This window comes from Dactylosporangium maewongense (genome assembly GCF_039531485.1).
GTDB classification, from domain to species: Bacteria; Actinomycetota; Actinomycetes; order Mycobacteriales; family Micromonosporaceae; genus Dactylosporangium; species Dactylosporangium maewongense.
The window spans coordinates 228,979-286,649 of sequence record NZ_BAAAQD010000008.1 but is presented as its reverse complement, the minus strand read 5'-3'; the positions used below and the strand labels follow the sequence as shown (position 1 = coordinate 286,649).

Below are 57,671 nucleotides of genomic sequence, written 5' to 3'. Positions count from 1 at the left end.
GCCAGGCGACGCGCTCGTCGAGCAGCGCGCCGAACGTCGGCTCGCCGGCGACCACCAGCGCACCCCGGGCGCCCCCGGTGTCCGGATAGTCGACGTCGATGGCGCCGTACCGCCGCGGGTTCACACCGGCAAGTGAACCAGCTCTGCGCCGCGGGTCAGCGCAGGGCCTCGTCCAGGCGGATCGCGGCGTTGATGAGGCCGAGGTGGGAGAACGCCTGCGGGAAGTTGCCGAGCTGCTCGCCGGTCGTAGCGCTGGGTGAACGTCGCACAGCCAGTCGACGGTCTCCGCCAGCCCCTTCCAGCCGTCGTACGTGGGGCGCCCCACCCAGGTCCGCCAGAAGTCCCGGGTCTCGTCGTACAGGCGCCAGATCTCGTCGAGGGAGGCCGTGGCCTTCGACAGGTGGGAATTCCATGCCTCGACGGTCGCCCGGGCCGGGTGACCCGCCAGCACCCGCGAAGGGTGACCGGCGGGTGTCAGGGGCGGGTGGCGGCGCGCTCCAGCAGGGAGACGAGGCCGGCGCGGGTCGCCACGACGATCATCGTGTGGCTGCGGTCGAGGGTCCGGCCGCGGTTGCGTTCGGGCCACCAGAAGGTCTGGACGCCCTGGCCGAGGCCGGGGCGGCCGGTCTGGACGGCGACGAGACGGAGCTCGTCGGCGACGCCGACCTCGTGGAACGGGCGGCCCTCCAGCAGGGAGCGGGCGCCGACGCGGACCTCCGCGACGAGCAGGACGCGGCGACCGACGGGGATCGTGTCGACGACCTCGCTGCCGACCATCGACGCGGCGAAGGCGGGGGCGGCCAGGTAGGAGACGCTGCGGGAGTGGTTGATGCCGAAGGCGACCTTGATCCGCCGGGCGAAGTCCTCCTCGAACAGCCGCAGCACGACCCGCAGGTCGGCGCGCAGCGAACGGGCGAGCAGGGCCGCCTCCAGGTTGGTGACGTCGTCGGTGGTGACCATGACGAGGCAGCGGGCCGTGGCCACCGACGCGGCCTCGAGGGTCTCGGTGTCCTTGGCGTCGCCGAGGATCACCGGGATGCCGAGCGCCCGGGCGACCGCCACGCCGCGGGCAGTCGGGGCGCGGTCCACGGCCACCACGTCGATGCCCTGGTCGTGCAGGCCCTGCACGACGCGCGCGCCGACGTTGCCGAGGCCGACGACGATCACGTGGTTGCCGACGGGCACGGCCAGGCCGCCGGCGGCGATCTTCAGGCGGGCCTTGACGAGGGTGTTGACGACGGCGGCGGTGACCGCCGGGATGACCGAGACGCCCGCGAAGACCAGCGCGAGGTCGACGGCCTGGCTGATCCGGCCGGCCTCCAGGTCGGCGTTGGCGCCACCGAGGGTCGTGAGCACGGTGACGTACAGCGCCCGCCACGGGCTCAGGTCCCGGACGGTGGCGACCACGACGCTGCCGGTCGCGATCAGGGCGAACACGCCGACGAGGACCCGCCGCAGGCCGCCCTTGAGCACGAGCCGGGTCATCCGCAGCGGGTGCCGGCCGTCGCGCCGCGGCGCCGGCTGGACCTGGCCGTAGACGCTGACGAGGACCAGGTCGGCGGCGTCGTCCGGGGGCAGGGTGGTGCCGCCGGCGGTGTCCGCCAGGCCGCACCGGATGTCGGCCGGGTTCGCGAGCGCACGGTCGACGGCGGCGAGCCGCTGGCCGTCGGTGAGCTGGATCGACGTCGGGGTGTTGTCGCCGAGCGCCGCCGCGACGAACGCCGGCGCGGCGATCTCCGACGCGGACAGGACCGCGCAGTTGCGCACCCGCGACGCCACGCCGGCGCCGAGGACGGTGTTGAACATCCGCAGCACGACCCGGACGTCGGGCAGCACCTCCCGGGCGATCAGCGCCGCGTCGACGTTGGCGACGTCGTTGGCGTCGACGAACGCGATCGCCTCGGCGTCGGCGAGCTCGGGCCGCAGGAACGTGGCCGCGGTCAGGCGCCGCTCCTGCACCACCATCGACCACGGGTCGGGCGCGCACAGCTCGGCGATCTCGGGCGCCAGGTTCTGCGTGAGCGACGGGACCACGGCCGTCACCTGAGCGCCGTAGCTGTTGATCAGCTCGCCGACCAGCCGCCGTGCGAGAGCGTTGTCACCCCAGACGACGAACCGGCGCACATCGACGATTGTATAAACGTCCGGTGAGCCTGAGGCGTCAGCAGGGTGGCGGGAACCCTGCCAGGAGATTGACGTCGTACACCAGCACCGCGTAGCGGCCGCTGTCGAAGCGCTGCTTCGGCGACCCCCACATGCGCATCGCCTGCGCCGGCGTGCCGTAGAACGGGCGGTCCTTCTCGAAGACGATGAACCTGGCGTCGTGCGCCGCGTCGTACATGTCGGTCTTCGACTGCCAGCACATCGGGATCACCCGGTCGTGGTCGCCGATCACCGGCGCGACGGTCACCTTCCGGTGCGTGGTGACGGTGATGTTGTTGGACACCCAGTAGGCGCCGAGGCCGTAGGTGAGCCCGCGGGCCTGCAGCCAGTCGGCGACCTCCTGTCCCTCGGACGCCTGGGCGCGCGGCGGCGAGTACGCCACCAGGTTCAGCGTGAGCAGCGCCAGCACGCCGGCCAGCACGCCCTGCCGCCAGCGGGCCGTGAACCGCCGGCCGGTGGGCCCGTCGGCGGCCATGAGCCGCGGCCCGACGACGCGACCGGCGATGACCGCGGCCATCGGCAGCACGGGCGAGATCTCCCGCGCCGCCATCAGGTCGACCGGCAGCGTCGACACGATCTCCGCGCCGATGTCGCAGCAGATCGCGATCGCCATGATGGACTCGACCCGGTCGGCGGTGCCGCGCAGCGTCCGCAGCAGCACGATCGCGACGGCGACCAGCGCGACGACGAACCCGATCAGGTGCAGGTACGAGACGCCCTGCTGGACCCACTTGCCCTGCCAGCCGGGCCGGTGGGTGCCGAACAGCACGCCCAGCATCCGCGCCGTCATGTGCGCCCGGCCGAACCACTCGTCCCACGGCGACAGCTCGATCGGCGGCTTCGGCGTGTGGTAGCCGCCGATCGCGTGCAGCGCCCAGGTCGCCAGGTGCGACAGGGCCACCGACATGCCGCCGGCGACCGCCAGCTGGAAGTCCATGCTCGTCAGGCGGCTCCGGAGCGACCCCGGCAGCCGCAGCGCACGGACCAGGCACACCAGGGCGAGCGGGACGGCGCCGACGAACGTGACGAGGGGGTCCCCCCACGCGCCCCAGCCCAGCAGCAGCGCCACGACGACCGGCTTCGCCTTCGTGTCGCGCATCCGGTCGATCGCCCCCCACGCCAGCAGCAGCGGCACGGCGGAGCCGGTGTGGTTGGGCGAGGACAGCAGCGTCTGGTAGCCGGTGCCGGGCACCGGGCACAGCAGGATCGCGACGGTCACCCCGACCCGCAGCCACGCCTGGAGCCCGGTCGCGCGGCCCTTCGCGAGGGCGGCGGCGAGCAGCACGATCATCGTGTACGTGATGGCGGCCGCGATGTGGATCTGGTCGACGGTCGGCCCCGTGAAGACCTGGACGATCGCGTACTGGATCAGCTCCGTCGGGTAGAACGCGACGTCGGACAGTGTCCATCCCGACAGCAGCGGGTTGCCGTGGAACATGTCCCAGGCCTGCAGCGCGTTGCTCGCGCCGTCGCTGTTGATCGGGAACGCGTACGCCATCCGCAGGTATGCGAAGAACAGCCCCACGGCTGCGACGGCGATCCCCGAACCAATCAACAGCCTGGTTTTCAACACCACGGCAGGGTAGCTACTCGAATTCGTCGGCCAGTTCGCGGTATGCGGCTAGTACCGTTTCGGTCCGTTCTGTCAGTGTTTCCGCGGGCTCCGCGTCGCGGGGCGGCCGGCCGCTGATCGCGCCGAGCAGCGCGTCGGCGGCGTCGATCCGCACGCGGGCCCGCGTCTGCGCCGCCCGCTGGTCCAGGAACCCCTGGCACAGCGCGGCGAGGTGCCGCAGCTGCCCGACCCGCCGGCTCACCTCGGCGTCGACCTCGGTCAGCCGCTGCGTGAGCTCCGCCTGCCTGTCGGTGACGGCCGCGAACAGCAGCCCCGCGCCGATCGGCTCGCCCACCGACGCGCGCAGCGCCCGGGCGGCGGTCCGCAGCTCGCCGCGCTCGGCGAGGGCGTGCGCGAGGTCCCACAGCGTGCGTTCCAGGGTGTCGTGGGGATCGGTCGGGTCGCCGAGCCGCTCCAGCGCGGGCCAGGTCAGCACGATCCGGTCGGCGTACGCGGCGGCCTCCTCGAACATGGACCGGTCGCGGGGGTCGGTGAGGTACTGCCGCAGCGACCGCTCCCGGCTCGCCGGCGTCCTCACCAGGTGCAGCCCGGCGAGCAGGAACCCCGTGGCGGCGACCGCGGCCAGGACCGCGCGGCCCAGCGGCGGCGCGCCGAGCCAGTGGATGCCCAGCGCGGCGATCGCGGCGCAGGCGAGGGCCGCCGCGTACGCGACGAACACCCAGTTGTCGGCCGGCCAGAACGGGCCGACGCGCGGCTGCCCGGACGCGCCGGCGAGGGCCCGTTGCGCCGCGCCCGCCTGCTGGCGCACGATCGCGGTACGCCGCCCGCGGAGGTACTCAAGCACGCCGGATCAGCGCCGAGGTGGCGCTCGCCAGCAGCAGTCCGGCAAGGACCCCGGGCAGTCCGGCGACGAGCCCGGCGAAGAGGGCCGTCGCCCCGAGCGTCGGCAGCGACAGCGGCCCCATCCAGCCCGGCAGGTGCTGCGCCGGCACGCCCACCAGCGCGATCAGCGACGCGGCGGCCAGGGCGAACAGCGGTGCGAATGGCTGGCCGGTCATCAGGACCAGCCCAGCGGCGAACGCGATGCCCAGCGCCGGCCCCGGCAGCGGCAGCACCGTGAGCAGGCCGACCCCGACGGCGGCGGCCTGCGGGTGGGTGACGCCGCCGACGTTGAGCGCCGGCCAGGCGACGGTGGCCGCGAGCGCCGCCCAGACACAGCGGTGCGTTGCGGCCGTCGCCGGTCCGGTTCCCTCGTCGACGGCCCGGACGAGCATCACAGCAGCCGCAGTTCCCGCGCCCGCTCGACGGCCTCGCGCCGACGGCCGGCGTGCAGCTTGCGGTAGATGTTCTTGACGTGCGTCTTGACGGTGTTGACCGACACGTACAGCGTCGAGGCGATCTCCAGGTTGGACATCGTGCCCTGCAGGTACCGCAGCACCGTCAGCTCCCGCTCGGTGAGCGGCTCGACGAGGCTGCCGTCGGCGCCCCGCCCGCCGCCCGCCAGCGGCGACGATCCGGCGGCCAGCTCGGCCGCGAGGGGGTGGTACACGGGCAGCAGCGGCGCGAAGTTGGCCAGAAGGTCCCGGACGGGGTGCCCGCCGACGAGGAACGGCCGGCGGAAGCTCTCCTCCTCCGCGATGTCCAGGGCGACCTCCAGGCCGCGCAGCACCCGGTTGCGGTCGCCGAGCGCCCGGCCGGCGAGGGACGTCAGGATCGCGGCGTGCACGGTCCAGGTCAGCGCCGTGTCCACCGACGGGGTCGCGTACTGCTGGGCGGTCGACGCGGCGGCGGCAGCCTTGCCCTCGACCAGCGCCGCCGACGCGTCGACACAGGCGGCCCATCCCGGGTACACGTCCGGGTCGCCGCCGGTCGCGACGAGTCGCCGGGCCGCGCCCAGGTCCCCGCCGCTGATTCGCAGCTCCGCCTCCGTCAGGGCCAGGGCCCGCTCCACGCTGGGCGTGAGCGGCGCGCCACCGAGCTCGCGGCGGGCGGTGTGCAGCACCTCCAGGGCGGCGGCGAGCCGGCCCGAGCCGTGGCGGAGCTTCGCCCGCACCGTCGCGATCGCGACGAGCAGGTCGGGGTCGCCGGCGGCCAGGTCGAGGCCCTCGTCGAGGAGCCGGTCGGCCTCCGCGATGCGGTCCCATTCGCCGTACACGCTGGCCAGGGCCATCCGGACCCAGCCGAGGTCGGTCGCGTCGGTGATGCCGAAGCGGTCCGCGGTCACCAGCGCCTGCCGGCCGAGCCGAGCCGCCGCCCGCAGCCTGCCGCGGGCCGCCTCCAGCACCGACAGCTGCGCCGCGGCGCACACCTGCGTCTGCGCCATGCCTGTGCGCTGGGCGAGCACCAGAGCCCCGTGCAGGGGAGACCCGGCGGCGGCGAGCTCACCCAGCCGTAGCCGGGCCGCGCCTTCGTCCAACATGGACAGTGCCCGGACCTCGTCGGTCTGGTCCTCGGGCCGGTTGAGCTCCCCGAGGGCGGCGAGCGTCCTGCGCGGGTCGCCGGACAGCCACGCCTCGGCGGCCATGAACCCGGCCATCATCCGCGCGCTGACCCGGGCCGGCGCCTTGGCCGCGGCGGGCTCCTTCGATGTGCCGCCGGCTGCCGCGACCGGTCCAGCGGCGGGTGTACCGGCGGACGTCCCGCTCGGCGCGGGCGCGGTCATCACGGCCGTCGCACCGCCACCGTTCGCGGCCGGGACGTGCAGCGCGGCCGGCACACCAGACCCGGCCGGCCCGGAGCGCCCGACGGTCGCGCCGACGTTGCCGGTCGGTCCGTTCGCGCCCATCCCGTACGCCGCGCGGTTCATGCCGGCCGGACCGCTCGCGGAGGTCCCTCCCGCGGAGCCGCCGGTGGCGGCCACGTTCGCGGGCCCGGTGCCGGTGCTCTTGCCGCCGTCTCCGCCGGACGCGTTCGTGACGATCCCGTTCGTGCCGTTCGTGTTCGTGACGAACGCGGTGCCGGTGTTCGTGGTGGTCGCGCTCGCCGGCGCGGTCTCGCCGTTGCCGTTGCCGCCGTTCGTACCGTTGGTGCTGGTGGCTCCGGCGCCGCCGGCGGGGCTGTTGCCGCCGTCTCTGCCGGGCGCGTCCGTGGTTCCGGCGCCCCCACCGCTGGTGGCGGTGGCGGCCGGCCCGGTCGAGGTCGTGCCGGTGGTGCTGGCGGGCGTGGAGGTCGTGGGGCCGTTCGTGCCGGTCGCGGGCGTCCCTGTTGCGGACGTCCCGGTCGCGGTCGGGCCGGTCGGGTTCGTAGCCGTCGTGGTCGTCCCGTTCGCAGCCGGACCGGTGGTGGTTGGGCTGCTCGCGGTCGGGCCGGTCGCGGTCGGGCCGGTCGCGGTCGGGGCGGTCGGGTTCGTGGGGCCGGTGCTGGAGGTGGGCGGGGTGTCGGCGGCGCGGTTGCTGCGGCGCAGGTAGTCGCGGGTGCCCTCCAGGTCGCCGACCCGCAGGCGCTCCGCGGCGAAGGCCAGCGCCAGCCGCGGGTCCGCGTGCTCGTCGCCGGCCGGCGGGTGCGGCGCGGCCTCGTGGGGGCGGTCGTAGCGGACCCCGCCGACGATGTCCGGCCAGTGCCGGTCCAGCGTCTCGACGGCGCCGGTCCAGTCCTCGGCGAGCAGCGCGTGCCGCATCGCCTCGGCCGGGATCCCGTAGGTCGAGTGCCACGCGGCCGCCCGGCGGTGCAGCTCGGCGACGCGTTCGGGGTTGCGGCGCTGCAGCTCGGAGTGCAGGGTGCGGGCGAAGAGCGGGTGGAAGCGGTACCAGCCGCCGGGGCCGGCGTTGCGGGTCAGGAAGGCGTTGGAGCCCTTGAGCTCCGCGAGGACCCGCGCGCCGTCGTCGCGGCCGGTGATCGCCTCGACCAGGCCGGCGTTGAGGCGCGTTGCGACCGCCGTGTCGAGCAGCAGCCGGCGGGTGTCGGCGGGCAGCGTCTCGATGACCTCGCCGGTGAGGAAGTCGCCGACGGCGGTGCTGTAGGCGCCGCCGTCGTCGAGGACCCGCTCCGGCTCCGGGTGCCCGCGCATCGCCATCGCGGCGAGCCGCACCCCGGCCGGCCAGCCCTCGGTCATCGAGTGCAGCGCGTACAGGGTGCTGCCCGGCAGCACGACGTCGTGCGCGGCCAGCAGCTGCGCGGTCTCGGCGATGGTGAGCGACAGGTCGGTCGTGCGCACCTCCGTCAGCGAGCCGTTGACCCGCCAGCGGTACAACGGCAACGCCGGATCCCGCCGGCAGGACAGCACCAGGTGCAGGCGGCCCATGCCGTGCCGCACCAGCGACTCCAGCTCAGCGAGCGCGGCCTGGTCGCTGATCTCGCGCACGTCGTCGACGACCACGACGTGGGGGCGGTCGAGCGCGTCGACGGCGCGCGGCAGGTCTTCGGCGTAGAGGTCGGGCTTCAGGTCCCCGGCGGGCGCCGCGTGATCCCCCGCGGAGAGGGCGCCGCGGAGCCGGCCGGGCACGTCGGCGCCGTCCGGCGAGTGCGCGGTCACCCAGCTCACGACGGGCACCTCGTCACCGATCCGCACGGTGCGGGCCCACGCGACCAGGGCGGCGGTCTTGCCCCATCCGGCGGGCGCGGTCACCAGCGTCAGCGGCGCGCGCACAGCTGCGTCAAGCTGCGCGACGACCCGGTCGCGCAGTACGTATCCGGGTGGGAGGTCCGGCACCGCCAACGTCGACGGGGCCGTTCCACGGCGATCCTGCTGTACCAACGCTTGCGACACTCGGTGCCCCCCGATTTCATACCTCGCCAAACGTGACGAGCAAAGCACCGCTCCAAGCTGCGGGGCCTCACCCTGCCTGGGTGGTCTTCCCTCGGCCGATGTGGCTGTTTGCCTTGCGTAGCAACGGTTCCATCGACATCGCTGCACCGGCGCGCCGCGTGCAGGAGGCTCACCCGGATCGGATGACGCGCGGTCACCACACTGGTCGGCAGCGTTCCCGCTATCGCCCGTCGCGTCGACGGGCGGGGAGGGATGAGCCCAGGATGAGCGCGCTTGTCGGTGAGATCGAGCTCCGCGGCGAGAACGGGTTCGAGCTTGCCCTGAGGGGTTACCACCGCGGCCAGGTGGATCGCTACATCGCCACCCTGCAGATGCGGCTGACCACCGTGGAGACGGAGCTTGCCTCGGCGCGCTACCGGGAGCAGCAGCTCGCGGGCAAGGTCGAACGGCTCAACACGCAGGTCCGCCAGTGCACGTGCGGCGACGAGACCTCGAAGGCCGTCGGCGGCCGGATCCAGCAGATGATCGAGCTGGCCGAGCAGGAGGCCGACGACCTGCGCAAGCGGGCCGCCGAGGAGCTCGACGGCGCCCGGACCGCGGGGGAGGCGCTGCTCGCCGACGCCCGCAAGCACGCCGAGGACGCGATCCGCGACTTCCAGACCGCGCTCGCGCAACGTCGCTCGGAGGAGGCACGCGCCGAGCAGGCCCGCCGCGTGCAGTGGGACACCCGCCGCCAGCGGCAACGCGAGGCGGCCGAGAACCTCCTGGCGTCGACCCGATCCATCGGTGCCGAGAGCCTGCAGACCACCAAGAAGTTGCTCGACGCCCTGTCCGAGCAGCACGCCAAGTTGACCGCGGAGGTCGAGTCCGCGGAGAAGGAGATGGCCGACCTGCCGAATGCCTGAAGACGTTCTGCCCCGAGACGCCCGGTGGTCCACAGTGGACCACCGGGCGTCACCGTCTCCGGGGAGAGGGGAAAAGGGGGTTCAGACGAAGACCTCGTGCAGGTGGTCTTCCTGCTCCTTGGACAGGTTGGTGTGCAGGAGCTTCGGCCGGTCGCCGGCGAACGCGTCGCGGACCTTGTCGACCACGACGTCGGTGGTCAGCACGAACAGCGCGGACGTGCCCGGCTGGATCTCGTCGCGGGTGCGCTTGATGAAGTCGTCGTCGATGCCGACGTCCCTCAGTGAGCCCGCGATGGCGCCGGCCGCCGCGCCGACGGCCATGCCGAACAGTGGGATGAGGAAGATCAGGCCGAAGAGCATGCCCCAGAACATGCCGCCGAGCGCGCCCCGGCCGGTCAGGTTGTGCATCTGCCGGGTCTTGGGCTTGCTGGCGCCCTCCTCCCAGGAGACGGTCGCGGCGTCCTCGATGTTCACCAGGCCCTGCTTCGCGAGGCCCTGGAGCTTCTCGGCGGCGCGGGACGCCCCCTCGGGGGTGTCGAACTTCCAGACGGTCAACGTGGCCATGGTCGTGCTCCGTTCCGTGAGTCGGGCATTCCTTGACGAGCGTCGCTGCGCTGGACGTGCCCGGCCCCACCTGTGCGGAGTGACGATGTGCCCGCTGGCCGATCACCCCACCGGGGTGAGGACGCATCACTCTGACAGCCAGCAGGATTCCTGCCATGAACGAACTGCGGGCGGCCCTGATGGTGACTGCTGCACCGTCGATGACGGTCCGCCCGTTCCCGCCAGCCGCGGGCGTCACGTCGTCGGTGGTCCCCGGCGTGACGACCCAGCTGGGGCGTCAGGTGAACACCGTTGAGCAGGGGGTACTCAACGGGGCAGGACGAGCGGTGAACACGGCCCGCATCCTGCGCACTGGGCGCTCTTCAGCGAGGGCGGCGGGAGCCGATGGGTGGGCGGCTGATCCGGAGGAGGCCGCCCACCCATCGCAAGTCACACAGCAGGCCCGATAAGACGTCTGAACACTGAAGGACGGCGCGAGAGGCGCCGACGCGCTCCCAGGCCCGCGTCGGCGCCTCAAGCGTTTCCAGACACAGAACTGGGTGGCTGCCACGGGGGCAGCCACCCAGTTCTTTTCTGTGTGCCGCGCGGTCCCTCAGATCACGCCGTGGTCCGAGGTCGGTGCGGCGTGCCGGGGCGGGTCGGACGACCACCGGGCCGTCTCGTCGTGCCGGGAGTGCGCGCCCGGCCCGCCGACGTCGCCGTACCGCGGCGGCTGCGGTGCCTCACCGGTCGCGGGCATGTCGCCGTGCCGGCCCGGCTGGCTCGGCTGGCTCGCCTCCGCCGCGCTGTGCGCGCCCTCGTTCGGCCGCGCCGCGGGGCCCGGCCGCCCCGCCTGATACGGCCCGCTCGGTGGGTAGGGCCCCACATTCGGCCCGTACGCCGCCGACCCCGACGTCTGCGCGGCGGGGTGGTGCGGTGAGGTCGGCGCGTTCATCGGGATGCCGCTGCCGTGCCCCTGGTAGTCCACCGCCTGGTAGTCCCGGTCGGCCGCCCGGTGGCTCGCCGGGGCCGGCGTGACGGCGGGAGGCATGGACTCCGACCAGTGGACGGTGAGCGCGAAGAGGACCACCACGCTGAGTGTGATCATCAACAGCGACCACACCGGGTATGCGCCGAGCCAGCCGACCTGGATCACCATGTGCACCGCCACGATGGCGATCGCCGCCACCCGGGCGACGCTGTTGCGGGACAGCAGCCCGATCCCGGCGGCCAGCATCAGCCCGCCGAAGACCAGCATGAGGATGCCCCAGCCGGTCAGGTTCACCACGACGAGACTGTTGTTGTCGATGAACGCCACCTGGTTCTGCAGCAGCGTGACGAGTCCTTCGAGCACGTTGAGGAGCCCGATCACGACGAGCATGACGGCCGCGAAGGTGACCCAGCCGAACCACACGGCTCTGCTCTTGGTCATGGCCACTGTGTTCCTTCCTCTGCACGAGCGGGGCACCGGCAGGAGGCAGGGTCTGGCAGGTCTGACCAATGAGAGCAGGTTCGTCGTCCGGCCGCGGCGGACAAGAGAGGAGGCGCCGCGGCCGGATCCGGCGAAGCTCGTGTGGCGACCTCCCTCCCTTGCGGAAATTGCGAACCGGTGCTTTTGAGCCGATCGTTCGGGGCGACCGGATGACCGGACATCACCCGGCCCGTGTGAGTTGGATCGCCCGTCCATCGATGGACCGCCCGTCACCCGCACCGGGTGAGGACTTCTCACCCGGCGGCGCAAGCACAATGCGGTCGTGGAGATGGCCTGGATACCTGGTGGCGCGTTCGCCATGGGTGCGGACGGCTTTTATCCGGAAGAGGCGCCGGTGCGCAAGGTCACCGTCGACGGCTTCTGGATCGACTCGCATCCCGTGACGAACGCCGAGTTTGCCCTGTTCACGACGGAGACCGGCTACGAGACGGTGGCGGAGCGGCAGCCGGAGGACGAAGGTCAGCCCGGCTCGATGGTGTTCGTACAGCCGCCCGGACCTGTGCCGCTCCGCGACTGGCGGGTGTGGTGGGAGTTCCGCCCCGGCGCGTCCTGGCGACATCCGTGGGGGCCGGACTCCGACATCCGGGGCCAGTCGGCGCACCCGGTGGTCCACGTCGCCTACGAGGACGCCGCGGCGTACGCCAGGTGGGCCGGCAAGGACCTGCCGACCGAGGCGGAGTGGGAGTTCGCCGCCCGCGGCGGGCTCGACCAGGCGATCTACCCGTGGGGTGACGATCCCGAGCCGGGCCGGGCCAACATCTGGCACGGCATCTTCCCGTGGCTGGACCGCAGCGACGGCGGCCACGGCACCAGCCCCGTCGGGGCGTTCGCCGCCAACGCATACGGCCTCTTCGACGTGGTCGGTAACGTGTGGGAGTGGACGTCGGACTACTACCGGTCCGGAAATGCCAGATTCGACGTGGGTGACGATCCTCTCCAGCCCCAGGGTGAGATCGCCGACAACCCGCGGGTGGACACCCCCGCAGGGGCGGCCGTCTATGCGAGCCGGGTCGTCAAAGGCGGCTCCTACCTGTGCTCCACCGGCTATGACCACCGGTTCCGCCCCGCGGCGCGACAGCCGGAGGCGGTCGACAACGGCAGCTGTCACGTCGGTTTCCGTTGCGTTCGCCGACTCGGGTGAACACGCACTGTTATTTGTTCACCCCCTACGGGTGAGGCGACCTCACCTTTAATCGCCTCACAATCCCGTGGTCATCCGCCGTGCTGCGGTGGGTGGGAGGGGGCGAAAAACGTTGGGGCAGAAAACGCTCGTTGACACCATCACCCGTCCCGCACTGCACTTCGCAGTGCCTGAGCCGCCCCGCTATCACGTGCCACGACCGCGTCTTCTGGACGCATTGGATCGTGCGGTGGCGGGGCATTTGACATTGATCTCTGCTCCGGCGGGGTGGGGCAAGACCACCCTGTTGGCAGAATGGGTGGCGGCAGGGCGATCTCCCTGGCCGCTGGCGTGGTTGACCGTCGAGGCGCACCACGGTCCACGCTTTTGGGAACACGTGCTGGGTGCGGTCGCGGCGGCCACCGCGGAGCACCAGGTCACCGCGGCGGCGACCGACGGTGGCGAGGCACTCGACGAGCTGGTCGTGCTGCTGCGGCGGCCCGGCCCGCCGGTCGTCGTCATCCTCGACGACCTGCAGGAGCTGTCCGTCCCGCGGGTGTGGGGGGAGCTGGAGACGCTGCTTTCCCAGGCGGGAGACCGCCTGCGTCTCGTCATCGCCTGCCGGACCGACCCGGCGCTCACCCTGTACCGCTTCCGCATCCGCGGCGCGCTCGCCGAGCTGCGGAACGGGACGCTCGGCTTCACCCTCGACGAGACCGCGCAGATGCTCAACGCGCACGGCGTCCGGCTCGCCGAGTCGGCCCTCGTGGAGCTGCACGCGGTGATGCGAGGTTGGGCGGCGGGGCTGCGACTCGCCGCGCTCGCCGTGCAGGGGCACCCGGAGCCTGACAGCCTGGTGCCCCGTTTCGCGCTGCAGGACCGGGCGCTCGGCGAGTACCTCGTCGGCGAGGTCTTCGACACCCTGCCGGAGGACATCCGCGAGGTGGTCCTCTGCACCTCGGTGCTCGACCAGGTCAGCGCCGAGCTCGTGGAGGCGCTGACGGGCCGCGTCGACGGCGCCCGCATCCTGGCACAGCTCGAACACTCCAACCTGTTCGTCGTGCAGGGCAGCGGCAACGCCGGCATGTACCGGTGCCACCCGCTCTTCGGTCTCATGTTGTACGACGAGCTGCGGCACCGCCGGCCCGAGCAGGTCCGGCAGCTGCACCGCCGCGCCGCGGACTGGTTCGCCGCGCACGACTCGCCGGCCGACGCGCTGCGGCACGCGCTCGCGGCCCGCAACTGGGGCCAGGCCTCCGACCTGCTCGCCGCGAGCTGGCAGGAGCTGGTGCCGGGGGCGCGGCTGCGGACCATCAAGGAGCTGGTCCCGCCGCCGCCGCAGGAGGTCCGCAACGACCCGCGGCTGGCCCTGGCCTTCGCCGCGGAGCGCCTGGACGCCAGCGACCCGCAGGGCACGGAGACGTTCCTGCACCTGGTCGACCGCTCGCAGCACACGCTGGTCGAGTCGGCCCGCACGGCGTTGCAGCCCATCGTCGACAGCTTCCGGATGGCCGAGGCGCACCAGTCGGGCAAGCCCGAGCTGATCCTCGCCACGGCGCCGCAGCTGCTGCGCGACGACATGGGCCTCGACGACCAGGACACCGCGCGGATGCGGGCGCTCGCGCTCGTCGCCGTCGGCGGCGCGCGCCTGCTGCAGGGCGACCTGGGGGCGGCGGAGCTGGCGCTCACCGAGGCGCTCAACCTGGCCCGCCGCTGCGGCGGGATCCAGTCGCAGCTGGCCGCGCTGCGGCAGCTCGCGCAGCTCAACGCGACCCGCGGGCGGCTGACGGCGGCGATGCGCTACGGCAAGGAGGCCCTGGCCCTCGCCGACCGCGAGGGGCAGACGCAGGGCAGCGACGTGGTCTGGGCGCAGCTCACCGTCGCCGAGGTCTGCTACCTGCAGGCCAGGGTGCGGGCGGCCGAGCACTACCTGGACCGGGCACTGGACGGCGGTGGTCTGGCCGACCCGGGCCTGGTCGCGGTCGCCACGATGTCCCGGGCACACATCCGGGCCGCCGCCGGCGACGCCAGGGCCGCCTGCACCGAGCTGGCCGCGATCCGGCGGCAGCTCGCGGACTGGCGGTACACGCCCCGGCTCCAGCACTGCGTCACGCTCGCCGAGGCGGAGCTGCGGCTCGCCGCCGGCGACGTGGAGGCGGCGAAGCGGCTGCTCAACCTGGAGCCGGTGGATCTGCTGCAGCCGTGGCTGGGTGTCGTCCGAGCGAAGGCCGCCCTCGCCGAGCGCCGCCCCGCGGCGGCCCTCGGTGCGGTGCAGCCGTTCCTGGAGTACACCACCGGCTCGCTGGTGTGGACGGTCGACGCCAACCTCACCTGCGCCCGCGCGCTCCGCGCGCTCGGCGACCGGAGCAAGGCCGGCCGGGCCCTCGAGCAGGCGCTGCGCTGCGCCGAGGACGAGGGCATCCGCTGGCCGTTCGTGGCCGGCGGCCAGCCGGTCCGGGAGCTGCTGGTGACCTACCTGCCGGCGGGCAGCGGTTACCGCGGCGTCGCCGAGGACATCGCCACCGAGCTCAACGGCTTCGGCCGCCCGGCCGCCGCGGCGGGCGAGCTGGCGGAGCCCCTCACCGAACGCGAACTGGCCGTCCTGCGCTACCTGCAGGGCACCCTGTCCGCGGGCGAGATCGCCTCGATGCTCTACGTGTCCGTCAACACGGTGAAGACGCACATGAAGAACATCTACCGCAAGCTGGGGGTCGGCAGGCGGCGAGAGGTGATCGAACGGGCCCGCGAGCTGAACCTGCTCTGACAGGACAGCTCGCCGGCCACGGCAAGCGGCCCCCGGGGAATCCCCCGGGGGCCGCTGCTTTGCGCGTCCAGTTCCCGGGACGGCCCGCCCCTGTGGCGCCGTCCGGCCTCCGGTGCGGCCGCCGCTGTGCGCCGTCCGGTTCTCGGAGGGCCGTCGCTTCGCGTCGCGTCGTCCCGGCCTCCCCCGAACGGCGCTGCTCCGCGCCGTTCGGTCTGCGGGGCGGGACCACCGGCGGACACCGTACGGGGACACCCGAACGGACACAAAACAGCGGCGGCGCCCACTCCATTGGGGGCGCCGCCGCCGTCGGCGGTGGGGTGTTCGAGTTACTGGGTGACGTAAGGGCGGGCGCCGATGGCGGCCAGCTCCTCCGAGATCTCCTCGTCGTCCTCGACCATCACACCCTCGATGATCGCCGTGTCCGCCTGCGCGGCCATGAGCACCGGCAGCGGGTCCATGAGCGGGTCGAGGGAGGCGCACTGCACGGCGATGAACGAGTCGTCCATCTCGTGCACCGGCTCGGCGACGATCATCGGGACGGTGGCGTGCCCGACCGCCCGTACCCACACCTGCGGCGAGTCGAGGTCGATGACGTCGACGTCGGTGCCCACCGGAACCCTGCCGACCGCGGGCTCGAGCTCCTCGACGATGTCCACCAGGATCACGTCCTCGTGGCGCACGATCGGCCGGCCGGCCTTGTGGCGGCCCCGGTACCGGTCGTTGCGGCTGTTGCGCCGCAGCGCCAGCTTCGTGACCGACGCGATCGGCGCCTCCTCCGGCTCAACGCCGGCGGCGGCCGCCCTGCCCTTCGGCACGGTCAGGACGAACAGGATGATCACGTCGAGCGTGATCATCAGCAGCGACCATGCCGGGTACGCCCGGAGCATGGCCAGCTGCGAGATCGCGTGCAGCGCCACGATGCTGACCGCGACGGCCCGGGCGCTGGTCTTGCGGGCGCGCAGCGCGAACCCGGTGACGCCGAGGAGCACGCCGAGGGTCACCGTCGCGGTGGCCCATGTGGTGGCGCTGGTGAACGCCACGTCATTCCTGTTGAACCCGATACCACCGCTGGCGAACCCCACCAGCAGCCCTTGCGAGACGTTCAACGTGCCGACGAGCGCGAGCATCGTCGTGCCGAACGTGGTCCATTCCTTCACCACACCGCCGCCGCTGTCCATCCGCCGTACTCTCCCTACTGCCTCTGCCGTGTGCAGGATCGGTTTCAAGTGGGAAACAGTCCGGGAATACGTGTGGGCCGTGCCGGCCCCGGTCGAAACCAGGACCGGCACGGCCTATCTCCCCCGTTGTTTCTCTGTTCCCCCCGGAACAGGCCCGGATGGTCGTTCCGGACGCGCCGCCCGCGCGCCCGGAACGTCCACGTCGTGCCTGGGGAAGATGATTCGAGGGAGGCGGGTGATCAGGGATCACCCTCGATGGGTGAGGCGCCGGAGGAACCGGGGAACAGCTCCGGGTGGGGGCGCCGCGGATGGGGGAGCCGCCGCGGGTGGGGCTACCAGGCCACGGGCTCGGCGGCCAGCAGGCAGGCGTCGTCGTCGAGGTTGCCGCGCCAGGCCATGTCCAGCACCCCGTCCAGCGCGCGGTCCAGGTGCTCGGCGGGCGCGGCCGCGCGCATCGCGGCCCGGACGTCGTCGGCGAGGCCCTGGACACCCTGGTCGATGGCCTGGTCGCGGCGCTCGACGACGCCGTCGGTGTACATGAAGAGCAGCTCGCCGGGCTCGATCCGCACGGCCGCCTGCGGGTACACGGCGCAGGGCTCGACGCCGAGCGCCATCCCGGGCGGCTGGCGCAGCGGCCCGACGCCGTCCGTGTTGGCCCGCAGGATCGGCAGGTGGCCCGCGCGGGCCCAGACGAGCATCCGGTCGGCGGGGCGGAAGCGGCCGCAGACCGCGGTGGCGAGGACCGTCGCGCGGCGCCGGCACAGCATCCGGTTGAGCGCGGCGAGGATCACGCCGGGCTCGTCGCCGGCCAGGGCCAGCGCCGTCATCGACGCCCGCAGCTGCCGCATGGTGCCGGCCGCGTCCGGGCCGTGGCCCATCACGTCGCCGACGGCCAGCAGCACGTCGCCGCCCGGCAGGGCGGTGCCGAGGAACCAGTCACCGCCGACCCCGGCGATCCTGTCCGCCACTGCGTACCGCACGCCGACCCGCACGCCGTTGACCGCAACATCCGTCGTCACCACGTCACACCCCTGAGGCCTACGTCGGTCGGCGGCGGGAACACCGGCGACCGCCCATATCGTGGCCCTCACGGCCGGGTGGGTGGCTCGCCCGCAGAGGGTGGTTGGCGGAGGTGCCGGTCCCACACTGGCGGGTGAGGCGTCAGATCAGGCTGAGCTCCCGTGCCCGGCGCACCGCGTCGCGCCGCCGGCTGACGCCGAGCTTCCTGTACACGTGCCGCACGTGCGTCTTGACGGTGTTGGTCGACACGCTGAGCACCGCGGCGATCTCCGCGACCGACAGCATGCTGCGCAGGTAGAGCAGGACCTGCGCCTCCTTCTCGGTGAGCGGGTCGGGCATCGGCTCCCCCGCGGGCGCGGACCAGGCCGCGAGGCCGTCCTGCGCGGCTGAGGACGCAGCAGGGGACGCGACTGGGGACGCGACTGGGGACGCGACTGGGGACGCGGCAGGGGACACGGGGGCCGCCGCGAGAGGCTCGGGGTCGGCGGGCTCTGGGTCGCGCTGCCGGGGTGGGGTGAGCACCGGCGGCGACGCGAGGACCTCCGCGATCCAGCCGGCGTGCCCGTCGAACGGCCGGCGGATCCCCTCCGGGCCGGCCATCCGCAGCGCCTGGTCGATCTGCTCCGACGCGCCGGCCAGGTCGCCGAGCTGCCGCAGCGCCTGGGCCAGTTGCACCGTCGCGGAGACGGCGGTGACCAGCGACCCGGGCCCTTCGTCGAGGATCCGCTCGGCCACCTGCGCGGTGGCCGCCGGCCGCCCCTCGGCCAGGTGCAGGCGGCCGAGCGCCAGCAGCGGCTCGTCGGAGCCGGGCCAGTGCCGCAGCGCCTCGGCGATGACCGTGTGCGCCTGGTCCATCCGGCCGTCGAGCAGGCACAGGTCCGCGTGCAGCGCCCGCACCGTCACGTCGGCGTAGCGCGGCATCACGCCCGCACCGGTGTCCATCAGCGGCTCGAGCGCCTCCAGCACGCCGGCGTGGTCGCCGCGGTCGAAGAGCAGCAGCGCCAGGGCGATCGACCCGCTGACCCAGCCGTTGGGGTCGGGGACCGCGTTGGCGTTGACGCTCTCCTCGATGTGGAAGCGGGCCTCGTCGAGCTGGCCGCGTTCCCGGCACACGGTGGCGAGCACCAGCCGGGCGTAGCTGATGTTGCGCGACTCGGCGATCCCCGCGTCGCGGCAGCCGTCGAGGACCCGCCGCGCGCAGGCCGCCGCCGCCGACAGCCGGCCGCGGCTGAGGTGCGCGACCGCCCGCAGGCGGTTCGCCTGCACGGTGAGCAGGTTGAAGCCGGACTTGCGGGCCAGGTCGGCGCCGCGCTCCAGCTCGGCGTCGGCCTCGTCGAGCCGGCCGCCCGCCACGGCCGCGCCGGCGAAGGTCAGGTGTGCCACGGCCCGCGCCGCGTCCGCGGAGTCCGCGAAGACGTGCTCGCCCGCGGCGTCCTCGGTGCGCTCCAGCAGGCGCACCGCGGTCTCGTGGGCACGGTCGGGGTCCTCGGTGGCGGCGGCCTCCGCGAGCCGCATCGCCGCGAGGAGCTCGGCCTGCAGCGTCCCTGGCGCCTCGCCGAGGCCGCGCTCGCCGAGCCGGATGAACGCCGACATGCCGACCATGTCGCCGGTGTCGCGGCACGACAGGGCGAGCGCGAAGGCGAGCATCGGCCGCTCGGCGATGTCGTGCGGCGGCTGGGGCCCGTCCCGGGTGGTCAGCGCCCGCGGCCCCGAGCCGGCCAGCTCCGGCCAGTACTGGAGGAACAACCGCTCGGTCGAGACCCAGTCGCCGCCCGCGATGGCGTGCGTCAGGGCGTCGCTGGGCAGCCCGTTCGCCGCGTACCAGCCGGCCGCCGCCCGGTGCAGGGCCCGCTCCTCGGCGAAGGACAGGGTGGTGCGCAGCTCGGCGCGCAGCATCGCCCGCAGCAGCCTGCGGTAGCGGTACCAGGAGTGCGAGCCGCCGTAGAAGCTGGCGAGCGAGTTCGCGCGGCTCATCTGGGCGAGCAGCCGGGCGCCGCCGCGGCCGCCCGTGAGCGCCTCGACCAGGCCGGGGCAGACCGTCTCCAGGATCGAGGTCCGCAGCATGACCTCGCGGATCTCCGGGTCGAGGTGCTGCAGGATCTCCCGCCGGACGTACTCGCTGAGCCCGACCTCCTCGTTGAGCCCGGCCTCACCCAGGATGATGTCGGTGACCAGCCGCTCCGGCTCGTGCCGGCCGACCATCGCCGACAGGATCACCGCGACCGCCGCCGGCCAGCCCTCGGTCACGTGCCAGAGCGCGTAGCGGAAGTGCTGGGCGAGGCGCACCCCGTAGCCGTCGGCGAGGCCGGTGACCTCGTCCTGGGTGAGGGCGAGGTGATCGGTGCGCAGCTCGTTGAGCTGGCCGCGGACCCGCCACCGGTAGAGCGACAGGGGCGGCTCGGTCCTGGCGAGGATGAGGAAGCTGATCCGGTCGCCGAGGCGGGTGATGAGCCGCTCGAGCCGCCGCAGCACGGTGTGGTTGGCGACGTGGTGCAGGTCGTCGAGGACGACGACGGCGCGCTCGTAGTGGTGGGCGTTGCTCCACGCGTAGGTGGCCGGGTCGACGGCGATGCCGGCGGCGGTGAGCGCGTTCGTCAGCTGCCGCCATGCCCCGGCCCCGCAGTTGGCCTCGAACCGCACGTACGCGGCGCGCCCGGGTGCCCGGCCGGCGGCGATCCACGACGCCACCAGGACGGTCTTGCCCCAGCCGGTCGGTGCGCACAGCAATGTCACGGGGTGTGACACCGCGGCGTCGAGCTGCTCCATGAGCCGGTCTCGCGCGAGGTGTACCGCCGGCAGCTCGGGCGCGTCGCCGCGCCGCTCGGTGGCGGGTGCCTCGGTCGGCCGGATCGGCCCTGTCCAGCTGCGGAACCGCTCGGCGGCGTCGTTGTGCGCCAACTTGTCAAGAGTGCTCTCGCGTGGACCGCCGTGCTGGCTGCTCTGCACCGTCACTCCCGTGGACGCGTTTGAGACGTGCTGGGCGACCCTTCACCGAGGGATGGAATTCGTCGGAGAACCGACGCCGACCACCATAGATCTCCACGCGTCCGGAGGGGAGACCCCATATTTGGCTGCTTCGATTGTAGGAGTACAAACATTGACGAACATCTCATGATTGAGCGTTCTATTCATAGATACCCCCCAATTAATAGCGGCACCTTGTCGTACAGCGGGTGTGCGAGCGCTGGGGTGATGCATGGCATTTGTCCAGTTTTGCTGTCCGTGTCAGTTCTAACGGACAGTCTTCGGGGCTACACAGCGTGAGCCCTGGTTTGGAGGAGTCGCGCGGCGCTGTGCGGGGGTGTGGGGAATGGTCCGGTTCGACCGGAACCGGACCCTTCACGCGTGCCTTCTTCGATCGTCCCTGGTGCCGCGGCGGCATGTCGACACGCTTTTTACTCATGTGGGTGTCTGTAGCTACTCATAGAGACGTATGACATCGATGTTTTTTACGGAGAATTACAACGATGTCATCAACGACACTCCTCATCGCGATCGGGCTTTTCGCTCAAACCCGTGCCATTCTGCAAGTTGCACATCGCAGGAACCGGCATTGGGGGCAAACCGGGCGCGCTGCGTGACCGATCCGCGGTTGGGACCATTGCGCCCGGGGCAGGTTGTTGGTTTGGATGGTTCGTCCGTGAATGTGCCAAGACCGGAGGCCCGGTGTACGACCTCAACAGCCTCTCCCTGAGCGAGATCGTGCGCTGCGGGACCGAGGTGCGTGCGGTCGCGGCGAAGGGCGACGACCTTTCCGGTGCCCTGTATGACGTCGCGGAGCTGCTTCACGAACGCATTCGGGACGGTGCCGCCGGCCCGTCCGCCTTCTCCTGGCTCCGCCTGGCCGCGGGGGAGACGATCGTCACGACCGCGCCCGCCGGCGTCCTTCCGGCCGGAGGGTGGGGTGCGACGGGCGACTGGCGGGCGCCCGGTGCGATGCCCGCGGGGGTGCAGCTGCGCGAGGTCGACGACGATCCGGTGCGGACCGTGCTGGCCGTCGGCTGCGCCGGCCACCACCTGCTCGCCGGCGTCACCGTCCGGCTCGACCAGCAGACCGCCGACCTGTTCGAGCTGATCGTCCTCAACCTCCGGATCGGCCTGCACCGCCACGCCGACCCGGGGGACGCCGCCGCCCGCGAGGAGGCGTACGGCGACCTGCTCGGCGCCGTGGAGCGGGCCGCCGAGCGGCAGGCGGCCCGGCTGGAGCGGACCGTCGCCGAGCTCGCCGACGCCGCCGCGCGGCTGCGCCGCAGCCAGCAGGAGCTGCGCGAGCGGGAAGGCCGGCTGCGGGAGGAGACGAGCCTCGTCGAGGCGCTGCACTCCGTCGGCACCGAGCTGTCGTCGGAGCTCGACGTCGACCGGGTCGTGCAGCGCGCCACCGACGTCGCGACCGGCCTCACCGGCGCGGCCTTCGGCTCGTTCTTCTACAACGTCACCGACGAGCTCGGCGAGTCGCACCAGCTGTACTCGCTGTCCGGGGTGTCCAAGGAAGCGTTCGCGAAGTTCCCGCTGCCGCGCAACACCAGCGTGTTCGACCCGACGTTCCGGGGCGTCGGGTACCTGCGCAGCGACGACATCAGGAAGGACCCGCGCTACGGGCACAACCCGCCGTACACCGGCATCCCGTCGGGGCACCTGCAGGTCGTGAGCTACCTGGCCGTGCCCGTCGTCTCCTCCACCGGCGAGGTCCTCGGCGGCTTCTTCTTCGGCCACCCGCAGGTCGCCCGGTTCACCGAGCGGCACGAGCGCCTCGCCGTCGGCATCGCCGCGCACGCCGCGGTCGCGCTCGACAACGCCCGCATGTACCTGCGCCAGCGCGACGCCGCCGTCGAGCTGCAGCGCAGCCTCCTGCCCAGGATCCCGCGGGTGGACGGGATGGAGGTCGTGTCGCGGTACCTGCCGGCGGCGAAGGGCGTCGAGGTCGGCGGCGACTGGGTCGACCTGGTGCCGCTGTCCGCCGGCCGGGTCGCCCTCGTCGTCGGCGACGTGATGGGCAAGGGCATCCGCGCCGCGGCGGTGATGGGGCAGCTGCGCACGGCGATCCGCTCCTACGCGTCGCTGGACCTCGCCCCCGGCCAGCTCATGCGCCAGCTCAACACGCTGCTCGCGGCCGACGACGACACGCAGATGGCGTCGTGCGTCTACGCGGTCTACGACCTGGTGCACGGCACGCTCAGCTACGCCAACGCCGGCCACCCGCCCGCCGTCGGCGTCCTGGCCGGCCAGCCGACCCGGCTGCTGACCGGGCCCGTCGGGCCGCCGCTCGGGACGGCCGACTTCCCGTACACCGAACAGGTCGTCGCGGTCCCCCCGGGAGAGGCGCTCCTGCTGTACACCGACGGCCTCATCGAACGGCGCGACCGCAACATCGAGGACCGGCTCGCCGACCTCCAGGCACGGATCGCCCTGCACCCGCGACCGACCCTGGCCGCGATCGACGACCTCGTCGCCGGGATGGTCGACCCGGCCCATCACGAGGACGACATCGCGGTCCTCTATGTCCGGCAGCCGCCGACCGAGGTGCCGCTGACCGCGGTCGCGGCCTACCCGGCGGTGGCGTCCGAGAGTCGCGCGGCCCGCCGCTTCGTCCAGGAGACCCTGCGCGGGTGGGACGTGCCCGGCGAGCGCACCGACACCGCCGTCGCGGTCGTCGCGGAGCTCTTCGCCAACGCGGCGACCCACGCCCGCACCCGCCACGTCGAGCTGCGCCTGCACCTGCTGCCGGCCCACGTCGCGATCGAGGTGTTCGACCAGGACAACCGGCTGCCGTTCCTGATCGAGCCGACCTTCGACGACGAGCACCACCGCGGCCTGCAGATCGTCCGCGCCAGCTCCGACCGCTGGGGGACCCGCGCCGTCGCCGACGGCAAGATCGTCTGGGCGGAGATCCCCTAGCGCGGTCAGCTCTGCAGCCGGGCCAGCTCCTCCTCGACGATCGACTCGTCCAGCTTCTTGAACACCGGCGTCGGCGCCGACAGCGGCGTGCCCGCGACGATCGCCTCCGGCACCCACGTCGCGCCGTCCGTGTAGTCGCCCGTGAGGATGGGGTACGTGAGGCCGTTGTCCAGGTCCTCCACGTCGACGATCCGCGGCATGGGCGCGTGCACGCCGGTGCCGCCGAGCAGCTCGTGGATCTGCTGGGCGGCGTGCGGCAGGAACGGCGTGAGCAGCGTGTTGCAGTCGCGCACCGCCTGCAGGGCGACGTGCAGGACGGTGCCCATCCGGGCCTTGTCCTCCTTGAGCTTCCACGGCGACTGGTCGGAGAAGTACTTGTTGACCTCGCCGACGATCCGCATCGCCTCGGTGATCCCGGCCTTCTGCCGGTGCTTGGCCAGCAGGTCGCCGACGCTGCCGAACCCGGCGCGGACCGCCTCCAGCAGCGCGGTGTCCTCGGCCGTCAGCTCACCGGCGGCCGGGATCTCCCCGAAGTTCTTCGCGGCCATCGAGATCGAGCGGTTGACCAGGTTGCCCCAGCCGGCGACCAGCTCGTCGTTGTTGCGCCGGCGGAACTCCGACCAGGTGAAGTCCGTGTCCGTCGCCTCCGGGCCGGCGACCGCGATGAAGTAGCGCAGGGCGTCGGCGTCGTACCGCTGCAGGAAGTCGCGGACGTAGATGACGACCCGGCGGGAGGAGGAGAACTTCTTGCCCTCCATCGTCAGGTACTCCGACGACACGACCTCGGTCGGCAGGTTGAGCGCGCCGAGCGAGCCCGGCTTCGGCGCCGAGTAGCCCAGCAGGATCGACGGCCAGATCACCGAGTGGAAGACGATGTTGTCCTTGCCCATGAAGTAGAACGCCTCGGCGTTCGGGTCCTGCCACCACTTCCGCCACGCCTCGGGGTCGCCGCTGCGGCGGGCCCACTCGACCGAGGCCGACAGGTAGCCGATGACCGCGTCGAACCAGACGTAGATGCGCTTGTCGTCGCGGTCGCGCCAGCCGTCGAGCGGGATCGGCACGCCCCACTCCAGGTCCCGGGTGATCGCGCGCGGCTGCAGGTCGGCGATGAGGTTGCGGGAGAACTTCAGCACGTTGGGCCGCCAGCCTTCGCGCGTGTCGAGCCAGGCGTTGAGCTGGTCCGCGAACGCGGGCAGGTCCAGGAAGAAGTGCTCGGTCTCCACGAACTCCGGCGTCTCGCCGTTGATCTTCGACCGCGGGTTGATCAGCTGGTCGGGGTCGAGCTGGTTGCCGCAGTTGTCGCACTGGTCACCGCGGGCGCTGTCGTAGCCGCAGATCGGGCACGTGCCCTCGATGTAGCGGTCGGGCAGCGTCCGGCCCGTCGACGGCGACCGCGCGCCGAGCGTCGTCTTGGCGATGATGTACCCGTTGTCGTGCAGGCCCTGGAAGAGCTCCTGCACCACCTGGTAGTGGTTGCCGGTCGTGGTGCGGGTGAACAGGTCGTAGGTCAGGCCGAGCCCGTGCAGGTCCTCGACGATCACGCGGTTGTACCGGTCGACGAGCTCGCGCGGGGTCACCCCCTCCGCGTCGGCCTGGACCTGGATCGGGGTGCCGTGCTCGTCGGTGCCGGAGACCATCAGCACGTCGTGGCCGGCCATCCGCATGTAGCGGCTGAACACGTCGGAGGGCACTCCGAAGCCGGACACGTGACCGATGTGGCGCGGCCCGTTGGCATAAGGCCAGGCGACCGCGGCGAGAACACGACTCATGACCTGAAAGCGTAGTGACCCGTCCTGACCTTCGGCGAACGGATAGTTTCTCCCGACACGCTAGGGGACGTCCGAAATCTCCGGTATGACCCGTTGTCCAATGAAAACGTGAGCGAAGAAGCGTGGTGGCAGGGCCAGGCCGCCGGAATCCCACCGAAACCAGCCGACGGCTTCCCGCTGTGGCCGACCACGTCGACCACCACGGTGCGGGCGCCGGTCCACGACGAGCCGGGCACGGACCTGGTGCCGGCGGCCGCGGGCCTCGCTCCCGATCTCGTCGACCCCGCGGCGCACGACGCGGGGGCGACCGCCGTCATCGAGCACCTCCAGCAGGCCACCGCCCAGCTGGAGGAGACGGCGACGCAGCTGTCCTCACTGTCCGGCGGCGAGCAGCCGTCCGGCGGGCAGCTGTCCGGCACGGGCGAGGCGTGGCCGCCGCCCGCGATGCGGGTCATGCGCCGGCCACGCGACGCCGCCCGCACCTCCCCGCCGCCGGTCCGCCTGCCGCGCAAGCCCAAGCGCCTGCGCAGCCCCGCGGCCGGCCTGCTTGCAATGCTGCTGATCGCGCTGCTGGCCGGCTTCTTCGCCTGGACCAGCGCCGAGCCGTTCTTCCTCGACATGGGCCAGGGCGAGGCCGGCCACGCCCAGGTCACCCGCTGCCGTGGTGACGGCGTCCTGCGCCGGTGCTACGTGACGTTCCAGCCCGACAAGGGTCCCGCGGTCGCCGGTGTACCCCTGGTCGGCGCCGACGAGGATCCCGGCGCGGTCCTCGACGCCCGGATGCGCGAGGGCGGGCGGATCGCGTACGCCGGCAACCCCACGGGGCTGCGCGTCCGCTGGACCGTCGGCCTGGCGCTGATCCTGCTGTGCGGCGCCGCCCTGTGCTGGGCCACCGGCGCCGGCCGCCTGGGCCGCCTCCGCACCCGCCTCGCCGCCTACGCCCTCACCGCCGCCGCCCCGCTGGTCCTGGCCCTCGGCGTCCTCGTGAGCTCCTACTGACCCCGCCGCTGCCGCCTCGTGATCCGGAAGACTTCGTGTCGCTCTGGCAGCACGAACTCTTCCGGATCACGGCGGCGGGCGCACTCGTACACGGGCGTCGCATGATCCGGAAGACCTTGTGCGGTCGTGGCTCCGGATCGCGGCGGAAGTTTCACGCGTGAGCGGCGGCGTAGACCTCGCGGCGGGGGAGGCCGAAGCGGGTCGCCACCTCGGTGATCGCGTCCTTCTTGGACGTGCCGGCGGCGACCAGCGCGGCGACCGAGGCGGACAGCGCGGCGTCGGAGGGGCGTTCCTGCGGCACCGCCGGCGCCCCGCCGACCACCAGGGTGATCTCGCCGCGCGCCGATTCCGCGTCCTCGGCCAGCTCGCCGAGGGTGCCGCGGCGGATCTCCTCGTACGTCTTGGTGAGCTCGCGGCACAGCGCCGCCGGGCGGTCGGCGCCGAAGGCCGCGGCCAGGTCGCGCACGGTGTCGCCGACGCGGTGCGGGGACTCGAAGAAGACCAGGGTGCGCGGCTCGGCGGCCAGGGACGCGAAGTACGTGCGCCGCTCGCCCTGCTTGCGCGGCGGGAACCCCTCGAAGCAGAACCTGTCGCAGGGCAGCCCCGACACCGCCAGGGCCGTCGTGACGGCGCTCGGGCCCGGGGCGGCGCTCACCGGTACACCCAACGCCACCGCGGCCCGGACGAGCCTGAACCCGGGGTCGGAGACGCTGGGCATGCCGCCGTCGGTCACCACGGCGACGGTCGCCCCGGTGGCGAGCAGGTCCGCGAGCTCGGGCGTGCGGCGCTCCTCGTTGCCCTCGAAGTAGGAGACGAGCCGGCCGCCGATCGTCACGCCGAGGTGCTGGGCGAGGCGGCCCAGCCTGCGGGTGTCCTCGGCGGCGACGACGTCGGCGGAGGCCAGGACCGAGCGCAGCCGGGGCGAGGCGTCCTCGGGATTACCCAAAGGAGCTCCGAGCAGAATCAATGGCACATGTGCGATGGTGGCATCCCACCGCCTACGATCGCGCAATGACCTCGGTGCTGACCGACGCAAGCGAGACGCCGCCGCCGGCGGCGGAGCCGTCCTGGGATGGAACCGCCCACCCGGTCGCCGACGCGGTGCGTCGCCGGCTCGCCCGTCCCGGACCCGCCACCCCGGCCTTCTGGCTGGCGGCGATCCTGGTCACCGCGATCGGGCTGCTCCTCCGGATGGTGAACCTCGCACATCCAAAGGAGACGATCTTCGACGAGGTCTACTACGCCAACGAGGCGTGGGACCTGCTCCAGCACGGCGTCGAGTGGAACCCCGAGGACAACACCCCGCAGTATGTGGTCCATCCGCCGCTCGGCAAGTGGATGATCGGGCTCGGCGAGCAGATCTTCGGGTACAACTCCTTCGGCTGGCGCATCGCCGCCGTCACGGTCGGCGTCGTGTCGATCCTGCTGATCGTCCTCGCCGCCCGGAAGCTCTTCCGCTCCACGATCCTCGCCGCCACCGCCGGCCTGCTGATGTCCCTGGACGGCATGCACTTCGTCCTCTCGCGGGCCGCGCTGCTGGACATCTTCCTCATGTTCTGGATCGTGGTCGCCTTCTACTTCCTGGTCCTGGACCGCGAGCAGCGGCGCGCCAAGTGGCTGGCGGCGCTGGAGCGCGGCGTCGACCCGAGCCGCCCCGGCCCGGCCAACCGGCCCCGCCTCGGCGTCCCCTGGTACCGGCTGGCCAGCGCCGTCTCGCTGGGCCTCGCGTGCGGCGTCAAGTGGAGCGCGCTGTGGTACGTGCTGCTCTTCGTCGCGCTGACCCTGATCTTCGACATCAGCGCCCGCCGCGCGGCCGGGTCGCGGCACAGCGTCCGGGACGGCATCCTCGACGACGGCCGCTGGATGGTCGTCATGGTGGGTCTCGCGCTGGTGACGTACCTCGCGACCTGGACCGGCTGGTTCCTGTCCGACGACGGCTACTTCCGGCACTGGTACGCGCAGGCGAACGGCCGTCCGAGCGACCGGCCGATCATCGACCCGCTGCTCAACCTGTGGCACTACCACCACGAGGCGTACAAGTTCCACACCGGGCTGAGCTCGAAGCACCAGTACCAGTCGTGGCCGTGGATGTGGCTGCTGCTCGGCCGCCCCGTGGCGTTCTACTGGAACACCGACGGCCCGTGCGACGCGAGCAGCTGCGCGTCGGAGATCCTGCTGCTCGGCACGCCCGTGCTGTGGTGGTCGTTCCTGCCGGCGCTGCTGGCGCTCGGCTGGCTGGCGATCGCCCGCCGCGACGGCCGGGCCTGGCTGATCATGGTCTGCGCCCTGGCCGGCATCGTGCCGTGGTTCCAGTCGATGCCCGAGCACCGCACGATGTTCTACTTCTACGCGCTGCCCGCCGAGCCCTTCCTGGTCCTCGCCGTGGTGTACGTCCTGGGCGCCATCATCGGACCCCCGCGGCACGTCAAGCCCGCCAGCGACCACCGGCTGATCGGTTCGATCGTCGTAGGTGCATATGTTTTGCTCGTAGCGGCATGTTTCGCCTATTTCTACCCGATCTATAGTGGAATGGACATTACGTACACCGAATGGTTCTCTCGGATGTGGCTCGGCTCTCGCTGGGTGTAACTCCGACGGGAGCCTGGGTATCACCTGACTCGACAGACTGCCTTATATTATTTGCCGCACGGCAAGCAAAGGCTTCGGTCGCGGATGGTGAAGGGTCACATGTCCGGCGTTGGCTCCATCGAGAAGGCTTTGCGCACCGCCCCACCGGATCGGTTGGTGGAGGTGCTCGACGCCCACCTGAGCGCGTCACACGGGACGAAGAGCAGCACCGTGTGGCTCGCCGACTACCGCTCGACCTCGCTGTCCCCCAGCGGCGTCGAGCCTGACGGCACGGACGACCTGCTGACGTCGGCCACCAGGGCGTTCGCCAGCCAGACGGTCGTCGTGGACGCCCGCGAGGGGCAGTCGCTGGCCCGGCTGCACCTGCCGATCACGGCGTGGGGCGAGCGCGTCGGCGTGCTCAGCGTGGTGCTGGACGCCGACCGGGCGCAGCAGGCGCGGGAGGGGCTGCGCGAGCTGGCCGGCACCTTCGCCGTGGCGTTGCAGGCGGTGTACCGGCGGACCGACCGCTACCACATGGACCGCCGCCGCAACGGCAGGCTGACGATGGCCGCCGAGATGCAGTGGGACCTCCTGCCCGCCCGGGGCTACGACCAGCCCGGCGTGAAGCTCGCCGGGCAGCTGGAGCCCGCGTACGCCGTCGGCGGCGACCACTTCGACTGGTCCATCAACGGCGACTGGCTCACCGTCACCGCCCTCAACGGGATGGGCACCGGCCTGGATGCCGCGCTGCTCACCACCCTCGCCGTCAACGCGATGCGCAACGCCCGGCGGTCCATCCCCACCGGCCTCAGCGCCCCCGGCGACCTCGCCGACCAGGCCGTCCTCGCCGCCGACGCGATCTATTCGCAGTACGGCGGCACCCGCCACGTGGCGACCCTCCTGCTGTCGCTCAACCTCGCCACCGGCGACCTGCGCATCATCGACGCCGGCTCGCCCCGCATGCTCCTGGTCCGCGGCGGCCAGGTCCGCGACATGGTCCTCGACCCGCAGCTGCCGCTCGGCATGTTCGGCGACACCAGATACGTCGAGGAGCAGGAGCGTCTCCAGCCCGGTGACCGCGTCTTCATCGTGAGTGACGGTGTGCACTCGGCTACCCGGCCGAACGAGGCCGCGTACGGTGAGCGGGAGTTGAGCCGTGCCATACGATCGACCCGGTTGCAACCACCGGCCGAGGCGATCAGCAGCGTCATGCGGAGCCTGCGCGACTATCATGCAGGCGCCGAGCTCGCCGACGACGCGCTGATCGTCTGCCTCGACTGGTCGCCCAGAGCCGACCCGTGATCCCCGCGAACCCCGGAGGACGACGTGCGGACCCGACCCTCACCGCACCCGGCTGGCAGTGACGACGCGGCCTCGATGGCCGCTGCCCTGGTCGACGCCGCGGGCCAGGCACTGGTGCTCGCCACCAGCGCCGCCAACGACAACTCCGGCGTGTCCGCCGCCCAGCTCCGCGTCCTGGGCGTCGTCGACCAGGCCGGCTCGATCAACCTGACCCAGCTGGCGATCGCGCTGCACACCGCCCCGTCGTCCGCCAGCCGCCTCTGCGACCGCCTCGAGGCCGCCGATCTGCTGCGCCGCACCAACGACGACCGCGACCGGCGCGAGGTCTGGCTGGTGCTCACCCCCACCGCCCGCCGCCTGCTCGACGGCCTGGGCCGCCAGCGCCAGGAGACGATCGCCGCCGTCCTGCGCCGCATGTCCCCGGACGACCGGGCCGCCCTGGTCCAGGGCCTCCAGTCCTTCTCCCACGCCGCCGGCACCCCCGTCGCCGACTCCTCCAAGGCCCAGGCCAGCTAGCGCTGCAATTCCCCCACCGCTGCCGCGCCGGGCCCCGTCGGGGATGCTGTACTTCCGCCCCACCGCTGCCGCGGCGGGTCCCGGCGGGGATGCTCACCCGCGGCCCCAATGCGCCGCTCCGCGACGCACTGCCCGCGCCGAGACGCGATGCAGGCCAAGCGGCGCATGCGCGCCGCATCCGGTGGGGACCGGCCGTCGCGAGTGCCCCGGCTTGATCCAAGGACAGATCTGGCCGCCCGCACAGCCACGATTGTCCTTGGATCACGTGGTCAAGCCCCGCGACGGCACTGCCGCCTGGTCCGGGCGCCGGTGCTGCGTCCGCCGCCATGATCCATGGACGGATCCGGCTATGCCCGCGGCCAGGGTTGTCCTTGGATCACATGGTCAAGGTCAGCGTCGGTGCGGGCAGGCGTCGAGGTGGCCTCTGTGCGTGCGGAGTCGGGGGCTGGTTGTGGGTGCCCGGCTTGATCCAAGGACGGACCTGGCCGCCCGCACGGCCACGGTTGTCCTTGGATCATGTGGTTGAGCCTCGTGGCGGTGCTGTCGCCTGGTCCGGGTGCTGGTGTTGCGTCCGCCGCTGTGATCCATGGACGGATCTGGCTGTGTCCGCGGCCCGGGTTGTCCTTGCCGCTTGGTCTGCCTCGCGTCATAGCCCGGGCAGTGCGTCGCGGGGCGGCGCATTGGGGCCGCGGGTGGGAATTCCCGCCGGGGCCCGCCGCGGTAGCGGTGGGGGAATTACAGCGTCACAGGTCGAACCAGTGGTCTTCCTCGCGGGCGTCGGTGACCTCGGCGCCGGGGGCCCAGGCCTCGTAGAGGCCGCGCTCCACGCAGTGGGCGCCCAGGCGGGCCACCGCGTCGCCGTCGGGGCGGCTCAGGCGCAGGCGCAGCCAGTCGCCCTCCTCGCGGATGACGGTGCAGGGTGCGTCGCGCCAGGTGGCGGAGGGGACGCGGCGGGCCAGGGCGTCCAGCGGGTAGCGGGCGGCGCGGGTCTTCGCCGCGACCCGGAACTCGCCCGGCGGGTCGACGATCGCCTCGTAGACGTTGTCGCGGTAGCGGCCGACGTACCGGCTCAGGGGAGTGGTGGTCGGGAAGTACTCCTGGTCGGCGGCGATCGTGTCGGGCAGGAGGTGGCGCCACTGCGGGCCGTGCATGCGGCTCCACGCGCGCTGCTCCGGTAAGTACGTGTAGAGCGTCACCTCGGTGCCGTCGCTGGTGTAGGCGACCAGGGACGTGTTCGCCGGGACGGGGAGCTCGGCCAGGTCGCGGGTCACGAACTCGGGCACGATGTGCCGGCCGCTCGGGCTGAAGCCGGTGCCGATGACGGGGGAGCCGAGGCGGTCGTGCGGGGGCATCGAGACCAGGCCGCCGTACGAGTCGGCGAAGGGCACGTCGTAGTCCCACGGGTCCACGGCCCGCCAGCGGATCGCGAAGACGACGTCTTCGGGGGATGAGGACGAGCTGAGGATCGCCAGGTCCTGCGGGGTGCGCAGGTGGGCGACGTCGAAGGCGCGGTAACAGAAGCCGCTGATCGGCCAGCCGCGCAGGTGGCCGCCGAGCTGCCGGCCCGTCAGGAACTTGATCATGCGGGTGCCGCGGCGGACCGCGGCCGTGCGGCGGATCGGGGCGATCCACTCGGCGGCGGACGGGGTCTGCGTGAGCTTGTGCAGGCCGGTCCAGTCCAGCGTGCGGGTGACGGGCATCAGCAGCGGCTCGTCCTCGTACACGGACAGGCCGCCGGCGACGACCTCCGTGACGTGCACGAAGCGGCGGAACGGCCAGCGGGCGCCCGGCCGCGGGTTGGGCAGGAAGCCGGGAGCGGGCTGCGTCGCGTACACCTCGAACGCCGCGCCCTGCGCGATCTCCTCGGCGGGGTAGGTGGTCCCGTCGAGCGTCACGCTGTGGGTCGCGGACCCTGCCGTATGCCCGATGACTGTCACCTTCGCGACGCTAAGACCGCCTGGTGAACGAATCGTGAACGCGGAACCGGAGGTGGCATGCTTATGGCCGATGAGTGCGAGAAAACACAGCCGGCAGGGGGAGTTTCCCCCTGCGCCGGAAGCATTGCCGGTCGCGGTGCTGGACAGCCACACCCATATCGACATCACCCTGGAGGGTGACGGACAAAACGGGCCGTCGACGGTCGCGGAGGCGCTGGACCGGGCGAAAGCCGCCGGGGTCGACCGCCTCGTGCAGGTCGGCGTCGACGTGGAGTCGTCGCGGTGGGGTGTACAGGTGGCCGAGGAGCACCCGGACGTGGTGGCGACCGTCGCGCTGCACCCGAACGACGCGCCGCGGCAGGCCGACCTGGACGGCGCGCTGCGGGAGATCGAGCGGCTCGCCGCCCACCCGCGGGTCCGTGGGATCGGCGAGACCGGGCTGGACTACTTCCGCACCGGCGACGACGGCCGCAAGGCCCAGCACGAGAGCTTCCGGGCGCACATCAGCATCGCCAAGCGATACGGCAAGACCCTCGTCATCCACGACCGCGACGCGCACGACGACATCCTGCGGGTCCTCGACGAGGAGGGCTCGCCCGACCAGGTCGTCCTGCACTGCTACTCCGGCGACGAGGCGTTCGCGCGGGAGTGCCTCGACCGGGGATACCTGCTGAGCTTCGCCGGCACGCTCACCTTCGGCAACGCGAAGGACCTGCGCGCCGCGGCCGCGATCACGCCGCTGGACGGGCTGCTGGTGGAGACCGACGCGCCGTTCCTGACCCCGGTGCCGTTCCGCGGCCGGCCCAACGCCAGCTACCTGATCCCGCTGACCGTCCGGGCCCTGGCCGAGGTGGCCGGGCACGACCTGGACACGCTGTGCGCCGCGATCTCGGCAAACGGCACCCGAGCGTTCGGCGAATGGCGATGACGCTGCTCGGCCCGGCGGAGATCCGGGAGCTGGCCGCGGAGCTGGGCGTGCGGCCCACCAAGCAGCTCGGGCAGAACTTCGTCCACGACCCCAACACCGTCCGGCGGATCGTCCGCGCCGCCGAGCTGAGCGCCGACGACGTCGCGCTGGAGGTCGGTCCGGGCCTGGGCTCGCTGACCCTGGGGCTGCTGGAGGTGGCGGACAAGGTCTGCGCGGTGGAGATCGACCCGGTGCTCGCGAAGGCGCTTCCGGCCACCGTACAGCGGTTCGCTCCCGAGCAGGCCGGGCGGCTGCACGTGATCGAGGGCGACGCGCTGCGGGTCGACGTCGACCAGAAGCCGACCGCGCTGGTGGCGAACCTGCCGTACAACGTCGCCGTGCCCGTCGTGCTGCACCTGCTGGCCACGCTGCCGTCGCTGCGCAAGGGCCTGGTCATGGTGCAGAAGGAGGTCGCCGACCGGCTCGTCGCGGGTCCGGGCAGCCGCGTCTACGGCGTCCCGAGCGTGAAGCTCGCCTGGTACGCGACGGCGAAGCAGGCCGGCAAGGTGCCGCCGAGCGTCTTCTGGCCGGTGCCCAACGTCGACTCGGGTCTCGTCGCGTTCACCCGGCGGGAAACACCGCTCGAGGAAACCGGCGACGCGGAGGCCGGCAGGAAGGCGACCTTCGCGGTCGTGGACGCGGCCTTCGCGCAGCGCCGCAAGACGCTGCGGGCCGCCCTGGCGGGCTGGGCCGGCGGGCCGGACGCCGCCGAGCGGATCCTGCGGGCCGCCGGCGTCGACCCCGGCGCGCGGGGAGAGCAGCTCACGGTGCATGACTTCACCCGTATCGCGAGCCAGCGGCAGGCGCAGCCGTCGCACGGGTAGGGTGCACCACGTGACCGAGCCGCTCTTCTCCGAAGACGACGACGAGGAGTTCGACCGGCCGCGCCTGGCCGCGCACGGACCGGTCCGGGTCCGCGTGCCCGCGAAGATCAACCTCCACCTGCACGTCGGTGCCGCGCGTCCGGACGGGTTCCACGAGCTGACCACCGTCTATCACGCGATCGGGCTGTACGACGAGATCACCGCCCGCCGCGGCGACACGCTGACGCTCACCATGGAGGGCGAGGGCACCGGGCAGCTGTCGCTCGGCGAGGACAACCTCGTCATCCGGGCGGCGCGGGCCCTGGCCGCCGAGACGGGCCACGACGCGCACGCCAGGCTGCACCTGAAGAAGCAGATCCCGATCGCCGCGGGCCTGGCCGGCGGCAGCGCCGACGCGGCCGCCGCGCTGGTCGCCTGCGACCAGCTGTGGGGGACCGGGCTGTCCCGCGACGACCTGGCCGGCATCGCCGCGACGCTGGGCTCCGACATCCCGTTCCTGGTCCTGGGCGGCACCGCGCTGGGCACCGGCCGCGGCGAGCTGGTCAGCCCGATCCTGACCGGCGGGCACGCGTGGCACTGGGTGCTCGCCGTCGCCGAGGAGGGCCTGTCGACCCCCACGGTCTACAAGACGTTCGATGAGCTGGGCGCGCAGAGCGAGGCGGGGACGCCCGACGGGTTGCTCGCCGCGCTGCGGCAGAAGGACCCCGACGTGCTCGCCGAGCACCTCGCCAACGACCTGCAGGCCGCCGCGCTGCACCTGCGGCCCGAGCTGCGGGGGGTCCTGGACGCGGGGCTCGACGCCGGCGCCCTGGCCGGGCTCGTGTCCGGCTCCGGCCCGACCGTGGTCTTCCTGGCCGAGGACGCCCGGCACGCCGCGCTGCTCGCGGCCGACCTGGAGGCCACCAACTGCTGCCGCGCGGTGCGCACCGCCGTCGGTCCCGTGCCCGGAGCGAGAGTGCTGTAGATGGCCAACATCATCAACCTGGACAAGGTCGGCAAGACGTACCCGGCGGGGCGGATCTTCGACGAGGTGTCCCTCGGCGTCGACGACGCCGACCGTATCGGCGTCGTCGGGCTCAACGGGGCCGGCAAGACGACCCTGCTGCGGATGCTGACCAAGGCGGAGGAGCCCGACGAGGGCCGCGTCACACACCGGCGCGACCTGCGGGTGTCGGCGCTGCCGCAGAACCTCGACCTGCCGCCGACCGCCACGGTCCGCGACGTCATCATCGGCACCGCCTGGCTGCCCGCCGCGTTCGCCGCGGAGCACGAGTGGGCCGGCGACGCCGGCGTCCGCACCGTCCTCAACGGGCTCGGCATGCCGCATCTCGGACTGGACGCGCCCGTCGGGCCGATGTCCGGCGGCGAGCGGCGCCGCATCGCGATCGCCGCGCTGCTGGTGCGCCCCGCCGACCTGCTGATCCTCGACGAGCCCACCAACCACCTCGACGTCGCCGGCATCGCCTGGCTGGCGCGGCACCTGCTGCAGCGCCGCGGCGCGCTCATGGTCGTCACCCACGACCGGTGGTTCCTCGACGCGGTCTGCACGACCACGTGGGAGGTCGCCGACGCGACGGTCCGCGCCTACGAGGGCGGCTACGCGGCCTGGACCCTGGCCCGGGCGGAGCGGCTGCGGGTCGCCGCCGAGGCCGAGTCCCGCCGGCAGAACCTGCTTCGCAAGGAGATCGCCTGGCTGCGGCGCGGCCCGCCGGCCCGCACCAGCAAGCCGAAGTTCCGCATCGACGCGGCCAACGCGCTCATCGCCGACGTGCCGCCCGCCCGCGACACGGTGTCGCTGCAGCGGCTCGCCGTCACGCGGCTGGGCAAGCAGGTCTACGAGCTGTCCAAGGTGGACCTGCGGGCCGGCGAGCGGACCCTGCTGTCCGAGGTGGACTGGCTGGTGGGGCCGGGCGACCGGATCGCGATCCTCGGCGCCAACGGGGCCGGCAAGACGACCCTGTTGCGGGTGCTGGCGGGTGTACGGGACCCCGACGGCGGGCGGCTCCTGCGGGGCAGCACGGTGCGGGCCGCGTTCCTGTCGCAGGAGCTCAAGGAGCTGCCGTCGGGCCTGCGGCTGCTGGAAGCGGTCGAGGAGGTCGCGAAGCGGGTCAAGCTCGGCGACCGGGAGCTGACCGCGGCGCAGCTCGCGGAGGTCTTCGGCTTCAGCGGCGCCCGGGTCTGGACGCCGGTCGCGGACCTGTCCGGCGGTGAGCGGCGGCGCCTGCAGCTGCTGCGCCTGCTCGCCACGGAGCCCAACGTGCTGCTGCTCGACGAGCCCACCAACGACCTCGACATCGACACCCTGGCGGCGCTGGAGGACCTCCTGGACTCGTGGCCGGGCACGATCGTGGTCGCCAGCCACGACCGGTACCTGGTCGAGCGGGTCGCCGACGTCGTCTACGGCATGTTCGGCGACGGGAACCTCGTCCACCTGCCCGGCGGCGTCGACGAGTACCTGGAGCGCATCGTCGGGGCCGAGGAGGGGTTCGGCACCGGCACCGCCCCCGCGGCGTCGGCCGGCCGGGAGAAGGCCGCTGACCTGCGGGCGTCGGACAAGGACGCCCGGGCCGCGAAGAAGGAGCTGTCGAAGCTGGAGCGCAGCATGGACCGGCTGACGCAGAAGGAGGCGGCGCTGCACGCCCAGCTGGCGGAGCACGCCACCGACTACACCAGGATCACCGCTCTGGACGCCGAGCTGCGCGCGGTACAGGAGGAGAAAGCGCTCATCGAGGAGCAATGGCTCGCCCTCGCCGAGATCGCGGGATGACCCGGCCCTAAGATACGGTCATGGCCGCTCACTTTCCGATCAACCACCACCTCCGGCCCCTGTACCGGCTGCTCTGCGTCGTCGCCGGTCTCTACATGCTGGTCTTCGGCGTGGTCGGATTCGTCCAGACGTCGGGTAACCAGTTCACCGGCATGGACGGGGCAGAGTGGGTCCTGGGGCTGCGCACCAACCCCGCCTTCTCGCTGCTGTCGCTGGCCGCGGGGGTCGTCGTCCTCGGCGCGAACCTCGTCGGGCGCAACCTGGCGCACTACGTCAACCAGCTCGCCGGCATCGTGCTGACCGTGGTCGGTATGGCGTCGCTCGCGCTGATGCAGACCGAGGCCAACATCTTCGCGTTCTCGATGGTCAACGTGATCGTCACGTTCATCCTCGGGGGCATCACCGGCACCGCCAGCCTCTACGACCGGGTCGGCAGCGCCTCGGCGGCCGACGCCGAGGAGCACCTGCGGCACAGCCCCCGCACCGCCTGAGCCACTGACAGCGAAGCGGCGCCCCGGACCCGTCCGGCGCGCCGCTTCCGCGTCATCTGCCCTGGCCGGTGACGAGCGTGGGCTTGCCCTCCATGTTGGACAGCCCGTTCCAGGCCAGGTTGACCAGGTGCGCCGCGACGACCTCCTTGCGCGGCTTGCGCACCTCCAGCCACCAGCGGCCGGTGAGCGCGACCATCCCGACGAGCGCCTGCGAGTACAGCTCGGCGAGCTTCGGGTCGAAGCCGCGGCGCTTGAACTCCGAGCCGAGGATGTGCTCGGCCTGGTGCGCCACGTCGTTGAGGACGCTCATGAAGTTGCCGGTCGGCGACATCACCGGCGACTCGCGGACCAGGACCCGGAAGCCGTCGGTCTCGTGCTCGATGTAGTCGAGCAGGGCGAGGGCCGCCTGCTCGAGCAGCTCGTGCGGGTGGCCGCCGGTCAGCGCGTTGGTGAGCCGGTCCAGCAGGTTGCGGACCTCGCGGTCCACGACCACCGCGTAGAGGCCCTCCTTGCCGCCGAAGTGCTCGTAGACGACGGGTTTGGAGACCTTCGCGCGTGACGCCACCTCCTCGATGGAGGTGGCGTCGAACCCCCGCTCCGCGAACAGCGCCCGCCCGATGGCGATCAGCTGCTCGCGGCGCTGGGCGGCGGACATCCGCACCCGTGACTTCGGCAGGGCCGGCGGCGGTGGCGGGCTCTTGCGCTGGACGTGCGGGATTTCCTCCGGAAGGTCGGTCACCCGCTCATCGTGCCAGCCGTTTGGCGTCCAGCCTGTCCCGCTTCGGCCACCGCACGTCCGTGGCCCAGCCGAACTTCTCGAAGAGCCAGATGAGCCGGGCGTTGATGTCGATCTGGCCCTTGTCGACCCCGTGCCGGGCGCAGGTCGGGTCGGCGTGGTGCAGGTTGTGCCAGCTCTCGCCGAAGGACAGGATCGCCAGGGGCCAGAAGTTGCTGGCCTTGTCGCCCTCGCGGGTCTCGAACGGGCGCTCGCCGTAGACGTGGCAGATCGAGTTGATCGACCAGGTGACGTGGTGCAGCAGGCCGATCCGCACGATGCCGGCCCAGAAGAACGCCGACAGCGCACCCTGCCACGACCAGGTGACGAGGCCGGCGATGATCGCGGGCAGCGTCGCGGACAACGCGACGATCACCGGGAAGAGCTTGTCGATGCGGCGGATGTCCTTGTCGGCCAGCAGGTCGGGGGCGAAGCGCTCCCGGTTGGACAGCTCGCGGTGGAACAGCCAGCCCACGTGGGCGTAGAAGAGGCCCTTGAGCAGGCCGCCGAACGACTCCCCGAAGCGCCACGGCGAGTGCGGGTCGCCCTCCCGGTCGGAGAACGCGTGGTGGCGGCGGTGGTCGGCGACCCACTGCGTCGGGCTGCCCTCGATCGCGGTGCTGCCGGCGATGGTCAGTGCGATGCGCAGCCCACGGTTGGCCTTGAAGGCGCCGTGGGTGAGGTACCGGTGGAAGCCCGAGCCGATGCCGAGCCCGCCGATCACGTAGAAGACGGTGCCGAGCGCGACGTCGAGCCAGGTGAGTCCCCATCCCCAGGCGACGGGGACGGCCGCCAGCAGGGCGGCGAACGGCAGGACGACGAATCCCCAGAGGGCGATCAGGATACCGGCGCTCTGGCGCCCCTCGGTCAGGGCTTTTGGCCCGCGCTCAGGGGTCTGACCAGGGACGGGATCGAGCAGTACAGCGGACATGCTACCTCTCAGGGATCGACGCTACGCCTACGTCACCGTAACTTACGGAAGCGTAGGTTCGCCAGATTGGCTCTGTGTCAAGCCGATTACCCGCGGTTTTATGTGATCTTCGTCCGCAAACATCGGCTGACCCGCCGAGAGGGTGAGGGGAACCGGCCTCGATACGAGCCGGATCGACGCGACCGGTAGGCTGCACAGGCAGATCTTTGGGGTGTGGGGTAACGGCAGCCCGCAGGCCTTTGGAGCCTCGCAGTCCAGGTTCGAATCCTGGCACCCCAGCCACCTGACTACGATGAGGCGCACCGACACCGTCGAGGAGCGCGCCCGTGCGAAACGTGATCATCCTGGCCGCCGGCGAGGGAAAGCGGATGAAGTCCGCCCTGCCCAAGGTGCTGCACCCGCTGCTCGGCCGGACCCTGGTGGGCCACGTGCTCGCCGCCGCCGAGGAGGCGATCGGAGGCGCCGCCACCGTGGTCGTCGGCCACGGCGGTGAGCTGGTCCGGGCCCACCTGGAGCAGATCGCGCCGGCCGCCGTGCCGGTCACCCAGATCGAGCAGCGCGGCACCGGTCATGCGGTGCGCATCGCGCTGGAGGAGACGCCCGACCTCACCGGCACCGTGGTCGTGCTCAACGGCGACATCCCGCTGCTGCGCGCGGAGACCCTCAGCGCGCTCGTGCACACGCACGAGAGCACCAAGGCCGCCGCGACCGTGCTGACCGCGGAGGTCGACGACCCCACCGGCCTCGGGCGCATCGTGCGCAACCGGGGCGGCGAGTTCGCGGCCATCGTCGAGGAGCGCGACGCCACGCCCGCGCAGCGGGGCATCCGCGAGATCAACTCCGGGGCCTACGTGTTCGACGCGGAGCGGCTGCGCGAGATGCTCGGCAAGCTCTCCACCGACAACGACCAGGGCGAGGAGTACCTCACCGACGTCATCGGCCTGCTCTCCGCGGCCGGCGCGCCGATCGTCGCCCACCGCGCCCCGGACGCCACCGAGACCCTCGGCGCCAACGACCGCGCCGAGCTCGCCGGGCTGCGGGCGCTCATGCGGGACCGGATCAACGACGAGTGGATGCGCTCCGGGGTCGCGATCATCGACCCGGCGACCACGTGGATCGACGTCACCGTCACCCTCGACCGGGACGCGGTCGTCGAGCCCAACACGCACCTGCGCGGCGCGACCCGCATCGGCGAGGGCGCGGTCGTCGGCCCCGACACCTCGCTCATCGACGTGATCGTCGGCGAGGGCGCGACCGTCGTGCGGACCCACGCCCTGTCCTCGGAGATCGGGCCGCAGGCGTCGGTCGGCCCGTTCGCCTATCTGCGCCCCGGCACGCGGCTCGGCCGCAAGTCGAAGGTCGGCACGTTCGTGGAGACCAAGGCCGCCGACATCGGCGACGGCGCGAAGGTGCCGCACCTGTCCTACGTCGGCGACGCCGAGATCGGCGAGGGCACCAACATCGGCGCCGCGACCGTCTTCGTCAACTACGACGGGGTGCAGAAGCGCCGGTCGGTGATCGGCGCGCACGCCCGCACCGGCGCCGACAACATGTTCGTCGCCCCGGTGCACGTCGGCGACGGCGCCTACACCGCCGCCGGCAGCGTGATCGTCAAGGACGTGCCACCCGGCGCACTCGGCGTCTCCCGGGCCAACCAACGCAACATCGAGGGCTGGGTGGAGCGCAAGCGGCCTGGCACAGCCGCCGCGCAGGCCGCGCGCGACGCCCTCGCACGTGAAGAAAACCACGTCGCGCCCGCCTCGGTGGCCGATGCGGGGCCATCCGACGAACAATGAGCCCAACCACGAGATCGGGAGCGGGCGAAACCCACATGGCCAGCATCAGTTCGGAGAACCGCAAGAACCTCATGCTCTTCTCCGGCCGGGGTTTTCCCGCGCTCGCTGAAGAGATCGGGGCGGTGCTCGGCGTCGAGCCGACGCCGATGGACGCCTACGACTTCGCCAGCGGCGAGATCTTCATCCGCTACCGGGAGTCGGTCCGCGGCTCCGACGCGTTCGTCGTGCAGTCGATGGTCGCCCCGATCAACGACTGGCTCATGGAGAGCCTGATCATGGTGGACGCGCTCAAGCGCGGCTCGACCAAGCGGATCACGGTCGTCCTGCCGTTCTACCCGTACGCGCGGCAGGACAAGAAGCACCGCGGCCGCGAGCCGATCTCCGCCCGGCTCGTCGCCGACCTGCTCAAGACCGCCGGCGCCAACCGGATCCTCACCGTCGACCTGCACACCGCGCAGATCCAGGGCTTCTTCGACGGCCCCGTCGACCACCTCTTCGCGATGAACACCCTCGCCGACCACATCGACGCCAAGTACGCCGGGCGCCCGATCACCGTCGTCGCCCCCGACTCCGGCCGGGTGCGGGTCGCCGAGCGCTGGACCGACCGCCTCGGCGGCTGCCCGCTCGCGTTCATCCACAAGACCCGCGACCCGCTCAAGCCCAACCAGGTGGTCGCCAACCGGGTCGTCGGCGAGGTCGAGGGCCGGGTCTGCCTGATCGTCGACGACATGATCGACACCGGCGGCACGATCGTCAGCGCCGCCGACATCCTCTTCCAGGAGGGAGCCGCCGACGTCATCGTCGCGGCCACCCACGCCGTGCTGTCCGACCCGGCCTGCGAGCGCCTCGACGCCAGCCGGATCAGCGAGGTCGTGGTGACCAACACACTCCCCCTCCCGAACGACAAGAAGGTCGACAAGATCACCCAGCTGTCGATCGCCCCGCTGCTGGCCCGCGCCATCCGCGAGGTGTTCGACGACGGGTCGGTCACGACCCTTTTCGGCGGTCTGTCCTGATCCTCCCCGGGCTTTCCTGGTCTTTTCCAGGGCCCTGCGGCCCGTCCGGTTGACACAGGCGCGTGATCTGCACAACCGGACGGGTGCCGTGTGAGGGTGCCCGGAGGTCTCGGGTAAGCTAGTGCGGTTGCCACGGCGAGGGTGCTCCAAGGGCCGGGCGTGCGTTCCAGCGACCATCGCGGAAGCGGTCTTCGCGGGATCGGCATGACGGCCATCGGGCTCCGTGATCGACGCGGTGCTCCGGGCCTGTGCCCCGTGCGCCTCCTCGCCCGTGCGCCGCACACGACAACTGTTACCGGTCGCGCCGGCCGGTGCCCGCCGCACAACCGCATCAGGAGTTTTTGCCGTGTCCGAGGTAAAGATCAGCGCTGAGCCCCGCACCGAGTTCGGCAAGGGTGGTGCCCGCCGCACGCGCCGGGCCGGCAAGGTGCCCGCCGTGCTGTACGGCCACGGCGAAGCGCCCCGCCACATCGCCCTCCCCGCCCGCGAGTTCGCCGCCGCCATCCGGCACGGCGGCAAGAACCAGATCTTCAACATCGAGATCAACGGCGGCGGCACCGCGCTCGCCCTGCCGAAGGCCATCCAGCGCGACCCGATCAAGGACATCTACGAGCACGTCGACCTGCTCATCGTCCGCCGTGGCGAGAAGGTCACCGTCGAGGTCCCGGTCCACCTGACCGGCGAGGCCGCCCGCGACACCCTCGTCATGGTGGAGAGCACCACCCTGGCGATCCTGGCCGACGCGACCAAGCTGCCCGAGTTCATCGAGGCCTCGATCGACGGCCTGGAGGCCGGCAACCACGTCACCGCCGGTGCGATCAAGCTCCCCGCCGGTGCCGAGCTGGCCGCCGACCCGGAGAGCATCGTCGCCGTCATCAGCGCCGCCCCGACCGCCGAGGCGCTCGAGGGTGAGACCGCTGAGGCCGCCGTCGAGCCGGCCGCCGAGGCCGCCGAGGCGACCCCGGAGCCGGCCGACGCCTGAGCCCCACCGCTCCAAAGGCCGCGGGCGCCCCAAGGGCACCCGCGGCCGCTGTCTGAGCGGACCCCGGCCCAGCACAGCGCACCCGGCCCACCGCGACCCTGATGTCGCAAGGACCGATCCACGTGCGCCGGCCGCTCCCTGCCCCCCGCGCCGCCATCTCACCGAGCCCGGCCCTCGCGGCTGCGAGCCTGGCTGTAAGCGCACTCGCCGCCCGCGACCTGTGTCGTGCGGAGACTTGGCCGTGGCCGAGAGACCGGACTGTGGCTGCGGGGCTCGGCTGTGGCTGTGGGACTTCGGCCGTGGGTGGCTGGCTGCAGGCGCTTCCGGCGCCCGTGACCGGCAGTCCGCCGTGACCTGGCCGTGGCTGCGGGATTGGGCGTGACTGCGAGTCCAAGCTGTGGCTGTTGGACTCGGCTGTGGGTGGCTGGCCGCGGACGCTTTCAGCGTTTTCGTGACCGGCAGCCCGCCGTGACCGTGGCTGTGGGTCTGGCTGTGGCTGCACCTGGCGTCGCGACTTGCGTCTCGCGTAGACCTGGCCGTGGCTGCGGGATTTGGCTGTGGCGACGAGGCCGGGCTGTGGACGTTTCGGTGCCCGCGACCGGCAGTCCGTCGAGTCAGGCTGTGCTGCGAGTCCGGCTATGGCGGCGGCTTTGGTCGTGGGCGCAGTCGGCGGCCGCGACCTGTGTCTCGCGGGCAGCTGGCCGTGGACGCTTTCGGCGCTCGCTGCCGGCAGCCCGCCGAGGCTTGGCAGTGGCTGTGACCTTGGCCGTGGCTGCGGGACCGGGCTGTGGCTGTGGGACTTTGGCGCGTGGGTGGCTGGCTGTGGTCGCTTCCGCCGCCCGTGACTGGCGGCCTGCCGAGACCAGGCTGTGCTGCGGGTCCGGCTCTGGCTGCGGCTTTGGCCGTGGATGCACCCGGCGCTCGCGACGGGGGTCTCGCGGAGGGCCAGTCGTGGCTGCCGGACCAGGCCGTGGCCGCTGCCGGTCGCCGCGGCTGGCGGTCCGCCGAGACCTGGCCGTGGCTGCGAGTCGGGCCGTGGGCGCGGCTTGGACGTGGTCGGCGGTCGCGACCGGTGGCTCGCGGGGACCGGGGCGTTGCTGCGAGACTTGGCCGCGGACGCCTCCCGCGCCTGCATCTCGCCGAGCTCGACGTGATGAAGGTAGCAGCGAGGTACGACAGTTCTAGCCGGCCGCTCGACCGGCGCTTCGTGGAGACTCGGGGCTCGGACGCCTGGTGGCGGTCGTGGCCTTGCCGCTGTGAGGGGACCTGATGACGGACACCGCGCCCTGGCTGGTCGTGGGGCTGGGGAACCCCGGCCCGGAGTACGCGCGACACCGGCACAACGTCGGCTTCATGATTGCCGACCTGATCGCGCAGCGGGCGGGGCTGCGGTTCTCGAAGCATCGCCGGGTTGCGGCCGACGTGGCCGAGGGGCGGCTGCGCGTCGGGGGTCCGCGCATCGTGCTGGTGAAGCCGCTGACGTTCATGAACCTGTCGGGCGGGCCGGTGGCCGGCCTCGCGCAGTTCTACAAGGTGCCGGTGGCTCAGGTGATCGCGGTGCACGACGAGCTCGACGTGCCGTACGAGCAGCTGCGGCTCAAGCAGGGCGGTGGGGAGGGCGGCCACAACGGGCTGCGGTCCATGTCGTCCTCGCTCGGCAGCAAGGACTACGTGCGGGTCAGGTTCGGCATCGGCCGGCCGCCCGGGCGGCAGAACCCGGCCGACTTCGTCCTGTCGGACTTCTCCGCGGTCGAGCGCAAGGAGCTGGACTTCTTCGTCGACCGGGCCGCGGACGCGGTGGAGATGGTAATCGAGCGCGGCCTGGAGCCGGCGCAGAACCAGTATCACGCGTCGTAACGGCCTGCCTGTCCATCGTCCGTCCGGTCCGAACCTTCCATGCGGGTCCGTGTGTCGCCGTGACGCATGTCCGAGTTGCACGTTGTACTCCAAGTCGCACCTTTTGCAAAGAAGGCGGACTCAAGGAGGCGTGCGTGGCGGTCGACAGCGGGCGAGCGCGGGATGGCTTCCACCGCCCGGCACATCTCCGCCCCGAGGACCGCCCCGGCGGCCTGCGCCGCGAGGAGCGCACGAACGCGCTGCGCCGCGAGGAGCGCACCGGCGCCGTCCAGCGGCGTGAGCACCGCGCCGGCCTGCGGTGGGAGGAGCGGCCGGGAGGTGCGCGCCAGGAGCGCTCCGGCGGCCTGCGGCGCCCCGAACGCCAGAGCAACGCCCTGCAGTCCACGCCACCGGCCGCAGCGCCGCCGCCCGCGGTGGCCAAAGAGCCCGTCCAGCGCACAGAACCCGTCCAGCGCACAGAACCCGTCCAGCGCACGGAGACCGTCGAGCGTCAGGTGGTACGGCGCCGGCCCAGCCCCATGGGTGCCACCACCGGCCGCCGCGCCGGGCACCCCGAACGCCTCCCGTCGGCCGCCGCCCGCACAGCCGCCGCCCCCGTGTCGCCGGCCCCCGGCCCACCGGTCCCGCCCGCCCTAGTGTCGGCCCAGCTCGAGGCCGCCGTCGAGGATGCCGTCGGAGGGGCGGCAACGTTCGTACCGGCGACGAAACCGCAGGAAGAGCACCTCGAGCCGGCCAGGACGCCGCGGCACCGGGCCCGCTGGGCGTGGGAGGGGCGTTACCTGCGGACCCTGCTGCTGATCGACTCGGTGATCGGGGTGCTCGCGGGCCTGGTCGCGTTCGAGGTGCGGTTCGGCTCGGTGCTGACGAACTACAACACCCGCTACGCGCTGCTGTCCGCGCTCCTGCCGGTCGCCTTCACCGCCACCCTCGCCGCCAACCGCGCGTACGAGAAGCGGTACCTGTTCGTCGGCACCGACGAATACCAGCGGGTGCTGCGCGCCGGCCTGGGGCTGACCGCCGCGACAATCGTCGGCGCCTACGCCGCGGAGATCCAGATCGCCCGCGGCTGGTTCGCGGTCGCGCTGCCGCTGGTCACGTCGGGCTGCCTGGTGTCGCGGTTCGTGCTGCGGCAGCTGCTGCACCGGGCCCGCAAGACGCGCGGCGCCTGCATGCGGCGGGTCGTGGTGGTCGGGCACGGGCTGGCGGTCGAGGCGATGACCACGCAGCTGTGCCGGGAGCGGTATCACGGGCTGAAGGTCGTCGGCGCCTGCCTCGCCGAGGAGGGCAGCGTGCCGGGCGTGCCGGTGCTGGGCACGTTCGACGAGATCGCCGGTGCGGTGCGCCGGGCCCGGGCCGACACGGTGCTGGTGCTGTCGTGCCCGGAGCTGGACGGGCACGCCCTGCGCCGGCTCGCGTGGCGCCTGGAGCGCGACGACATCGACCTGATCGTGGCCAGCACACTGATCGACGTGGCCGGCAGCCGGACGACCATCCGGCCCGTCGACGGCCTGCCGATGCTGCACGTCGAGCACCCCACGCTGACCGGCGCGCGGCGCGTGCTGAAGGCGGTCGTCGACCGGGTCGGCGCCGTAGTCCTGCTGGTCGTGCTGAGTCCCCTTCTGGCTGGTCTGGCGCTCGCGGTTCGCGCGGAGTCCAAAGGGCCGGTACTGTTTCGTCAAGTACGGGTTGGAAAAGACGGTCGTGAGTTCGTGATCGTCAAGTTCCGCACCATGCACACGGACGCCGAAGCCCGCCTCGCCGAGCTCCGGCACCTCAACGAAGTCGACGGCGCGCTGTTCAAACTGCGCAACGACCCACGGGTCACCCGCGTCGGACGGTTTCTGCGCAAGTTTTCGCTCGACGAGCTGCCCCAGCTGCTCAATGTGCTCGGAGGCAGCATGTCACTGGTCGGGCCGCGCCCGCCGCTGCCGGAGGAGGTCGCCGTGTATCCGGACGACGCCCGGCGCAGGCTGGCCGTGCGGCCCGGGATGACCGGCCTCTGGCAGGTGTCCGGCCGGTCGGACCTATCGTGGGACGAAGCGGTCCGCCTCGACCTGCAGTATGTGGAGAACTGGTCGCTGTCGCTCGACCTGGTGATCATGCTGCGGACGTTGAGCGCGGTGACCCGAGGGGCTGGAGCGTACTGATGACCGATCTGCCACCCGCCACCGACGGCGGGTTCGCGCGCTGGCTCGCCCAGCGCGCCGGCGACCTGCTGCTGAAACTCCGCGAGGAGATGGGGTACGCCGACCCGGCCGCCCTGCGCAAGGCCGGCGACCGGCAGTCGCACGAGCTGCTGGTGGCGCAGCTGGAGCGCTGGCGCCCCGCCGACGCGGTCCTGTCCGAGGAGGGCGCCGACAGCGCCACCCGGCTGAACGCCGACCGGGTCTGGATCGTCGACCCGCTCGACGGCACCCGCGAGTTCGGCGAGGAGGGCCGCGCCGACTGGGCGGTCCACGTCGCCCTGTGGGGCCGCACGTCCGCGCGGATCACCGAGTACGCCGGCGACGGCACCCCGCAGCCGCAGCGCGCCGCCGGCTGGGGCCGGCTCCTGGCCGGTGCGGTCGCCCTCCCGGCGCAGCACTGCGTGCTCGGCACCGACGCCCCGCCGCCCTTCCCGCCCATGCCGGGCGTGCAGGGCGAGCCGATCCGCCTCGCGGCCAGCCGGACCCGCCCGCCGGCGCTGCTGACCGCGCTCGCGGAGCGGCTGCCGATCGAGCTGGTGCCGATGGGATCCGCCGGCGCGAAGATCGCCGCGGTGATCGACGGCGCCGTCGACGCCTATGTCCACGCCGGCGGTCAGTACGAGTGGGACTCCGCCGCACCGGTCGCTGTGGCGGTCGCCACGGGTCTGCACGCTTCCCGGATCGACGGGACTACGTTGGAATACAACCAGCCCGACCCACGGCTGCCTGACCTGGTGGTGTGTCGGAAGGCACTGGCGCCTCAGCTGCTGGCCGCGATCAGCGCGTCCGTCGCTTCCTAGGGAAAGGTTTCCGCCAACCATGAGCCGCGCGCCCTACCGCGTCTCGCATCTGGACGCTCTCGAGGCCGAGAGCCTGTTCATCATGCGTGAGGTGGTCGCCGAGTTCGAGCGACCGGTCCTGCTGTTCTCCGGCGGCAAGGACTCGATCGTCATGCTCCGCCTCGCGGAGAAGGCGTTCGCGCCCGGCCGGATCCCGTTCCCGGTCATGCACGTCGACACGGGGCACAACTTCCCCGAGGTTCTCGAGTACCGGGACCGCCGCGTCGGCGAGCTCAACGTGCAGCTCATCGTGGCGAGCGTCCAGGAGGCGATCGACAGCGGCCTGGTGCGCGAGTCCGGCGACGGCATGCGCAACCGGATCCAGACGCCGGTCCTGCTGGAGGCCGTCGAGAAGTACCGCTTCGACGCGCTGTTCGGCGGTGCCCGCCGCGACGAGGAGAAGGCCCGCGCCAAGGAGCGCGTCTTCAGCTTCCGCGACGACTTCGGCCAGTGGGACCCGCGCAACCAGCGGCCCGAGCTGTGGGCGCTCTACAACGCCCGCATCGCGCCCGGCGAGTCGATCCGCGTCTTCCCGCTGTCCAACTGGACCGAGCTGGACGTCTGGCACTACATCGCCCGCGAGGGCATCCCGCTGCCCGACATCTACTACTCGCACGACCGCGAGGTCGTCGACCGTAACGGGATGCTCTACGCGATCAACGAGTTCCTGCCGCTGAAGTCCGGCGAGAAGCCGTTCGTGGAGCGGGTCCGTTACCGCACCGTCGGCGACGCCTCCTGCACCGCGGCGGTCCGCAGCGACGCGGACACGATCGACAAGGTGATCGACGAGGTCGCCGCGACCCGTATCACCGAGCGCGGCGCGACCCGCGGCGATGACAAGGTCAGCGAGGCGGCCATGGAAGACCGCAAGCGTGAGGGGTACTTCTAAGATGACCGCGGTTGTTGAGACGCCCGCCCAGCGGCAGATGGACCTGCTGCGGTTCGCGACGGCGGGCTCCGTCGACGACGGCAAGTCGACCCTGATCGGCCGGCTGCTCTACGACTCGAAGGCGATCTTCGAGGACCAGCTGGAGGCGGTCGAGGCTACGTCGCGCTCGCGTGGCGACGAGTACACCAACCTCGCGCTGCTGACCGACGGCCTGCGCGCCGAGCGCGAGCAGGGCATCACGATCGACGTGGCCTACCGGTATTTCGCGACGCCGCGGCGGAAGTTCATCATCGCCGACACGCCGGGGCACATCCAGTACACGCGCAACATGGTCACCGGCGCCTCCACCGCCGACCTGGCGCTGATCCTGGTCGACGCGCGCAAGGGCCTGGTCGAGCAGTCCCGGCGGCACGCCTTCCTGTGCTCGCTGCTGCGCGTGCCGCACCTGGTGCTCTGCGTGAACAAGATGGACCTCGTCGACTACTCGCAGGAGGTCTTCGAGCGGATCGCCGACGAGTTCACGTCGTTCGCGGCGAAGCTCGAGGCGCCCGACCTGACGGTCATCCCGATCTCGGCGCTGCACGGGGACAACCTCGTCAGCCGGTCGGAGAACATGCCGTGGTACGAGGGGCCGTCGCTGCTGCACCACCTGGAGCACGTGCACATCGCCTCGGACCGCAACCTGGTCGACGTGCGGTTCCCGGTGCAGTACGTGATCCGTCCGCAGTCGACCACGGTCGCCGACTACCGCGGCTACGCCGGCCAGGTCGCCTCGGGCGTGCTGAAGCCCGGCGACGAGGTGATGGTCCTGCCGTCCGGCTTCACAACGAAGATCACGCACATCGAGACCGCCGACGGGCCGCTGCAGGAGGCGTACCCGCCGATGTCGGTGACGATCCGGCTCGCGGACGAGATCGACATCGCCCGCGGCGACCTGATCTGCCGGCCGAACAACGCGCCGGCCGTCGCCCAGGACATCGAGGCGATGATCTGCTGGATGGACGAGAGCCGCCCGCTGACCGTCGGCGCCAAGTATTCGATCAAGCACACGACCCGCTCGGCCCGCACCGTGATCCGCGGCCTGCAGTACCGGCTGGACGTGAACACGCTGCACCGCGACGAGTCGGCGACGTCGCTCGGCCTCAACGAGATCGGCCGGGTGAAGCTGCGCACCACGGTGCCGCTGCTCGCCGACCAGTACCGGCGCAACCGCACCACCGGCGGCTTCATCATCATCGACGAGGCCACGAACCGGACCGTCGGCGCCGGCATGATCATCGAGGCCGGCTGAACATCCGCTTACGGTTGGCGCGGGCGGATCACCGACACCCGCGCCACCCGGCGGCCTTCCACCGTCCTGACGTGCAGGTGCCAGCCGTCGTGCCGCACCTCGTCGCCGGAACGGGGCAGCCTCCCGAGACGGGCCATCACGAAGCCCGCCACGGTCTCGTACGGGCCGGTGGGCAGTGTCAGCCCCGTCCGCTCCGCGAGGTCGGCGAGGTTGAGGCGCCCGTCGACCTCGGCGGTCTTCTCTTCAAGAGGCGGCAGGTCGTACTCGTCGTGGATCTCGCCGACGAGCTCCTCGATCAGGTCCTCCAGGGTCACGATGCCCGCGGTCCCGCCGTACTCGTCGATGACGACCGCCAGGTGGTGGCCCTCCCGCCGCATCTCCGACAGCGCCGCCAGGACCCGCTTGCTGGCCGGCAGCCGCTTCACCTCGCGGGTCAGCTCCCGCAGCCGCAGGCAGGGGTCGACCGCGGGCAGCAGGGTCAGGTCGCGCACGTGGACGAAGCCGAGCACGTCGTCCTGGTCGCCGTCGATCACCGGGAACCGGGAGTGCCGGGTGGCCCGCACGACGGTCACCGCCTCGGCGACCGTCAGGCCCGCGTCGAGGAACAGCACCTCGGTCCGCGGCACCATCACCTCACGGACGTGGCCGGTGCCGGTGCCGCCTGCGATCAGCGTGCGCAGCTCCGCCTCGCTGACGTCCGTGGATTCGTCGGCGGTGTGCAGCCGGTGCGCCAAGCGGCTCAGCAGACCCGCCACAGCCTGTCGCAAGGTCCCGGCGCCATGCTGCGACATGCCCGAAATTGTAGGTGCCGGGCACTATGCCGTTCACCTCTGACGTGTAAATTTGTTGGTTCCTGATGACTTTTGGAGGAACGCCGTGAAACTGCTCGTCACCGGGGGCGCCGGCTACATCGGCAGCGTCGTCACCGCACTGCTGCTCGACGCCGGTCACGACGTGACAGTGCTCGACGACCTCTCCACCGGCCACGAGTCGTCGGTGCCGCAGGGCGCCGTCTTCGTCCGCGGCCGGGTCCACGACGCGATCGGCGACGTGCTGACCCGCGACGCCGGATTCGACGGCGTACTGCACTTCGCCGCGTTCATCGCCGCCGGCGAGAGCGTGCAGAAGCCGGAGAAGTACTGGGAGAACAACACCGTCGGCACGCTGCTGCTGCTGGACGCCATGCGCGCCGCCGGCACCCGCCGCCTCGTCTTCTCCTCCACGGCGAACGTCTACGGCGACCCCGACGTCGTGCCGATCCCGGAGACCGCCGCGGTGCGGCCGCCCAACCCGTACGCCACCTCGAAGCTCGCCGCCGACCACGCGCTCACGGGCGAGGCCGTCGGCCACGGCATCTCCGCGGTCAGCCTGCGCTACTTCAACGTCGCCGGCGCGCTGCGCCGCCCGGACGGCTCGATCATCGGCGAGCGGCACGACCCCGAGACGCACCTGATCCCGATCGCGCTGCAGGTCGCGCTCGGCCGCCGGGAGAAGCTCCAGCTCTTCGGCGACGACTACGACACCCCCGACGGCACCAACATCCGCGACTACATCCACGTCGCCGACCTGGGTGAGGCCCACCTCCTGGCGCTCGCGACCATGGACGGCCCCGGCCACCGCGTGTACAACCTGGGCAACGGCACCGGCTTCTCCAACCGGCAGGTCGTCGACGTGGTCCGCGAGGTCACCGGCCACCCGATCCCGGTCGAGATGGCGCCCCGCCGCCCGGGCGACCCGGAGCGGCTCGTCGCCGCCTCCGACAAGGCGAAGCGGGAGTTGTCCTGGACGCCGCGGCACACCGAGCTGTCGACGATGGTCCAGGACGCCTGGGACCTCATCCGGGGCTGACAGGGCTCTATCCAGGGCGGGCGCTACTGGGCGTCGAGCTTCTGCCAGGTGGTGCCGTCGACCGAGTACGCGGTGTAGATCGTGGACATCTCGTAGGCGACCCAGCCGGTCTGCGTCCGGGACAGCCGCTTCGTCGGGTGCAGGCCCTGGACCCGCTGCCAGGTGGCGCCGCGGTCGGTGGAGACGAGCCAGTGGCTGTCGCCGTCGACGATGACGAGGCGGCCGTCCAGCAGCGGGACCAGGTCGCCGCCGATGGTGGTCGCCGTGAGCGGGCGGGGCTGGCCGAAGCCGGCGCCGCCGTCGGAGGACGCGGCGACGCCCAGCAGCGTGGGCGGGGTGGTGGTGGGGTCCGTCAGTGCCGCGTAGACGTCCCGGCCGAGGAACGACACCTGGGCCGTGCCGCCGCCGGGGAACGTCGTCGGCTTCCACGTGACGCCCCCGTCGCGGGACACCGCCACCGCCGGGTGGCCGCCGTCCGCCCCGCCGACCCACCAGGAGCCGTCGCCCGCGCGTACGGGAGCGACCCACGCCAACCCGAGCGGCGGCTGGGCGGGCGGCTGCACCAGCGTGGTGCCGTCGTGCAGCAGCGCCATGAGCCGCCCGTCGCGCAGGACCAGGCGGGCGTCGCCGGGCAGTGCGTCGACGGTGGTGGCCGGTTGGGAGTCGGTGTCCCAGTCGGCCCCGTCGGTGCTGCTGGCCCGGGCGCCGTCCGCGCCGAGCAGGGTGATCCGCGACCCGGTGACCACCAGCGACGGCAGCGCGCCGCGCGGGGGCGAGCGGAAGGCGCCGGGTGCCTGGGCGGTGCTCCACGTCCGGCCGCCGTCGAGGGTGGCGTTGACCCAGGCGGTACAGGCGGCGGCGCAGTCGACCGTGAGCAGGAACCCACGGTCGGCGTCGATGAACTCGGCGTCCTGGATCTTCCCGGGGAGGTCCCGGGGGAGGGCGGGCAGCCCGTTGATCGTGATCCCGCCGCCCGTGTAGACGGCGCCGGGCGCGGCGGACGGCGAGGCGGCCACCTGCGGCGGTGGCGCCTCGCGCGGGATCAGGCGCGGGACCAGGAACGACGCGGCGACGAGCAGCCCCAGGGCGACCGCCCCCACCTGGGCGGCGCGCCGGCGGCGGCGCAGGACGCGGGCCCGGGCGGTGATCGCGGCCAGCGGCGGCTGGGTGAAGTCGAGCCGCTGGGCGCGGAGCAGGGTCTCCAGCTCGTCAGGCATGACGCACCTCCGTGGGCGCATAGCCGGGAAGCCGTTCGGCGAGGGCGGCCCGCCCCCGCGACAGCCGCGACTTGACGGTCCCGCCGGGCACGCCGAGCGTGGCCGAGATCTCCTCGACGCTGAGGTCGGCGTAGTAGTGCAGCACGATGACCTCCCGGTACGTGCGGGGAATGGCGTCGAGGGCGTCGGTCAGGTCGGTGCGCTCGGGCGAGGGGCCGGCCTCCACGTGCCGCTGGACGGCACGCTCGCGGAGCATGATCAGGTCGAGCAGCTTCCGCCGGCGCCAGCGGCGGCGGACGACGTTGACCGCCACGGTGCGCAGCCACGCCTCGGGGTTGTCGATGCCGGTGAAGCCGCCGGTCCGGGCGGCGGCGCGGGCGAACGCCTCCTGGACCACGTCCTGCGCCTCGGTGAGGTCGGTCGTGAACGCGTAGAGCTGCGTCACCAGCCGCCGGTAGCAGGCGTGGTAGACCCCCTCGAGCTCGCTCACACCGGCCACGATCCCCGGCCGCCTCCTTCGGTTCCCGGGAATTCCACTTTTCCGGGAACCCGCGGTCAGTCCGGCAGGACGGTCGCCGACAGCGTGGCGGACTGCCAGTTGCGGCCGTCCAGGGAGAGCCTGGGCGGGTCGCCGAGCGAGGCGTAGCCGTTGTCGAGCGCGTCGAGCGGGCCGCCGGGGCCGGCGACGATCTCGAAGTGCTCCCCGTCGATGCTCTGCAGGTAGGCGATCTCGGAGTCGCCCTGGACCCACAGGACCAGCGAGCGGTCGAGGCGCGCCAGCACGCCGAAGGCGCGGCCGTTGAGCGCGCCGTCGTTGTTCAGCGGCGCCGGCAGCTCGATCTTGGTGGTCACCTCCTGCCAGGTGTGGCCGCCGTCGCGGGTACGGAAGTGCCGGATCCCCTTGCTGTAGCGGATGAACGCGTGGGCGGTGACGCCGTCGAGCGTGACGAGCGTCGGCGCGTCGATGCCCGTGGGCGCGGGGAGCGTGACGGCCTGCCAGTGCCGGCCCTGGTCGGTGCTGACCGCGACAGCGGGCGCGCCGGAGTGGATGTCCGCACCGGTGACCCACCAGCCGGCCGCGATCGGCACGTCGCCCACCAGGGACCGGCGGGCCATCGGCGGCTGGTCGACGAGCAGGCTCAGCCCCCCGGTGTCCTGCCGGACGCCGAAGAGGTCGCCGTACTGGGCGAGCTGGAGCGCCCGGTCGGCGGGTCCGAGGGCCTCGCGGGTCTCGGGCCCGATGACCGGCGTGGCGGGCTTGTCGTCGAGGCGGAACTTCACGCTGGTGCGGGAGCCGCCGCTGACCTCGCCGCTGAGCATGAACGTCTGCGGGGAGATCCGGGCCAGCTCGATGTGGTCGAGCTTGTCCAGCGGGCTCTGCCGCAGCGCGTCCATCAGGAACGGGCCGCGCCGCTGCGCGGACCCGTCCCGCAGCACGACCACCTGGAGGTTGCACCGGCGGGCCTGGGGCACCTCGACACAGACATCCACGGCGGCGACCACGCCGTCGGGCAGGTCGCCGGCGGCCGCCCGGATCGTCCGGGTCGACTCGAACGTGCCGCTCGCCGGCGCCGACGCCGACGGCTGCGGGCTCCAGGGGTCGCCGATGTCCGGGTTGGGGCCGAGGGCGGCCGGGGTCGGGCGGCCGAACACGCCGGCCAGGGCGACGGGCGCGAACACGGCGAGCGTGCCGACCAGGGCGCCGGCGACGGCCATCCGGTCGCGCATGCGGACCCGGCCGGCCCGGCGGGACAGCAGGCTGAAGTCGGGCATCCACGTCGCCGACTCGATCTGCGCGCGGAGGGTGCGGAAGTCCAGGTCAGGGCGCATCGCGCACCTCCTGGACGTCTCGCTGGGGCAGGACCGCGGGGCGGCGGCGCGGGCCGGCGGCGTCGGGGTCGGCGTCGCTGAGCAGGGCGGCGAGCATGGCGCGGCCCCGCGACAGGCGGGCCTTCACCGTGCCGACGGGCACGCCCAGGGCGTCGGCGACCTCGTGCACGGACATGTCGGCCAGGTGGTGCAGCACGATCGTCTCGCGCGTCGCCTGCGACAGCTGCTGCAGGGCGGCGACGAGCGCCACCCGGTTGGGGTCGACGCCGGGCACGCTTTCCACCGGACGGGCGACACGGCCGCTGCGGACCAGGGTGTCGAACAGCCGGCGGCGCCGCCAGCGGGTCCGGGCCAGATTCATCGCGACGGTGCGTAACCACGCCTCCGGGTCGGCGACGTCGAGGAACTGCCGCGGGCGGGCCAGGGCGCGCGCGTAGGCCTCCTGGACCAGGTCCTGGGCCTCGGCGTGGTCGCCGGTGAGCGCGTAGAGGGCGGCGACCAGCCGCCGGTAATGCGCCTCGTACGCGTCACGGACGGCCTCGCGTGCCTCGAGCTCTTCACCCACCCCGTCACCCCCTCACCGTTGAAGACCGCTATGACTCGCTCCCGGTTGCGCCACCGCTGTAGTGGTGCTGACAGAATGACGCGCATGTCGCCGTCCGTCAGCACCGACCGTCCTCGGGTGCTCTCCGGGATCCAGCCCACCGCCGACTCGTTCCATCTGGGCAACTATCTCGGCGCGTTGCGTAACTGGGTGGCGATGCAGGACACGCACGACACCTTCTACTGCGTCGTCGACCTGCACGCGATCACCGCCGGCCACGACCCGGCGCTGCTGCGCAAGCGGACCCGGGTGAGCGCGGCGCAGCTGCTGGCCGTCGGGCTCGACCCCGACCGGTGCACCCTCTTCGTGCAGAGCCAGGTGCCGGAGCACGCGCAGCTCGGCTGGGTGATGGGCTGCATCACCGGCTTCGGCGAGGCCAGCCGGATGACGCAGTTCAAGGACAAGTCGCAGAAGCAGGGCGCCGACCGCTCCAGCGTCGGGCTGTTCACCTACCCGATCCTGCAGGCCGCCGACATCCTGCTCTACCAGGCCGACGCGGTGCCGGTCGGCGAGGACCAGCGCCAGCACCTGGAGCTGACCCGCGACCTGGCCCAGCGGTTCAACACCACCTTCGGCAAGACGTTCACCGTGCCGGCGCCGTACATCATCAAGGACACGGCGAAGATCACCGACCTGCAGGAGCCGACCGCGAAGATGTCGAAGTCGGCGTCGACCGCGGCCGGCCTGGTCGAGCTGCTCGAGGACCCGGCGAAGGCGGCGAAGAAGATCAAGTCGGCGGTCACCGACACCGGCCGCGAGATCATCTTCGACCAGGCCGCGAAGCCCGGCATCGCCAACCTGCTGACGATCTACTCGGCGCTGACCGGCCGGAGCATCGACGACCTGGTCGCCGCCTACGACGGCAAGGGCTACGGCGACCTCAAGAAGGACCTCGCCGAGGTCGTGGTGGAGTTCCTGCGCCCGATCCAGCAGCGCACCAACGCCTACCTGGAGGACCCGGCGCAGCTGGACAAGCTGCTCGCGATCGGCGCCGAGAAGGCCCGCTCGGTCGCCGCTGCCACCCTCGGCACGGTCTACGACCGGATCGGGTTCCTCGCACCGGGTGCTGCGCACTGACGTGGCTCGCGAGCAGACCACCATCGGCGTCGCGATCGACCTTCCCGACCCGTGGGGCAGCGAGCTGACCGCCGCCCGGCTCGCCGCGGGCGACCCCGCCGCGGCGCACGTGCCCGCGCACGTGACCCTGCTCGGCCCCACCGTCGTGGCCGCCGCCGACCTGCCCGCGATCGACCGGCACCTCACGGAGGTCGCGGGGCGGCACGCGGCGTTCACCGTGCGGCTGCGCGGGACCGGCACGTTCCGCCCGCTGACGCAGGTCGTCTTCGTGGCGGTCGCCGCCGGCATCGGCGAGTGCGAGCGGCTGCACGAGGCGGTGCAGGCGGCGACCGAGATCGAGGCGGCGGCGTCGTACCCGTACCACCCGCACGTGACGGTCGCGCACAACGTGGCGCCGGAGCGGCTCGACGCGGCCTTCGCCGACCTCGCCGGCTACGAGGCGGTCTTCGACGTGGACGGGTTCGCGCTCTTCGAGCACGACGAGAGCGGTCGATGGCAGCCGTACGCGCAGTACCGCCTGTCGCCGCGCCGGTCCGCGGTCGATCAGCGACGATAGAGAGGTGGGCCTGCTGGACCGGCTGGAGGCCGGCTTCGACAAGGCGGTGGCCGGGGGCCGCCGGCGCTCCCGCGCGTTCGACCACGTGTGGCGGGCCCAGGAGCGCTACTTCGACGTCGACGCGGCCCGCCTCGCCGCCGCGACCGCCTACTACGGCTTCTTCGCCGTCTTCGCGATGGTCGTGGTGGCCTTCTTCATCCTCGGCCGGGTGCTCGGCGGCAACGAGGCCGTCGTCGCCAGGGTCCAGGCCTACCTGGCGGTCAACCTGCCGCAGCTGCACTCCGACCAGATCTTCGCCGGCAGCCAGCAGATCGGGCTGATCGCGATGATCGGCCTGATCATCGCCGGCGTCGGCTGGGTGGAGAACCTGCGCTCGTCGCAGCGCGCCCTGTGGCACCTGCAGGAGCATCCCGGCAACTACTTCGTGCGCTGGCTCGTCGACCTCGCCGTCCTGGTGGCGCTCGGCCTGCTGCTGA

46 protein-coding genes and 1 tRNA gene (2 of these 47 only partly in view) are annotated in these 57,671 nt (G+C 72.4%); 26 read left to right on the top strand and 21 right to left on the bottom strand.

From position 1 onward, the window contains the following. From ABD332_RS22035 to ABD332_RS22010, 6 genes are all read right to left on the bottom strand, one after another. On the bottom strand, nt 1-124 hold the start of the coding sequence (locus tag ABD332_RS22035; protein WP_344503894.1) for an endonuclease V. 398 nt of this gene lie to the left of the window's left edge; 124 of the gene's 522 nt are visible here — the first part of the coding sequence; the start codon lies at nt 122-124; the stop codon falls past the left edge of the window. Between the two features lie 350 nt (nt 125-474). After that, on the bottom strand, nt 475-2,124 hold the full coding sequence (locus ABD332_RS22030; protein ID WP_344503893.1) for a potassium channel family protein: 1,650 nt from the start codon (nt 2,122-2,124) through the stop codon (nt 475-477). Between the two features lie 37 nt (nt 2,125-2,161). Beyond that, complete coding sequence (locus tag ABD332_RS22025) at nt 2,162-3,736, bottom strand: hypothetical protein (RefSeq protein ID WP_344503892.1); 1,575 nt, start codon at nt 3,734-3,736, stop codon at nt 2,162-2,164. A 13-nt stretch (nt 3,737-3,749) separates the two neighbouring features. Further along, nucleotides 3,750-4,580 (bottom strand): hypothetical protein, encoded by an 831-nt coding sequence (locus ABD332_RS22020; RefSeq protein WP_344503891.1) that lies wholly within the window; start codon nt 4,578-4,580, stop codon nt 3,750-3,752. After that, nucleotides 4,573-5,010 (bottom strand): hypothetical protein, encoded by a 438-nt coding sequence (locus ABD332_RS22015; protein ID WP_344503890.1) that lies wholly within the window; start codon nt 5,008-5,010, stop codon nt 4,573-4,575. The genes ABD332_RS22020 and ABD332_RS22015 overlap by 8 nt, the downstream gene beginning before the upstream one ends. Continuing rightward, the gene (locus ABD332_RS22010; RefSeq protein ID WP_344503889.1) at nt 5,010-8,384 is read right to left on the bottom strand and encodes a winged helix-turn-helix domain-containing protein; all 3,375 of its coding nucleotides are present in this window, start codon (nt 8,382-8,384) and stop codon (nt 5,010-5,012) included. The genes ABD332_RS22015 and ABD332_RS22010 overlap by 1 nt, the downstream gene beginning before the upstream one ends. Before the next feature lie 320 nt (nt 8,385-8,704). On the opposite strand from ABD332_RS22010, the gene ABD332_RS22005 reads away from it, so the two are divergent. Continuing rightward, nucleotides 8,705-9,346: a hypothetical protein gene (locus ABD332_RS22005; protein WP_344503888.1), complete on the top strand. Its 642-nt coding sequence runs from the start codon at nt 8,705-8,707 to the stop codon at nt 9,344-9,346. 81 nt (nt 9,347-9,427) lie between these two features. On the opposite strand, the gene ABD332_RS22000 is transcribed toward ABD332_RS22005, so the two are convergent. Then, on the bottom strand, nt 9,428-9,910 hold the full coding sequence (locus ABD332_RS22000; protein WP_344503887.1) for a DUF1269 domain-containing protein: 483 nt from the start codon (nt 9,908-9,910) through the stop codon (nt 9,428-9,430). A gap of 592 nt (nt 9,911-10,502) precedes the next feature. After that, nucleotides 10,503-11,321 carry a DUF7144 family membrane protein gene (locus tag ABD332_RS21995; protein ID WP_344503886.1) on the bottom strand — a complete coding sequence of 273 codons (819 nt, stop codon included), beginning with the start codon at nt 11,319-11,321 and terminating at the stop codon, nt 10,503-10,505. A gap of 328 nt (nt 11,322-11,649) precedes the next feature. Between ABD332_RS21995 and ABD332_RS21990 the strand changes: the two genes are divergently transcribed. Beyond that, nucleotides 11,650-12,522 carry a formylglycine-generating enzyme family protein gene (locus tag ABD332_RS21990; RefSeq protein WP_344504028.1) on the top strand — a complete coding sequence of 291 codons (873 nt, stop codon included), beginning with the start codon at nt 11,650-11,652 and terminating at the stop codon, nt 12,520-12,522. Nucleotides 12,523-12,589: 67 nt separating this feature from the next. After that, on the top strand, nt 12,590-15,265 hold the full coding sequence (locus ABD332_RS21985) for a winged helix-turn-helix domain-containing protein (RefSeq protein ID WP_344503885.1): 2,676 nt from the start codon (nt 12,590-12,592) through the stop codon (nt 15,263-15,265). A gap of 326 nt (nt 15,266-15,591) precedes the next feature. Here ABD332_RS21985 and ABD332_RS21980 read toward each other — a convergent pair whose 3' ends face one another. From ABD332_RS21980 to ABD332_RS21970, 3 genes are all read right to left on the bottom strand, one after another. Further along, complete coding sequence (locus ABD332_RS21980) at nt 15,592-16,443, bottom strand: DUF7144 family membrane protein (protein ID WP_344503884.1); 852 nt, start codon at nt 16,441-16,443, stop codon at nt 15,592-15,594. A 332-nt stretch (nt 16,444-16,775) separates the two neighbouring features. Beyond that, nucleotides 16,776-17,462 carry a PP2C family protein-serine/threonine phosphatase gene (locus tag ABD332_RS21975; RefSeq protein ID WP_344503883.1) on the bottom strand — a complete coding sequence of 229 codons (687 nt, stop codon included), beginning with the start codon at nt 17,460-17,462 and terminating at the stop codon, nt 16,776-16,778. 142 nt (nt 17,463-17,604) lie between these two features. Continuing rightward, on the bottom strand, nt 17,605-20,361 hold the full coding sequence (locus ABD332_RS21970) for a winged helix-turn-helix domain-containing protein (RefSeq protein ID WP_344503882.1): 2,757 nt from the start codon (nt 20,359-20,361) through the stop codon (nt 17,605-17,607). A 768-nt stretch (nt 20,362-21,129) separates the two neighbouring features. Between ABD332_RS21970 and ABD332_RS21965 the strand changes: the two genes are divergently transcribed. Next, nucleotides 21,130-23,358 (top strand): SpoIIE family protein phosphatase, encoded by a 2,229-nt coding sequence (locus tag ABD332_RS21965; RefSeq protein ID WP_344503881.1) that lies wholly within the window; start codon nt 21,130-21,132, stop codon nt 23,356-23,358. Nucleotides 23,359-23,363: 5 nt separating this feature from the next. Here the strand turns inward: ABD332_RS21965 and metG are convergent, their stop codons facing one another. Next, nucleotides 23,364-25,127, bottom strand: coding sequence for a methionine--tRNA ligase (gene metG, locus ABD332_RS21960; protein WP_344503880.1), 1,764 nt, complete (start codon nt 25,125-25,127; stop codon nt 23,364-23,366). Nucleotides 25,128-25,235: 108 nt separating this feature from the next. Between metG and ABD332_RS21955 the strand changes: the two genes are divergently transcribed. Next, nucleotides 25,236-26,126: a hypothetical protein gene (locus ABD332_RS21955; protein ID WP_344503879.1), complete on the top strand. Its 891-nt coding sequence runs from the start codon at nt 25,236-25,238 to the stop codon at nt 26,124-26,126. A gap of 151 nt (nt 26,127-26,277) precedes the next feature. Here the strand turns inward: ABD332_RS21955 and rsmI are convergent, their stop codons facing one another. Next, complete coding sequence (gene rsmI, locus ABD332_RS21950) at nt 26,278-27,138, bottom strand: 16S rRNA (cytidine(1402)-2'-O)-methyltransferase (protein WP_425552267.1); 861 nt, start codon at nt 27,136-27,138, stop codon at nt 26,278-26,280. Between rsmI and ABD332_RS21945 the strand changes: the two genes are divergently transcribed. The 3 genes from ABD332_RS21945 (at nt 27,138) to ABD332_RS21935 (ending at nt 30,515) form a co-directional block, all read left to right on the top strand. Next, on the top strand, nt 27,138-28,715 hold the full coding sequence (locus ABD332_RS21945; protein WP_344503878.1) for a dolichyl-phosphate-mannose--protein mannosyltransferase: 1,578 nt from the start codon (nt 27,138-27,140) through the stop codon (nt 28,713-28,715). The two genes, rsmI and ABD332_RS21945, sit on opposite strands and share 1 nt — an antisense overlap. A gap of 99 nt (nt 28,716-28,814) precedes the next feature. Then, nucleotides 28,815-29,999: a PP2C family protein-serine/threonine phosphatase gene (locus ABD332_RS21940; protein WP_344503877.1), complete on the top strand. Its 1,185-nt coding sequence runs from the start codon at nt 28,815-28,817 to the stop codon at nt 29,997-29,999. A gap of 75 nt (nt 30,000-30,074) precedes the next feature. Beyond that, a complete protein-coding gene (locus ABD332_RS21935; RefSeq protein WP_344503876.1) occupies nt 30,075-30,515 on the top strand; it encodes a MarR family transcriptional regulator in 441 nt (146 codons plus the stop codon). Between the two features lie 743 nt (nt 30,516-31,258). Here the strand turns inward: ABD332_RS21935 and ABD332_RS21930 are convergent. Further along, the gene (locus ABD332_RS21930) at nt 31,259-32,452 is read right to left on the bottom strand and encodes a hypothetical protein (RefSeq protein ID WP_344503874.1); all 1,194 of its coding nucleotides are present in this window, start codon (nt 32,450-32,452) and stop codon (nt 31,259-31,261) included. 70 nt (nt 32,453-32,522) lie between these two features. On the opposite strand from ABD332_RS21930, the gene ABD332_RS21925 reads away from it, so the two are divergent. From ABD332_RS21925 to ABD332_RS21905, 5 genes are read left to right on the top strand one after another with little or no spacing between them, the layout of a single operon-like run. Further along, nucleotides 32,523-33,380, top strand: a complete 858-nt coding sequence (locus tag ABD332_RS21925) for a TatD family hydrolase (protein ID WP_344503872.1) — start codon at nt 32,523-32,525, stop codon at nt 33,378-33,380. Next, nucleotides 33,371-34,243, top strand: a complete 873-nt coding sequence (gene rsmA, locus ABD332_RS21920) for a 16S rRNA (adenine(1518)-N(6)/adenine(1519)-N(6))-dimethyltransferase RsmA (protein WP_425552266.1) — start codon at nt 33,371-33,373, stop codon at nt 34,241-34,243. Before ABD332_RS21925 ends, rsmA begins: the two co-directional genes overlap by 10 nt. Before the next feature lie 10 nt (nt 34,244-34,253). Next, a complete protein-coding gene (locus ABD332_RS21915; protein WP_425552265.1) occupies nt 34,254-35,207 on the top strand; it encodes a 4-(cytidine 5'-diphospho)-2-C-methyl-D-erythritol kinase in 954 nt (317 codons plus the stop codon). Next, entirely contained in the window at nt 35,208-37,010 is a 1,803-nt protein-coding gene (locus ABD332_RS21910) for an ABC-F family ATP-binding cassette domain-containing protein (protein WP_344503871.1), read from the top strand. It abuts the gene before it with no gap. Nucleotides 37,011-37,030: 20 nt separating this feature from the next. Beyond that, complete coding sequence (locus tag ABD332_RS21905; RefSeq protein WP_344503870.1) at nt 37,031-37,501, top strand: DUF4383 domain-containing protein; 471 nt, start codon at nt 37,031-37,033, stop codon at nt 37,499-37,501. A gap of 52 nt (nt 37,502-37,553) precedes the next feature. On the opposite strand, the gene ABD332_RS21900 is transcribed toward ABD332_RS21905, so the two are convergent. Together ABD332_RS21900 and ABD332_RS21895 are read right to left on the bottom strand one after the other, a co-directional pair. Next, nucleotides 37,554-38,156 carry a TetR family transcriptional regulator gene (locus tag ABD332_RS21900; protein ID WP_344504024.1) on the bottom strand — a complete coding sequence of 201 codons (603 nt, stop codon included), beginning with the start codon at nt 38,154-38,156 and terminating at the stop codon, nt 37,554-37,556. 88 nt (nt 38,157-38,244) lie between these two features. Continuing rightward, nucleotides 38,245-39,207, bottom strand: coding sequence for an acyl-CoA desaturase (locus tag ABD332_RS21895; RefSeq protein ID WP_344503869.1), 963 nt, complete (start codon nt 39,205-39,207; stop codon nt 38,245-38,247). Between the two features lie 207 nt (nt 39,208-39,414). Between ABD332_RS21895 and ABD332_RS21890 the strand changes: the two genes are divergently transcribed. The 9 genes from ABD332_RS21890 (at nt 39,415) to cysN (ending at nt 50,063) form a co-directional block, all read left to right on the top strand. Then, nucleotides 39,415-39,489, top strand: a tRNA-Gln gene (locus tag ABD332_RS21890). Between the two features lie 44 nt (nt 39,490-39,533). Beyond that, nucleotides 39,534-41,003 carry a bifunctional UDP-N-acetylglucosamine diphosphorylase/glucosamine-1-phosphate N-acetyltransferase GlmU gene (gene glmU / locus ABD332_RS21885; RefSeq protein ID WP_344503868.1) on the top strand — a complete coding sequence of 490 codons (1,470 nt, stop codon included), beginning with the start codon at nt 39,534-39,536 and terminating at the stop codon, nt 41,001-41,003. 35 nt (nt 41,004-41,038) lie between these two features. Beyond that, nucleotides 41,039-42,019 carry a ribose-phosphate diphosphokinase gene (locus ABD332_RS21880; RefSeq protein WP_344503867.1) on the top strand — a complete coding sequence of 327 codons (981 nt, stop codon included), beginning with the start codon at nt 41,039-41,041 and terminating at the stop codon, nt 42,017-42,019. A gap of 346 nt (nt 42,020-42,365) precedes the next feature. Beyond that, nucleotides 42,366-43,001: a 50S ribosomal protein L25/general stress protein Ctc gene (locus tag ABD332_RS21875; RefSeq protein ID WP_344503866.1), complete on the top strand. Its 636-nt coding sequence runs from the start codon at nt 42,366-42,368 to the stop codon at nt 42,999-43,001. A 1,269-nt stretch (nt 43,002-44,270) separates the two neighbouring features. Continuing rightward, entirely contained in the window at nt 44,271-44,858 is a 588-nt protein-coding gene (pth, locus tag ABD332_RS21870; RefSeq protein WP_425552263.1) for an aminoacyl-tRNA hydrolase, read from the top strand. Between the two features lie 134 nt (nt 44,859-44,992). Then, complete coding sequence (locus ABD332_RS21865; RefSeq protein ID WP_344503865.1) at nt 44,993-47,005, top strand: sugar transferase; 2,013 nt, start codon at nt 44,993-44,995, stop codon at nt 47,003-47,005. Continuing rightward, complete coding sequence (locus ABD332_RS21860; protein ID WP_344503864.1) at nt 47,005-47,844, top strand: 3'(2'),5'-bisphosphate nucleotidase CysQ; 840 nt, start codon at nt 47,005-47,007, stop codon at nt 47,842-47,844. Before ABD332_RS21865 ends, ABD332_RS21860 begins: the two co-directional genes overlap by 1 nt. A 19-nt stretch (nt 47,845-47,863) precedes the next feature. Continuing rightward, nucleotides 47,864-48,772, top strand: a complete 909-nt coding sequence (cysD, locus tag ABD332_RS21855; RefSeq protein WP_344503863.1) for a sulfate adenylyltransferase subunit CysD — start codon at nt 47,864-47,866, stop codon at nt 48,770-48,772. Between the two features lies 1 nt (nt 48,773). Then, a complete protein-coding gene (gene cysN, locus ABD332_RS21850) occupies nt 48,774-50,063 on the top strand; it encodes a sulfate adenylyltransferase subunit CysN (RefSeq protein ID WP_344503862.1) in 1,290 nt (429 codons plus the stop codon). An 8-nt stretch (nt 50,064-50,071) separates the two neighbouring features. On the opposite strand, the gene ABD332_RS21845 is transcribed toward cysN, so the two are convergent. Continuing rightward, entirely contained in the window at nt 50,072-50,854 is a 783-nt protein-coding gene (locus tag ABD332_RS21845) for a hemolysin family protein (RefSeq protein WP_344503861.1), read from the bottom strand. Between the two features lie 85 nt (nt 50,855-50,939). Here ABD332_RS21845 and galE point away from each other — a divergent pair, with 85 nt between their 5' ends. Further along, a complete protein-coding gene (gene galE / locus ABD332_RS21840; RefSeq protein WP_344503860.1) occupies nt 50,940-51,911 on the top strand; it encodes a UDP-glucose 4-epimerase GalE in 972 nt (323 codons plus the stop codon). A 23-nt stretch (nt 51,912-51,934) separates the two neighbouring features. On the opposite strand, the gene ABD332_RS21835 is transcribed toward galE, so the two are convergent. The 4 genes from ABD332_RS21835 to ABD332_RS21820 all read right to left on the bottom strand — a co-directional run bounded on the left by ABD332_RS21835 (nt 51,935) and on the right by ABD332_RS21820 (nt 55,523). Further along, nucleotides 51,935-53,128, bottom strand: a complete 1,194-nt coding sequence (locus ABD332_RS21835) for a sialidase family protein (RefSeq protein ID WP_344503859.1) — start codon at nt 53,126-53,128, stop codon at nt 51,935-51,937. After that, the gene (locus ABD332_RS21830) at nt 53,121-53,618 is read right to left on the bottom strand and encodes an RNA polymerase sigma factor (protein ID WP_344503857.1); all 498 of its coding nucleotides are present in this window, start codon (nt 53,616-53,618) and stop codon (nt 53,121-53,123) included. The genes ABD332_RS21835 and ABD332_RS21830 overlap by 8 nt, the downstream gene beginning before the upstream one ends. Before the next feature lie 65 nt (nt 53,619-53,683). Next, nucleotides 53,684-54,958, bottom strand: a complete 1,275-nt coding sequence (locus ABD332_RS21825) for a sialidase family protein (protein WP_344503856.1) — start codon at nt 54,956-54,958, stop codon at nt 53,684-53,686. Beyond that, complete coding sequence (locus ABD332_RS21820) at nt 54,948-55,523, bottom strand: RNA polymerase sigma factor (RefSeq protein ID WP_344503855.1); 576 nt, start codon at nt 55,521-55,523, stop codon at nt 54,948-54,950. Before ABD332_RS21820 ends, ABD332_RS21825 begins: the two co-directional genes overlap by 11 nt. Nucleotides 55,524-55,607: 84 nt before the next feature. Between ABD332_RS21820 and trpS the strand changes: the two genes are divergently transcribed. The 3 genes in view from trpS to ABD332_RS21805 are tightly spaced (at most 4 nt apart) and all read left to right on the top strand, a layout consistent with a single transcriptional unit that may run on beyond the window. Beyond that, nucleotides 55,608-56,639, top strand: coding sequence for a tryptophan--tRNA ligase (gene trpS / locus ABD332_RS21815; protein ID WP_344503854.1), 1,032 nt, complete (start codon nt 55,608-55,610; stop codon nt 56,637-56,639). Next, on the top strand, nt 56,626-57,195 hold the full coding sequence (locus ABD332_RS21810) for a 2'-5' RNA ligase family protein (RefSeq protein WP_344503853.1): 570 nt from the start codon (nt 56,626-56,628) through the stop codon (nt 57,193-57,195). Before trpS ends, ABD332_RS21810 begins: the two co-directional genes overlap by 14 nt. A 4-nt stretch (nt 57,196-57,199) precedes the next feature. Beyond that, nucleotides 57,200-57,671, top strand: the start of a protein-coding gene (locus ABD332_RS21805; protein ID WP_344503852.1) for a YhjD/YihY/BrkB family envelope integrity protein. It continues 653 nt past the right edge of the window; the window shows 472 of its 1,125 coding nt (coding positions 1-472); the start codon lies at nt 57,200-57,202; its stop codon lies beyond the right edge, outside the window.

Bases quoted from the DNA above. Each gene is read 5' to 3' on its own strand.
- ABD332_RS22015 (WP_344503890.1), bottom strand. From the start codon at position 5,010: ATGCTCGTCCGGGCCGTCGACGAGGGAACCGGACCGGCGACGGCCGCA.
- ABD332_RS22005 (WP_344503888.1), top strand. From the start codon at position 8,705: ATGAGCGCGCTTGTCGGTGAGATCGAGCTCCGCGGCGAGAACGGGTTC.
- ABD332_RS22000 (WP_344503887.1), bottom strand. From the start codon at position 9,910: ATGGCCACGTTGACCGTCTGGAAGTTCGACACCCCCGAGGGGGCGTCC.
- ABD332_RS21995 (WP_344503886.1), bottom strand. From the start codon at position 11,321: ATGACCAAGAGCAGAGCCGTGTGGTTCGGCTGGGTCACCTTCGCGGCC.
- ABD332_RS21990 (WP_344504028.1), top strand. From the start codon at position 11,650: ATGGCCTGGATACCTGGTGGCGCGTTCGCCATGGGTGCGGACGGCTTT.
- ABD332_RS21980 (WP_344503884.1), bottom strand. From the start codon at position 16,443: ATGGACAGCGGCGGCGGTGTGGTGAAGGAATGGACCACGTTCGGCACG.
- metG (WP_344503880.1), bottom strand. From the start codon at position 25,127: ATGAGTCGTGTTCTCGCCGCGGTCGCCTGGCCTTATGCCAACGGGCCG.
- ABD332_RS21945 (WP_344503878.1), top strand. From the start codon at position 27,138: ATGACCTCGGTGCTGACCGACGCAAGCGAGACGCCGCCGCCGGCGGCG.
- ABD332_RS21940 (WP_344503877.1), top strand. From the start codon at position 28,815: ATGTCCGGCGTTGGCTCCATCGAGAAGGCTTTGCGCACCGCCCCACCG.
- ABD332_RS21935 (WP_344503876.1), top strand. From the start codon at position 30,075: ATGGCCGCTGCCCTGGTCGACGCCGCGGGCCAGGCACTGGTGCTCGCC.
- ABD332_RS21925 (WP_344503872.1), top strand. From the start codon at position 32,523: ATGAGTGCGAGAAAACACAGCCGGCAGGGGGAGTTTCCCCCTGCGCCG.
- rsmA (WP_425552266.1), top strand. From the start codon at position 33,371: ATGGCGATGACGCTGCTCGGCCCGGCGGAGATCCGGGAGCTGGCCGCG.
- ABD332_RS21910 (WP_344503871.1), top strand. From the start codon at position 35,208: ATGGCCAACATCATCAACCTGGACAAGGTCGGCAAGACGTACCCGGCG.
- ABD332_RS21905 (WP_344503870.1), top strand. From the start codon at position 37,031: ATGGCCGCTCACTTTCCGATCAACCACCACCTCCGGCCCCTGTACCGG.
- ABD332_RS21900 (WP_344504024.1), bottom strand. From the start codon at position 38,156: ATGTCCGCCGCCCAGCGCCGCGAGCAGCTGATCGCCATCGGGCGGGCG.
- ABD332_RS21895 (WP_344503869.1), bottom strand. From the start codon at position 39,207: ATGTCCGCTGTACTGCTCGATCCCGTCCCTGGTCAGACCCCTGAGCGC.
- ABD332_RS21880 (WP_344503867.1), top strand. From the start codon at position 41,039: ATGGCCAGCATCAGTTCGGAGAACCGCAAGAACCTCATGCTCTTCTCC.
- pth (WP_425552263.1), top strand. From the start codon at position 44,271: ATGACGGACACCGCGCCCTGGCTGGTCGTGGGGCTGGGGAACCCCGGC.
- ABD332_RS21860 (WP_344503864.1), top strand. From the start codon at position 47,005: ATGACCGATCTGCCACCCGCCACCGACGGCGGGTTCGCGCGCTGGCTC.
- cysD (WP_344503863.1), top strand. From the start codon at position 47,864: ATGAGCCGCGCGCCCTACCGCGTCTCGCATCTGGACGCTCTCGAGGCC.
- cysN (WP_344503862.1), top strand. From the start codon at position 48,774: ATGACCGCGGTTGTTGAGACGCCCGCCCAGCGGCAGATGGACCTGCTG.
- ABD332_RS21845 (WP_344503861.1), bottom strand. From the start codon at position 50,854: ATGTCGCAGCATGGCGCCGGGACCTTGCGACAGGCTGTGGCGGGTCTG.
- ABD332_RS21835 (WP_344503859.1), bottom strand. From the start codon at position 53,128: ATGCCTGACGAGCTGGAGACCCTGCTCCGCGCCCAGCGGCTCGACTTC.
- ABD332_RS21825 (WP_344503856.1), bottom strand. From the start codon at position 54,958: ATGCGCCCTGACCTGGACTTCCGCACCCTCCGCGCGCAGATCGAGTCG.
- trpS (WP_344503854.1), top strand. From the start codon at position 55,608: ATGTCGCCGTCCGTCAGCACCGACCGTCCTCGGGTGCTCTCCGGGATC.